Here is a 57671-nt window from a genome sequence, read left to right as displayed (position 1 = left end):
GGGCGCGCCTCCATCGAGCTCAAGGCCAAGGAGCTGGGTTTCGACCTCTCCGGCGACCGCGAACTGCTGGGCCGGCTGGTCGACAGGATCAAGGAGCTGGAGCTCAGCGGCTACAGCTTCGAGGCCGCCGACGCGTCGCTGGAGCTGCTGCTGCGCGAGGAGCTGGGCAGCCCGGTGCGCTACTTCGAGGCCGAGTCCTGGCGGGTCATCTCCGAGCGCCGCGGCGGCGACGAAGGAGACAAGGCGGTCAGCGAAGCCACCGTCAAGCTGCAGGTCAAGGGCGAGCGTGTGATCGCCACCGCCGAGGGGAACGGGCCGGTCAACGCGTTGGACCGGGCGCTGCGCAGCTCCATGGAGGGCGTCTACACCGCGCTGGCAGGGCTGGAGCTGACCGACTACAAGGTGCGCATCCTCGAGGGCAACTCCGGCACCGGCGCGGTCACCCGGATCCTGGTGACCTTCGGCGACGGCCGCGGCGAGTGGACCACGGTCGGGGTCGGCGAGAACGTCATCGACGCGTCCTGGATCGCGCTCAAGGACGCGATGGCCTACGGCCTGCTGCGCCAGGGTTATCAGCAGGACTGAGGCCGGTGCCGCCGGGCCCGGCGGGGTGCGGGGTCACGGCTGCTGCACCCACCCGTTGGGCTCGCAGCCCTGGAGGCCGAAGGTCTGCTGCTGCATGACCGGAGCGGGCTCCCCCCTGCCGGGGCAGGAGACGTGGCCGCGGCCCAGCGCATGGCCGACCTCGTGGTTGATCACGTAGATCCGGTACGTGCGCAGGTCGCCGTCGAAGTGCTCCACGCCCGAGACCCAGCGGTTCTGGTTGATGATCGCCCGGTCGCCCTTGGTGCAGGAGACACGGCCCATGGTCTGCAGTGGCGCGCACAGCCGGTCGACGGTCTCGGGGGCGGCCAGGGCCACGGTGAAGTCCGCGTCGCCCTTGTCCACGCGCTGCATGGACACCCCCTCCTCACCGCGCCAGCCGCGCTTGTCGGCGAGGATCTGCTCGACGGCGGCGGCGAAGTCGGCCGCATCGCCGGGCAGGCCCTTCTCGACCTCGACGGTGTAGCGCATCCGCGGCCCCTTGCCCGCGGGCTCGCTCTTGCCGGGGACGACCTCCAGCTCGCCCTCGGCTTCGTCGACCTCCTCCTCCACCGAGCTCATCACCGCGGGAAGGCCGTCGTCGGAGGGGCTGTCCCGGGGTGTGGGCGAGTCCCCGTCCTGAGACTGGCCGGTCTGCTCCTCGGTCGGCGTGGCGTCCGGGGAGTCGGCGGGGGAGGCCTCGCCGTCACCGCCGCCTCCACCGCTGCCGGAGCCCGGGCCGTCGGTGCCCTCGGAGGGCTGCGGAGCCGTGGCGGTGGCCGAGGCGGCGCCAGTGTCATCGGACTGCGGCCCGGTGGTGGCGCTGCCGGTCTCCTCCCCGGTCAGCAGCTCCGGCGCCCGCTGGTCCACGAGGAGCAGACCGGTGCCGGCGGCGAGCACGACCAGGCCGGCCAGCAGCGCGAGTCCGCGGCGCCGCCGGCCGCGCGAGCCGCGGGGCCCGCGGGCGGGGTTGGCAGAGGGATGGGACAAGCGGCGGCCTTTCTGCGGGCTCGGAGCGTCGGGCCGGGACGGGCCCGGCGATCGGCGCGGACAGTGCAGCGGAGGCGTGTGGGACCGTTCCCAGCATCGCAGAAACGACACGGAAACCGTGCCTTGTCCAAAGTGCCCGAAAAGCGCGTGCCGTCCCCTGTGTGCTGTACCGCCGTCGGCGGACACGCCGTCGCCCGCCGCGGACCTGGGTACTCTGGTCGCGGACGAAGGATTGTCGAAGTGGCGAGAACAGGCAGGCAGCAGACGTGCGCATCGCAAGATTCTCCGTGAGTGACGATGTCGGGTACGGCTTGATCGACGCCGACGAGGAAAGCGGCCAGGAGTACGTGTCGCGGATCAGCGGGCACCCGCTGATGGGTCAGATCCAGCTCACGGGTGAACGCGCCAAGGTCGAGGATGTGCGGCTGCTGTCGCCGGTGCTGCCCAGCAAGGTCGTGTGCATCGGCAAGAACTACGCCGACCACGTCGCCGAGATGAGCGAGATCACCGGCGAGAGCACCGAGGAGCCGGTGGTCTTCCTCAAGCCCTCCACGGCGGTCACCGGCCCGGGCGACCCGGTGTTCTACCCTCCGATCTCCCAGCGCGTGGACTTCGAGGGCGAGTTGGCCGTGGTGATCTCGCGCCCCTGCCGCGAGGTTCCGCGCGAGCGCGCCAAGGAGGTCGTCTTCGGCTACACCGTGGCCAACGACGTCACAGCGCGCGACTTGCAGAAGTCCGACAAGCAGTGGACGCGGGGCAAAGGCTTCGACTCCTTCTGCCCGATCGGACCGTGGATCGAGACCGGCCTCACCCTGGAGGAGGCGGGCGACCTGCGGGTGACCACCACCGTCGACGGCGAGGTCCGCCAGGACGGGCGCACCTCGCAGTTCATCCACGACATCCCCGCGATGATCGCCTACATCAGCTCGTTCATGACCCTGCTGCCGGGCGACGTCGTGCTCACCGGAACCCCGGCCGGTGTCGGGCCGGTGGACGTCGGCGCCGAGATGACGGTGGCGGTCGAGCGCGTCGGAGAGCTCACCAACCGTGTGATCACCCGCGACTGACGCCCGCCCTACCCGGCAGAGCACCGGCGCCGCCCCCGCCGCCCGGCTCTCGGCGGGTGCACCGCCGCGGCCCCTCCGGCCCGGCGGCGCCGTTGCGTCCGGCGCCCGCCCGGACCCGGCCACGCGGAGTCCGCCGAGGGCACGCCGCCACGGCCGCGGGGCGGCGCCGTGGTGTGCGTGCTTTCCGTCCGTCTGCCCTTTCTGTGGGTTTGTTCAGCTGTCCAGGCACGGGATACCTTCCAGCACCACCGACGAGAGTCCTTGCCGATCCGGCGGCCTTGTGGGTAGCCGTCCCGCAGTGGACGAGCAGCGGTCCGGCCCACCGGGGGCCGGAGGCTGGAACCGGGCGGGAGAACGGGTATGGACTACATCAAAGGGATCATCTCTCTTGTCGGCGCCGAGGGAGCGGAGATCCCCGCGTACAGCCGGGGTGTCCGCGGGGAGCCCGCCGGCGGCCTTCCGGAGGGGTACCGGCGGTTGGTCGAGGAACTCGGCGGATTCGTCGTCGACGGCGTCGTGGCGGTCATGCCGCCCGAGAGTGTGCTGCTCTACGAGCGGAGCCACGATCCGCGCCTCGCCGGATCGGAGCGGCGCGTGACCGTCGACGACGGCTACGCGATGAAGCTGGGCCCGCGCAGGGGCGACGAGGAAATCGACCACGACCGCATGCAGAAGTGGGCCGAGGCCCGCGTCGAAAACGGTTGGTCGATATTCTGGGAGTACAGTCAGCCGGAAACGCGAATCGTGGTCACGGACTATTTCGAGTACTTCGTCTACCCGATGCAGCCCGACGAATTCCTGTACAAACTGCTGACGCGGCGGCTCGACTGCCGCCCCCTCATCGACGCGGACTGGCCGGGCGAACGTTTCGAGGCCGCGTTCCTCTGACGGTTCCGCGGAGCGGCGGAATTCGGCGGTGGGAGATCCGCTCCCGATCGCGAACGGGTTCGGACGGACGGCCGGCGATCGGGTCGGAATGCGGGAAGTGCACGGGGTGTGCGGAGCCCGAATTCCGGCTGAAGCGTCCGACGGGTCGGCTTGGCCCCCAGGGCCGTCCATCGGCCGCTCGCCGCGCGTCGACGCCGAATTCGCGAGGGCTCCGTCGCGGCCCCGCTTCCGGGACCTGCGGCAGAGCCCATCGACTCACCTGCGGCGCCGATAGGCTTGGGACCGTGACTGAGAATCCGATTCGCGTGCGCTTCGCGCCGTCGCCGACCGGGATGTTCCATGTCGGCGGGGCGCGATCTGCGCTGTACAACTGGGCACTGGCCCGGCAGCAGGACGAGGGCAGGTTCGTGCTGCGCATCGAGGACACCGATGCCGCACGGAACAAGCCGGAGTGGACCGAGGGGATCGTCCAGGCGCTGGCCTGGCTGGGCATCAGCGATTCCGACCCGCACTTCGAGGGTCCCTACTTCCAGTCCTCCTACGCCGGCAAGCACCGCGAGACCGCCGAGCGGCTCTACAAGGAGGGGCGCGCCTACTACTGCGACTGCACCCGCGAGCAGGTGCAGGAGCGGAGGGACAACCCCAACCTGGGCTACGACGGCTTCTGCCGCGACCGCGGGCTGGAACCCGGCCCCGGCCGGGCGCTGCGCTTCCGGGTGCCCGAGGGCGGGCCGACCGTGGTCGAGGACGCGATCCGCGGGCGCGTGGAGTTCGAGCACACCTCGATCGAGGACTTCGTCGTCGCCCGCGCCGACGGCTCGCCGCTGTTCGTGCTGGCCAACGTCGTCGACGACGCCGAGATGGGCATCAACCAGGTCATCCGCGGCGAGGAGCACCTGTCCAACACCCCCAAGCAGCAACTGCTGTGGGAGGCGCTGGGCCACACCCCGCCGGCGTGGGCGCACCTGCCGGTGATCGTGAACGAGAAGCGGCAGAAGCTGTCCAAGCGCCGCGACAAGGTGGCGCTGGAGACCTACCAGGACGAGGGCTTCCTGCCCGAGGCCATGGTCAACTACCTGATGCTGCTGGGCTGGTCGCCGGGTGAGGACCGCGAGATCATGCCGTGGTCCCAGATGGAGCCGCTGTTCGCCGTCTCCGACGTCAACAGCGCCAGCGCGTTCTTCGACGAGAAGAAGCTGCGCGCCTTCAACGGCGAGTACATCCGCGCTCTGGCGATCGAGGACTTCGTCGAGCGCTGCCGGCCGTGGCTGGATCCCGAGGTCGCGCCGTGGCCGGAGGAGAACTACGACGAGGACGCCTTCCGCGCCATCGCCCCGTTGGCCCAGAGCCGTGTGGCCGTACTCGGCGAGATCGTGGCCAACGTCGACTTCCTGTTCCTGGATCAGCCGGTCGAGGACGCCAAGAGCTGGTCCAAGGCGATGAAGCCCGAGACCGCGGCGCCGATGCTGGCCGCCGCCCGGGATCGGCTGGCCGATCCCGGGCTCTCCTGGGAGCCCGAGGCGCTGCGCGCCGAACTGGAGGCTGCGGGCACGGAACTGGGCCTCAAACTCGGCAAGGCCCAGGCGCCGGTGCGCGTGGCGGTCACCGGGCGTACGGTCGGCCTGCCGCTGTTCGAGTCGCTGCAGGTGCTCGGCCGTGAGCGCACGCTGCTGCGTATCGACGCGGCGCTGGAGCGTGTACGGGCCGAAGAGGCGGGTGTTGCGCCGGCGGGCGCCGACGCCGTGCCCGACAGCGGTCCGGAGGGTTCCGCGGCGACGGAGTGAGCGCGGCCGAGCCGTGAGGCGCGGCGGGCGGCGCCGGGCGCCTGTCGGCGAGGGCGCGCAGGCGGGAAGCGTGCGCACGGTCACACGGGCCCGTGTGGACCGAGGCGGCGGTCGCACGGGCCCGCGCTCGTTGGCACGGGAGTCCGCATCGCACGCTGACCCGCGACGACGGCGGACGCGCTGCACCGCGGGCCCCGCTTCGGCAACCGATTCGCGAGCACTCTCCAAGTCCGCTAGAGTATTGCCTGCGCCGAGGGGGAAAGGGACCGGCGAACGGCCCCCGCCCCCAACAGCACTGGGGTATGGTGTAATCGGCAGCACGACTGATTCTGGTTCAGTTAGTCTAGGTTCGAGTCCTGGTACCCCAGCAATGGCATCCGCCGAGCGGAAGCCGTGACGGACCGTTCTCGGTCCGGTCGCAGCAGTGCGATCCAGGCCCCCGTCGTCTAGTGGCCTAGGACGCCGCCCTCTCAAGGCGGTAACGGCGGTTCGAATCCGCTCGGGGGTACGCAGTAGGGAGAAGCTCCTGCAGTGCGGGAGCTTTTTTACTGCAGACCGCGGGACCGCGCTGTCCCGCGCAATCGGCGCCCCTGTCGTCTAGTGGCCTAGGACGCCGCCCTCTCAAGGCGGTAACGGCGGTTCGAATCCGCTCAGGGGTACCAGCCGAGACGGCCTCCGCCTGCGGGCGGGGGCCGTTCGCCGTTTCCGGGGCGAGTGCGGTGACAGCCCGGCCGGCCGGCGTGCGGCCGCGCCCGCACGCTCACTCCCGCGCTCGGCCCTCGACCGCGCCGCCGTCCTCGGGGCGTTCGTGCTGCCACGGGCCGCGGCCGAACCTGCGCGCCGACTCGTCCTCCTGGGCGAGCAGGCGCAGCGCGGTCAGCGTCTGCTCCATCAGCGCCGAGGTCGTCACCACCTGCTGCACCGTCGCCTCGCGGGGCATTCCGGGGTCGACGCAGTCCAGATCCAGCTCGGCGGTCCGGTGCGCGGCGGCCGCGTATCCGTGCAGCATCTCCGGTGTCGGCGGTGTGCCCAGGCGCTCCAGGGCGGCTACCGCCTGGACGAGCTGTCCCCGCGCGGGTGAAGCCTCGTGCGCCTGCCACCCCAGCTGAGCCAGCAGTTCGGCGGTGCGGTGCTCGGCGCGCTGCCAGTCGGGGTCGTCGCCGGAGGGCGCCTCCGGCGACTGCGTGAAGGCGTACTGGGCGAAGCCGAGCAGCGTGTGCAGGTCCAGTTCGGGGTCGTCGACCGCCCGCAGTACGGACCGGATGCGGCCGAGCGGCACCTCGGCCACCTCCACCAGCGCCCGCACCAGGCGCAGCCGCTTGAGGTGCTCCTCGCTGTAGCGCGACTGCGTGGCCGAGACCGCCTCGCCCTTGGGCAGCAGGTTCTCGCGCAGGTAGTACTTGATCGTCGCCACCGGCACGCCGCTGCGCCTGCTCAGTTCGGAAATCCGCATCAGCCGTCGCTCTCCCTTGCCATCCCTATTGGATAGTACTACTCTCCAATATTAGAGAGTTGCACTATCCAATAACGAGGGTGTCCTGGTCCTACCTGGAGGCGGAATGCAGCACTACACGGTTCTCGGTGACGACGGTGACGGCGTACTGGAGGCCGCTCCGGAGCCGGTATCCGCCCGACCGGCCCCGACGGGCGAGCGGCGCCTGCTCGCTCCGCTTGACGCGCCGGTGCTCGGCTGGGAGCGCCGCCCCCACGGCTGGTGCCGCGGCGACGCCTGCATCCCGGCCGCCGCGGCCGCCGGAGTCGAGCACGCCGGCCGCGTCGACGTCGGCGCCTTCGCGAGGTTGCAGGGGCGCCTCGCGGTGGCCGACCACGACCACGGGCTGCTGGCCGTGGTGCCCCTGCCGAAAGCCCGTGCGCACGCCGCAGCGGCGCCCGACTTCGAGCTCCGCGACACCGGCGGCAGGACCCACCGCCTCAGCGACCACCGCGGCCGCAAGGTCGCCCTGGTGATGTGGGCCTCCTGGTGCGGCTGCCGCTACGACCTTCCGGCCTGGCAGGAGCGCCACAGCGAACTGTCCCCGCACGGACTCACCGTCGTCACCGTCGCCATGGACCGCGACGCCGGCGACGCCCGCCCGTGGATCGCCGAGGCCGCGCCCGACCACCCGGCCCTCGTCGACACCGAGGGCGAGGTGGCCGCTCTCTACGACGTCTTCAACGTGCCCACCGTGGTGTGGATCGACGAGGCCGGCATCGTCGCGCGACCGCAGGACAGCCAGGCAGCCACCGACCTGTTCCAGGAGATGAACGGCCTCAGCGCCGAGGCGTCCCTGCGCGCGCTGCGCCGCTGGGTGCACGAGGGCGACGCAGGGCTCGGCGGGCCCGGTGCCGATCCCGGCTTCCGCGCACCCGCGGCCGAGGGCCAGCGCGCCCGCGCCCACGCCCGCATCGCCGTCGAACTGCACCGGCGCGGCGCCACCGCCGCCGCCGACCGCCACTACACCCGTGCCGCCGAACTGGCCCCGCACGACGTCACCCTCCGCCGCGGCCTGATGGGCCTGCGCGGAGAGGACCCCTTCGGGGACGCCTACTTCGCGCTGCGCGACGAGCTCGGCGCCGCCGGAATCCCGATCTACCGGCCCCTTGAGGCCGCCCGGACGGAGGCATGACCGCCGTGACCGACACCCGGATTCCCCGCCTCACCACCGAACCCCGCGACAGCATGACCGTGTTCCTGCTGGGAGCCCGCGTCAACGCGCTCCTGCGGCCGCGACGCTGGATGTGGGTCGGCCTCGCCTTCAACCGGATGGCCGCGGAGCTGCGGGCCGACCCGGCGCTCGGCCTCCTGCACTCGCGCTCGCTACCCAGCGTCCGCGGGGTCACCGTCATCCAGTACTGGGAGTCGACCGCGGCGCTGCTGCGTTACGCCCACGCAGAGACCCACAGCGAGGCATGGCGCCGCTTCTACCGCCAGGGCGGCGACGAGGTCGGCCTGTGGCACGAGACCTACGAGATCGGGCTGCCGCAGGCCGAAGACGCGGACCGGGCCGAGGATGCCGGCGCGGACGCGGGGAAACGGCGCGGCTACGAGGCGATCTACGCCAACGTGCCGCCCCTGGGCCTGGGCCGCGCGCTGGGCACCCGCCCCATCGGCCGCGACACCCACCGCGCCCTCGACCGCCTCGCCCTGCGCCGAGCTCGCGCCCAGGGCCGGGCGAACGGGCGGGGCGGGGCGAAGGGCGCGCCCGGCACCGCACCGGCGCCCGACACCCCGGCCTGATGAGCGCGTCCGTGGCCGCCGGCGCGCTTAGGGCCGCGCAGGCGCTGGTGTGGGCGTCGGCGCCCGTCCTGCTCGTCCAGGGCAGGGGAGTGCGCCGGCGCACTCCGGTGCTGCCCGCGGCGCGGGGAGTGCGCGGCGAAGCGCCCGCCCCCGGCTCAGGTGCCGAGGACGGTGCGGCTCCGGCCGCAGCGCCCGGCCCGGGCGGCGCGGCGGCGGGGGAGGCCGGGGCCCGAGGGCCGCTGCGCCTGCTCGTGCTGGGCGACTCCACGGCGGCCGGGGTGGGGGCGGCGACCCAGCAGGAGGCGCTGGCAGGACACCTCGCCGCCGGACTCGCCGGGGAGATCGGACGCGGAGTCGTATGGCGCGTCACCGCCCGCTCCGGCGCCGACGTCCGCGCCGTTGCGGCCGAGCTGCTGCCCGCGGCAGCGGCCCGACGGGGTCGACGGCGGCGGGAACGCGGGCCGAGGCGGGGAGGGGAGCGGCGGCGCGCCGCCGCGTCCCGACCTGGTCGTGGTCGTGGTGGGGGTCAACGACGCGAAGGGCATGACGGGCCGGCGGGCCTTCCGCAGCGGCGTCGCCGCCGTCGCCGTCGGCGCGCGCGAGAGGTGGCGGGCGCCGGCGGTCTTCGGCGCGGTCCCGCGAATGGACCTCTTTCCGGCGCTGCCCTGGCCGCTGCGCCCGCTGCTCGGCCTGCGCTCGCGCTACCTGGACGCCGCGATGCGCGACGCACTGCGCGGGCGACCGGGGGCCGTCCACGCGCCCTTTCCCGGCGACGCGGTCGGCGGCCCCGGTTTCTTCGCCGTCGACGGCTTCCATCCGGGAGCGGAGGGCTACCGAGCCTGGGCGCGCCGCCTGGTGCCGGTGTGCCTGGGCGCCCTGTCGGCCCCGGTGCCGGATCCGACCGGCCCGGGGCTCCTCTGACGGGTTCGATCTCGGTGCCCGGTGGGCAGTATCGGCTGCATGGAGCACGCACAGCAGCTCCCGCGCCGGGTACGTCGGCGGCTGCGCGGCGGGGCCGGCGCCGCCGCGGTCCTGCTCGCCGCCACGGCCTGTGCCGGCGGCGGGAGCGGCGGCGACGGCGGGCAGCCGCCGACCGGGTCCGAGGAAACCGCCACGCGCATGGTCCCGCCCGGCGAGCCCGAAACCGTGGCCACCGGTCTGGAGATCCCGTGGGGCGTCGCGGCGCTTCCGGGCGGAGGGGCCCTGGTCTCCGAGCGCAACTCCGGCCGCATTCTGCAGATGAGCCCCGAGGGGCGGACGAGCGAGGTCGGCACGATCGACGAGGCCAGCGCTCAGGGCGAGGGCGGCCTGCTGGGTATCACCGTGCCGCCCGACCAGGAGCGCCCCGAGCAGCTCTTCGCCTACTTCACCGCCGACTCCGGCAACCGCATCGCCAGGTTCGAACTGGACCGCTCCGGCGACGGCCCGCCTTCGCTCGGCGACTCCCGGACCCTGGTCGAGGGCATCCCCAGCGCGTCGTTCCACAACGGCGGCAGGCTCGCCTTCGGCCCCGGCGGCATGCTCTACGCCGCCACCGGCGACGCCGGCGACGGCTCGCGCTCCCAGGACACCGACAGCCTGGGTGGCAAGATCCTGCGGATGACGCCCGAGGGCGACCCGGTCGACGGGAACCCCTTCGACAACCTCGTCTACAGCTACGGCCATCGCAACGTCCAGGGCCTGGCCTGGGACGCCGACGGCACCATGTTCGCGACGGAGTTCGGCCAGAACCGCCTCGACGAGGTCAACGTCATCGAGGCCGGCGGCAACTACGGCTGGCCCGCAGTCGAGGGCACCGGCGGGGCGGACGCGTCCGACGAGTTCATCGACCCGGTCGTCACCTGGAGCGTCGAGGAAGCCTCGCCCAGCGGCGCGGCGATCGCGGGAAACTCGCTGTGGGTGGCGGCTCTGCGCGGAGAGCGCATCTGGCGCGTTCCGCTCACCGGCTCCGAGGACGACCCCACGGGGGAGCCGGAGGCGCTGTTCACGGGCGACTACGGCCGCCTGCGCACGATCACCCCGGTCCCCGGCGGCGGCGACCTGCTGGTCAGTACCAGCAACCGCGACTCCCGCGGCGACCCGGAGGACGAGGACGATCGCATCCTGCGCATCCCGCTGGAGGGATGAGCGGCGCGCGGCCGCCCACTGCGGCCGCGCTCGCGCGGTCGTACGCCGGAGTGTCGGTGGGCGGCGCGCAGGCGGCGGTCGGAAGCTCGGGGCCGGGCCTGAGCGGGCAGGGGCGCCCGGCCCGGCCTCACCGCGCCGGTGCGTCCTGAGCGTGCAGGGCCTCGTTGATCTTCTCCGCCGCCGAGGCGACCGCCTGGGCGTGCAGCCGCCCGGGCGCGCGCGTGAGCCGCTCCAGGGGGCCCGAGACCGAGACCGCGGCGATCACCCGGCCGCCGGGCCCGGAGATCGGTGCCGACACCGAGACGACGCCCTGCTCGCGCTCGCCCACGCTCTGGGCCCAGCGGCGGCGGCGCACCTGTGCCAGGGTGTTGCCGGTGAACTTGGCGTTGACGAGTACGCGACGGATGCGTTCGCTGTCCTCCCAGGCCAGCAGCACCTGTGCTGCCGAGCCGGCGGTCATCGGCAGCTCGCTGCCCACCGGCACCGTGTCGCGTAGCCCGCTGGTGCGCTCCGCGGCGGCCACGCACACGCGCACGTCGCCCTGTCGGCGGTAGAGCTGGGCGCTCTCACCGGTGAGGTCGCGCAGCTGCACCAGCACGGGCGAGGCGACCGCCAGCAGCCGGTCCTCGCCGGTGGCGATGGACAACTCGCCCAGCCGGGGGCCCAGCACGAACCTGCCCTGGCTGTCGCGGGAGACCATGCGGTGGCGCTCCAGGGCGACGGCGAGCCGGTGTGCGGTGGGGCGGGCCAGCCCGGTGGTCCGTACGAGCTGGGCCAGTGAGGCCGGGCCCGCTTCCAGCGCGTCGAGCACCGACATCGTCTTATCGAGCACGCCGACGCCGCTGGATGGGTTAGAGTTGTCCATGGCTTGATATTGCCGTCTCGCTATTTGGAATGCAAATCGTTCGACGTGCTGCATTCCGCCGCGCGATCCGGTCCGCGATGCCGCCACCGGAGTCGCTGCGGCCCGCGGCGGCGAGAAGACTCTCCAGACATATGACGTAGTGACGAGACGCGAGGAGGCGTCGCACATGGCTCGCACGATGGCCGAGAAGGTCTGGGAGGAGCACGTCGTCCGGCGTGCCGACGGAGAGCCCGATCTGCTCTACATCGACCTGCACCTCGTCCACGAGGTCACCAGCCCGCAGGCGTTCGAGGGGCTCCGACTGGCCGGTCGGCCCGTGCGGCGGCCGGATCTGACCATCGCGACCGAGGACCACAACGTGCCCACCGAGAACATCCTCGGTCCGATCGCCGACAAGGTGTCGCGCACCCAGATCGACACGCTGCGCAAGAACGCCTCGGACTTCGGGGTGCGCCTGTTTCCGATGGGCGACCTCGACCAGGGCATCGTGCACGTCGTCGGCCCGCAACTGGGTCTGACGCAGCCGGGCATGACCGTGGTCTGCGGCGACAGCCACACCAGCACCCACGGCGCCTTCGGTGCACTGGCCTTCGGTATCGGCACCAGCCAGGTCGAACACGTCCTGGCCACCCAGACCCTGCCGATGCCCCCGTTCAAGACCATGGCCGTGACCGTCGACGGCTCGCTGCCCGAGGGGGTCACGGCCAAGGACATCATCCTCGCGGTCATCGCCGAGATCGGCACCGGCGGCGGCCAGGGCTACGTCATCGAGTACCGCGGCCAGGCCGTTCGGGAGCTGTCGATGGAGGCCCGGATGACCATCTGCAACATGTCCATCGAGGCGGGCGCCCGCGCCGGGATGATCGCCCCGGACGAGACCACCTTCGACTACGTCCAGGGCCGCCCGCACGCGCCCCGGGGCGCCGACTGGGACGCCGCCGTCGAGCACTGGAAGAGCCTGCGCACCGACGAGGGCGCGGCCTTCGACAAGGAGGTCGTCCTCGACGCCGCCGAGCTGAGCCCGTTCGTCACGTGGGGCACCAACCCCGGCCAAGGTGCGCAGCTGGACAGCGCCGTGCCGGCCCCGGAGGACTTCGCCGACCCCGCCGAGCACGCCGCCGCCGAGAAGGCGCTGGCCTACATGGACCTCGACGCGGGCACGCGGCTGCGCGACATCGAGGTGGACACCGTCTTCCTGGGCTCCTGCACCAACGGGCGCATCGAGGACCTGCGCGCCGCCGCCGAGGTCATCAAGGGCCGCAAGGTCGCCGACGGCGTCCGAATGCTGGTCGTGCCCGGCTCCATGCGGGTCAAGGAGCAGGCGAACGCCGAGGGCCTGGGCGAGGTGTTCACCGCCGCTGGCGCGGAGTGGCGCGAAGCCGGCTGCTCGATGTGCCTGGGTATGAACCCCGACCAGCTCCAGCCCGGCGAGCGCAGCGCCTCGACCTCCAACCGCAACTTCGAGGGCCGCCAGGGCAAGGGGGGCCGCACCCACCTCGTCTCGCCGCTGGTCGCCGCCGCGACCGCCGTGCGGGGCACCCTCTCCTCGCCCGCCGACCTGTAGCCCGCCCGCACAACCACAGGTACGAAAGAGCTGACAGCCGACATGGAGAAGTTCACCGTCCACACCGGCAGCGCCGTGCCGCTGCGCCACAGCAACGTGGACACCGACCAGATCATCCCCGCCGTCTACCTCAAGCGGGTCGCCCGCACCGGGTTCGAGGACGGCCTCTTCGCCGCCTGGCGGGCCAACGACCCCGCGTTCGTGCTGAACAAGCCGGAGTTCGCCGAGGGCAGCATCCTCATCGCCGACACCGACTTCGGTACCGGCTCCTCACGCGAGCACGCGGTCTGGGCGCTGCAGGACTACGGGTTCAAGGCGGTGCTCGCGCCGCGCTTCGGCGACATCTTCCGCGGCAACGCGCTCAAGGGCGGCCTGCTGGCGGTCGTGCTGCCCTACGAGGTCATCGAGCGGCTGTGGGAGGCCGTGGAGGCCGACCCCGCCACGCAGGTGACCGTCGACCTCCAGGCGCGCGAGGTCCGCGCCGGCGACATCGTCCAGCAGTTCGAACTCGACGACTACACCCGCTGGCGGCTGATGGAGGGCCTGGACGACATCGCGCTCACGCTGCGTCACACCGACGACGTCGACGCGTTCGAGAAGCAGCGCCACGCATGGCTTCCGGTCACCCAGTAGGACGACCAATCCCGGAATTTTACCTTCATTCGACGGGACGGCCGCGAGACGCCCACAGCCGCGCCCGCATCGTGCCGCCGGATGTCCGGATTCCCGCCATACGTAGGCTTCTGGGCATCGCCGAAGGGGGCAAAAGGGATCCCTTCCGCGTCTCCCAAACGTTCGACCGGACGCTCCACGGCCTCCCTCTGCAGGTCGAAGACCCTCCGACACGCTGAATTCAGGGGCGTTTGTGTTTGTGTCCAGGGCATGCTGTCCCCTAATTTCGTGCGAGCAAGGGGGAACCGGAGGAACCAATGAACAAGCGTGACCTGATCGACGCGATCTCTGACCGTATGGGCGACAAGAAGACCGCCACCGAAGCCGTCAACGCGGTACTGGACACGATCCAGTCGACTGTCGCCTCTGGCGAAAAAGTCGCCGTCACCGGCTTCGGGGTCTTCGAGAGGGGTGAACGGGCCGCTCGTGAGGCCCGCAACCCCGCTACCGGGGCGACTATCAACGTCCCGGCGAGCTATGTGCCGAAGTTCCGCCCGGGCTCCGACTTCAAGGCCCTGGTGAACGGCGAGCAGTGATCCCCGGCACAGCCGAGGGCTGAAGACACAGTCGCGCCCGGGTCCCCGAGGGGGCCCGGGCGTTCTCGTGTGCGCCGCCGGTCGCGCGCCGGGCCGGTCGCGTCACCACCCGGCGTCGGCGAGCAGTTTGGCCGTATGCGGCCCCACGCCCAACAGGACGGCCTCGCGCAGGTCCGCGGGAGTGTCCACGTCGCGCCGCAGGCTGGGCGCCGCCGAGCCGTCCAGTTCCGCGGCGCCGCCCGCCAGGTGCCGCCACCGCGAGCCGCCCTCGAAGGCGGGCGCGAAGCGCGCCCCGGGCCGGGCCGCGTACAGCGTGGTGCCCACGCCCGGCGTGTCGCTGAGGAACGACTGCTCGGCCCCCTGCGCCAGCGCGAGCACGTCGTCGAGCTCGCCCGGCCGCAGCGCGGGCAGATCCGCCGACAGGGCGCAGCGGCCCCACGAGGGGTGCGCACGCTCGGCCTCGGCGGCGCCGTACTCCAGCGCGGGATTGAGCCCCGTGCCCGGCTCGTCGCCGACCACGCGCGCGCCCAGGGCGCTGAGCGCGGCCGCGGCCCGCCCGTCCTCGGTGACGGCGAACACCGCGCCCACCCGCTCGGCGGCCACGGCCGCCATCACCGTGTCGCAGGCCACCGCCAGCGCCAGCTCGCCGCGCGGCAGCTCCGCGGCGCCCGCGAGCCGGGACTTGGCGCGCTCCAGCCGTTTCACCGGGACCACCAGCGACCAGGGCCGCTCCGGATCCAGTGGCGGCATCGTCCCTCCCTCGACTCGCAGCTTCGCGGCGCGCCCCTCGGGGACGGCTGCGCAAGCAGGTTGTGGCGACGCCGCTGCCGCGAACCGCGGGCCGCGTGGCTCCGAGACCGCCGGACGGCGCCGCAGCGTCGCGAAGGCGGCCGCGCGGCGAACCGCGCTTCCGGCGAACGCCGCGCCGCCCGCTCGCCGGTTGCAACGGCCGCGACATGGGCGATCTTCCCGGACATCTAGACTGGACCGGCCGCACCCGGCCGCCGGCCATCGCCGGGCCCGCTGACGCGGATAAAGGGCCGGCGCGGAAGTGGCGAGGCAGGTCGAATCGGAGGAGTCCGTGGCACAGCAACGCGAATCGCGGTGGGTCAAGGCGGTCGTGGCCTCCATCGTCCGCCCGATCCTGGGGTCCGTCACCAGGAGCGAGTGGCAGGGCGAGGACAACATCCCACGCGAGGGCGGTGTGATCATCGCCGCCAACCACTTGTCGATGGCCGACCCCCTGACCATCTCGCACTACCTCTACGTCGCCGGGCGGCGCTGGCCGACCTTCACAGCGAAGGAGGGCGTGTTCCGCATCCCCGTGGTCGGCGCCGTGGCTCGCAGCACCGGCCAGATCCCGGTCAAACGCGGCAGTACCGACGCCATCAAGGCGCTGCAGGAGGCCGAGGCCGCCCTCACCCGCGACGGCTCCTCGGTGATCTTCTACCCCGAGGGCACCTGTACCCGCGACCCCGAGCTGTGGCCGATGACGGCGCGTACCGGCGTGGCACGCCTCGCGCTGACCACCGGCGTACCCGTCGTCCCGTTGGCGCACTGGGGTGAGCAGCACCTGCTGCGCTACGGCACCGCCAGGCTGCGGCCCTTCCCCCGCAAGCGTGTGCAGATGATCGCCGGGCCTCCGGTGGACCTGGCGGCCTACCGCGACAAGCCGATGACGGCCACCGTGCTCAAGGAGGCCACCGCCGAGATCATGCGTGCCATCACCGACCTGCAGGCCGGGCTGCGCGGCGAGGTTCCGCCCGCAGAGCCCTACGACATGAAGAAGGCCCGTCACCTCTCCTCCGGCGAATCCGCCCCGCCCGAGGTCTCCTCGGCGGCCGATCCCGCCGCGGCCGGGACGGCAGGCGAGGGCGACGCGAAGCCGGCGGACGACGCCGACGGCGCGAGCGGGCGCGGCTCCGACGACGAGGGCACGCCCCGCCGGTGAGCGGCGGAGCGACGAGACGGGGGAGGAGCAGATGACGAAGGTCGCGGTGATGGGCAGCGGGTCCTGGGGGACCGCCTTCGCCAACGTGGTGGCCGACGCCGGCGCCGCCGACGTGGTGGTCTACGGACGGCGCTCCGCGGTCGTCGACGCCGTCAACCAGCGCCACGAGAACCCCGACTACTTCCCCGGAACAGCCCTCAACCCCGCCCTGACGGCCACCACCGACGCGGCCAAGGCGCTGCACGGAGCCGAGTACGTCGTGCTCGCCGTGCCTTCCCAGACGCTGCGCGCCAACCTCGCCGAGTGGTACGAGCACATCGACCGGCAGGCGGTCCTGGTCAGCCTGATGAAGGGCATCGAGCTGGGCACGTGCCGGCGGATGAGCGAGGTCGTGCACGAGGTGCTGGGCGTGCCCGCCGAACAGGTCGCGGCGGTCTCCGGCCCCAACCTCGCCCGCGAGATCGCCGAGCGCCAGCCCGCTACCGCCGTGATGGCCTGCCCGCACGAGCCCACCGCCGTGCGGCTGCAGCACCTGTGCAAGTCCGCCTACTTCCGGCCCTACACCGCCACCGACGTGATCGGGGTGGAGCTCGGCGGCGCCGTCAAGAACGTCATCGCCCTGGCCGTGGGCGTGGCCGTGGGGATGGGCTTCGGCGACAACGCCAAGGCCGCGCTGATCACCCGCGGCCTGGCCGAGACCGTGCGGTTGGCCGTCTCGCTGGGCGCCGACGAGCACACGCTGGCCGGACTCGCGGGGCTCGGCGACCTGGTGGCCACCTGCGGCTCGCCCCTCTCGCGCAACCGCACCTTCGGCGAGAAGCTGGGATCGGGCATGACACTGGAGGAGGTCGCCGCCGAGACCTCGCAGACAGCCGAGGGCGTGAAGTCCTCGGAGTCGGTGGCGGAGCTGGCCCGACGCGCGGACGTGGAGATGCCCATCACCGAGGCCGTCGTGGCGATGATGCACCACGACCTCTCGCCCGCCGAGGCGCTCGCGGCGTTCATGTCGCGCACGGCCAAACCGGAGCGCTACGGCATGTGAAGCGCCCTGCCGCAGCGGCACCGTGCGCTCGGCCCGTCCCGCCCTCGTCCAGGGGCGCTGCGCGCCGCTGTGCCGCAATGCGCCCGGCCGGGTGAGCGCCCGCCCGACCCGTCCGCAGCAGCCACCCGACAACGGAAGCCGCCACACCATGCGCCAGCAGGGGGAGAACACCCGCGCCCTAGGCTTGCCCGCCGAACCCGCCCCGCCGCAGCGTCCGCTGCGCGCACCCGTACACCGCAGCACCACCTACGAATTCGCCGCCTCGCAGGACTACGCCGACGTCCTGGCGGGCGAGGCGCCCGGCTACTCCTACGCGCGCATCGACAACCCCACGGCGACCGCCTTCGCCTCGGCGGTGGCCGCGATGGAGGGCGCCGGGTGCGACCGCGAGGTGCGCGGCGAGGCCTTCGCCTCGGGCATGGGCGCTGTCAGCACCACGCTGCTCGCACTCACCGGGGCCGGCGCGCACGTCGTCGCCTCCCGCTCGATCTACGGCAACACCTACTCGCTGCTGGACGGCCTGCTGCGCCGGTTCGGCGTGCAGACCGACTTCGTCGACATCACCGACACCGAGGCCGTGCGCGCCGCCGTGCGCCCGGAGACCGCGGTGGTGTTCACCGAGACGCTGGCCAACCCGACCATGGCGGTCGCCGACCTGCCCGGTCTGGCCGGCATCGCGGAGGAGGCCGGCGCCGTCCTGGTCGTCGACTCCACCTTCGCCACACCGGCGGTGTGCCGTCCGTTGGAGCACGGTGCGGGCGTGGTCGTGCATTCGGCGACCAAGTACATCGGCGGGCACAGCGACGCCACCGGCGGAGTGGCCGTCGGCGGCGCCGGGCCGATGGCCGAGGTGCGCTCGGCGCGCATCGACCTCGGGCCCTGCCTGGCCCCGGACGAGGCCTACATGCTGCACCGCGGCTTGGAGACCCTGCCGCTGCGCGTCGCCCGCCAGTGCGCGAGCGCCGCCGCCTTCGCCGCCGCGGTGGCCGAGCACCCCGCGGTCGAGCGGGTGGACTATCCCGGCTTGGCCGACCATCCCGGCCACGCGCTCGCCGGGCGCCTGTTCGACGAAGGCCGCTACGGCGCCGTGGTCACCGTGACCCCGCGCGGCGGCCGGGAAGCGGGCATGGAGTTCGCCGACGCGCTGGGCACCGCGACCATCGCGGCCTCGCTGGGCGGCACCCACACCCTGGCCGGCCACGTCGGCTCGACCACCCACCGCCAGATGAGCGACGCGGCGCTGCAGGCGGCCGGGATCGGTCCCGCGGCGGTACGGTTCTCCATCGGGCTGGAGGAGCCGGACGACCTCGTCGCCGACGCTCTGGCCGCCCTGGACGCCGGCGCCGGGCGGTGACGGCCGGCGGCGTGAAAACACCGGTCCGGCACCGGGAATCGGGTGCCGGGCAACGACAGGGGAACGAACAGGTGCAACCGGGACCGATCGGTTCCGCAGTCCGACGAGCGCGAGATAGGGTCTGTCAGCATGGCCGAGCAGCGTAAAATCCGGGTCGCCGTGATCTTCGGCGGACGCAGCCCCGAGCACGAGATCTCCTGCGTCACCGCGGGAGGTGTCATCTCGGCGATCGACACCGACCGCTACGAGGTCGTGCCCATCGGGATCGCCCGCGACGGCTCGTGGGTGCTGTACTCGGCCGACCCCGCGCAACTCGCGATCGTCGACGGCCGACTGCCCGAGGTCGACTCCTCCGGGCCCGAGCTGGCCGTGGCCTTCAGCGGGGGCAGCGACCTCCTCGTCTACGACGGCGACACGCCGCGGCGGCTGGGCGGCATCGACGTGGTGCTGCCGCTGCTGCACGGTCCGCTGGGCGAGGACGGCACCATCCAGGGCCTGTTCGAGATGATGGACGCCCGCTACGTGGGCGCGGGCGTTTTCGCCAGCGCCGCGTCGATGGACAAGGTCTTCATGAAGGCCCTGTTCACCGGGTACGGCATTCCCACCGGGCGCTACGTCGCGGTGCCCGACCGGGCCTGGCGCGGCGAGCGCAAGCGCGTCCTCGACGACATCGCCGAGCTGGGCGGGACGGTGTTCGTCAAGCCCGCGCGCGGCGGCAGCAGCGTCGGTATCAGCAAGGTGCCGGACGCGGCCGACGCCGAGGCCGTCACCGCCGCCGTGGACGAGGCCCGCCGGCACGACCCCAAGGTCATCGTCGAGGCGGCCGTCTCCGGGCGCGAGGTCGAGTGCGGGGTGCTGGAGTCCGCCGACGGCGGCGCGCCCGACGTCTCCCAGCCCGCCGAGATCCACGTCGCCGACGGCTACGACTTCTACGACTTCGAGGCCAAGTACCTCTCCACGAGCAGCCTGACGATCCCGGCCGGGCTTCCCGCCGAGGTCGTCGCCGAGATCCGCCGCGAGGCCGCCCGCACCTTCGAGGCGCTGGGCTGCGAAGGGCTCGCACGTGTGGACTTCTTCTACGGCGACGACGGGCGCGTCTACGTCAACGAGATCAACACGATGCCCGGGTTCACGCCCTCCTCGGCGTTCCCGCAGATGTGGGCCGAGGCGGGGCTGGAGTACTCGGCCCTGGTCGACCGGATGATCCGCACGGCGCTGGACCGCGAGCCGGGGCTGCGCTAGCCGGGAGGTCCCGGGAGGCTACCGCCCGCATCAGCGTTGATCTTGTACCTACGGGCACATGTGATCGCTCACAGTGACCATAGGTACAAGATCAACCGGGGTCGAGGGTGGGCGGGAAGGCGGTGCCCCGACGCACTCCGCCTTCCCGCCCGGGAAATCCCGCGACCGGGCCCTGCCGTCCCCGGCCGCGGGATCATTGGGGGTTGGTCTATCGGGTCAGGAGGTCGAGCACGGTGCTCCGTTCAGCTCGAACTCCGCGGGTTCCTCGGCGGATCCGCCCGTCTCGGCGTTGAAGCCGAAGGACACCGACCCGCCGGCCGGCACATCGCCGTTCCAATCGGTGTTGGACGCGGTCACGTGCCCCTCCTGCTGCTCGATCTGCGCCGACCAGCCGTTGGTGACCGTGCCGCCGTCGTCGAGGTGCCAGTGCAGGGACCAGCCGCTCAGTGCGGCGTCGCCGTCGTTGCTCAGTTCGACGTCGGCCGTGTAGCCGCCCGACCACTCGTTGGCGATGCTGTAGTCGACGGTGCACTGGCCGCTGGTGTTGTCGGCGCTGCCGGTGGTCACCGCCACCTCGGGTGAGGAGTCCGAGGAGTTGCCCGCGGCGTCCAGGGCGATCACGTAGAAGCTGTAGTCGGTCTCGGCCGCCAGGTCGCCGACCGTCGCGGAGGTGCCTCCGGAGGTGGTGGCCACGACCTCGCCGGTCGAGGCGTCGTAGACCTCGTAGCGGCTCACGCCCACGTCGTCGGAGGCCGCGCTCCAGCTCAGCTCGACGGCGTCGCCGCTGACGGAGCCGGCGGTGGGTGCGCCGGGCGCGGTGGGCGCCTGGGTGTCGTCCTCGCCGCCGCCGTTGCCGGTGCCGTCGAAGACGACGTCGGAGCAGTTGTAGAAGGCCTCAGGGCTGTCCGAGCGCTCCCAGATCGAGTAGATGACGTGGCGGCCGCTCTTGTTCGGCAGCGTGGCGTCCCAGTAGTACTCGGCGCCTTCGACGCCGCCGTCGCGCAGGGGCGGGTTGGTTACCTCGTCGAAGGGCGCAGGCTCCAGGTCGTCCCAGCCCAGCGGCTGGCTCGGGTCCCAGCCGTCCTTGGTGATGTACTGGCTGAAGGTGCCGGGATGGCGTGCCCACGCATTGTGCTCGAAGGTCACCGTGGACCCGGACTGGACGTCGCTGGCGGGCCAGTCGCCGGGCGCGTTGAAGGCGTCGAAGTCCGAGCTGGGGCCGCAGAGCTTGCCGTCGGGGATGATCTCGCGGTGCCGGTCGCCGGCGTCGCTGATCAGGTTTCCGAACCAGTTCCAGAAGGGGTAGGAGTTCTGGTCGAGTGCCTGCTGGCACATCGGGTTCTGGGGGTTCAGGCCGCCGCCGCTGCCGCCGTCGATTCCGTCCTTGTAACAGGCGTAGGTGCGGGTGGCGGGGAATGTGAAGCCGCCGTGGGCGTCGGCCGGTTCGGTGGGCAGCGCCACGGCGAAGCCGGCGGCGAGAACCGCGGCTGCACCGATCAGGGTGGATTTGCGTGCAAGGTTCACCGTTGCACTCCTCTTGCTCGCATTCCGACGACCGCGCGGGGCGGTCGGCGGAAGTCGGGTGGGGGATTCAGAGGACGGGTGGATGGGGGGTGGGGACGGGGTGCGGGGTCTGTGCGGTTGTGCGGCTCCTCCGGGGTGAAGTGAAGGGAGCGCTCCCAGGTTTTGGGAGCGCTCCCATTTCGCGCCAGACTACCCCAGAGGCGATTCCTAGAGTGGCTTGCGCCACAGGAATTGGCAACACCAGGTAATAGGAACGTCACCCCGAAGCCATACACGAGGCGGCAGAGGCGCAGGTGGCGGAGGTGCCCATGGGGGCGGGAATGCGCGGGTGACCGGACGGAGGGGCGCCCCGGACATCGGCGGCGCGCGGCCGGGCACCCGCGGCGGTGCGGGGCCCGGCGTGCCGCCGGCGGGTCAGCCGGTCAGCGCGAAGGCGAAGGCCCGGGCGGGGGACCCTGGCCCGTGCCGGGCTGCGACGCCTGCGGCGGGAGGCGACCGGGCTCGGCCTGCCGGTCCCCGGCGGTCAGCAGCCGCCGGGTGAGGATGGTGCCGCCCGCGGCGGCCGCCGGGAACACCACGACCGCCAGGAACGGGATGGCGAGTAGCAGGTAGCTGGGGATTCCGAAGCCGTAGACGAGCATCCGCCGCCGGCCCATCACCCGGCGGCGGTCCTTGATCCGGCGCATCCCGCGCCGGTCGAAGCCCGAGCCGAGCAGTTCGATGGTGAGCATCCACCCGCCGAACATCGCGGAGACGATCGGAATCACCGTCTGGCCCACGATCGGGACGAAGCCGACCGCGAACAACGGGACGGTGACGAGTGCCGACACCGCGATCAGCACCAGCGACTGCCGAACCGACCGGACCACCGACGCCGTGACCGAATCGTCGGCCTCCGGCGGGGCGTCGCCGAGCTCGTCCTCGACCATCTCGGCGATCTTGTCGTAGAGTGGCGCACCCAGCGCCAGCGTCAGCCCGGTGAAGGCCACGACCATGACCAGCACCGCCGCGGCCACCAGCAGCACGCCCGCGAGGACGCGCACCGTCGTCTGCATGCCCGGCGCCCATTCCTCGGCGAACGGGGTCAGCCACACGGTCAGGTCCTCGACGTTGAACAGCAGCAGCACCAGAGCGGCCACGAACAGCAGGGACGTGATCAGCGGCGGGACGATCCCGAGCAGGAACAGTCGCGGTCTGCGGATGACCATGCCCGCGCCCTGGAACAGAACGCCGACACCGGAGAAGAAGTCACGGACGGGAGAGTTCACGGGCCAGACCCTAGTCCGTCGCCGACCGCCCCGCACCTCGCACAGGGAGGGCCGGTCGGGTCCGGATCTAGCGGCGCGGGCGGGCGCGCGCCCTGTGGCGGGCGAGGGCGGACCGGGCGGCGGCGCGGATACGCAGGTCGGGGTGGTGGCGGGAGAACCAGCGCAGAACGAAGGGGGCCTCGGGGTGGCCCGACGCCGCCGCCGTGTCGAAGACCGCCGGGAGCCGCTGTTCGGAGACACCGCAGAGCGCGTCGCCACCGCCCTCGGTCTCGGCCTCGGTACGGCCGTAGGTGCCGGTCCGCAGGCTCGCCGCCAGGCCGTCGAGCAGCGGGTCGAGGTGGTCTTGGGGGTGCAGCGCGGTGTGCTTGGCGAAGCCGGCGTCGAAAAGCCAGCTGCGCGCCCTCCCGCCGAAGGCCGGGTCGGTGCGCAGGGACTCGTAGCCGGCGCGGGCCTGCAGCGCATAGGACGAGGTCACCGTTTTGACCAGCGTCCGGTGGACGCAATCGTCGCTGCGCCGGTAGACCTCCACCAGATCGGGCAGCGCTGCGGCGGGTCCCCGCGCCTCGATCCACTGCCGCAGCTCCCGCTCACCGAACGGATCGCCGCCCGCGGCCCTGTCGATCAGCACTTCGGCGTCCTCGGCCATCAGCTCGGCACGGGTGATCGGCCGCACGCCGCCGCATGTGAGCAGAGCGAACCACAACCACCAGCCCAGCGGGGTCAGCACCGCATGGCGTTGGGCGCCGGACACAGGGTCGGGCACACGCACGAGCGCTCCCAGCTCGGCCAGCTCGTCCAGCAGGGGGTGGGCGGCCGCGATGATGCCGGCGGCGCTAGCGGAAGGCTCGACCGCCGCCGCGCCGGTCGCTGGAGGGGCGGCCACCGGGGATCCGAACAGGTGGGCGGCCATGCGGGGAGCGAGCGAGGCCGCAGCGCCGCGCTCCCGGCCCAGGCTCAGCGCGGTGAGCACCGCGGCGATCAGCGCGTCCGCCGCCGGCTCCTGCTCGGGGCCGCAGGCGGTCGGTTCCGCGCCGAGCAGGCGCCCGGCGGCGGAGCGGCGCACGCCGGTGAAGCGGGACCACCACCGCTCCAGCGCATCGTCGGGCGCCGGGCGGGGCCGGTCGCCCGGTCTTCCGGCGCACACCGGCGCGGCGGCGACGGCGTCGGCGAGTTCTCGGGCGGTGGGAAGCGCGGCGGGTGGGAGGGAGCGGCCGTGGCGGCCCCGGACCGTCGGCGGGGAAGCGGGCAGAGGGGCGTCCCGGCCGCGCCGCACCGCGGCGGCCACGGCCGCGAAGCCGAGCCCGCGCCGCGGCGCCGCGGCCGGAGGCGCCGGCTCCGCGCCACCGCCGACGGACGCCGCTACGCCCGCTGTGCCGCCCCGAGCGGCGGGGTCGGTCTCGCAGCACGCCACACCGGCCGGGGGCGACGCGTGGTGCGGTGCGGCGTCGAGCAGGGCCTGCTCGAAGTCGGTCACGGGCGCCGAGCGCGGGTCGAGCCAGCCGCGTTCGACGAGGAACGCCCACCAGGTGCGCAGCGCGCCGGGCACCGCCCGGGAGTCGGTTGCGGGCAGCGCCTCGCGCGTCGGTACCCAGTGCCCGAGCAGCTCCCGGACGTCGGCCGGCGTCCACCGCGCGACCAGCCCGTCGCCGCCGCAGACCGCCTCGCCCAGCTTGTAGCCCGCCACGGCCCCGAGCGCGCGCCGCGACACCGGAGCGCCGGGCCGCCGCGCCGCCCACGAGGCCGCCGCGCGGGGCAGCAGGTCGCGGTACCGGTCGATGGTCTCCTCGTCGGCGTTGCTGAAAACCAGGCGCATGTCGGCTCCGTGTTCCTCGCCCAGCTCGTCCGGGCCATCGGACGGATCGAGCGCGGGCGCCGGCACCCGCCCCCATCCGCCGCCTCACGGACAGTTTGGCAGCAGCGACCCCGCGCATCGGCGAAGTCGTGTACTCCCGCCGGGCGATCGGGGACGGGGAATCGGGACCGACCGGATTCTCCGCCCTAACGGCGCACAAGGCCTGCGCCCGACCCGCGGAATGTCGTCGGGTTGCGGCAGACTGATGCACACCGCAGCGCGGCTGCACCGCGCTCGTGGAACCGCCTCGAAGGAAGGCCGAGCCCTATGAGCGATGAGCCGCAGGTGTTCGCCGGCGCCGAGGAATTCGCGCAATGGCTGGAAGAGCACCACCGGACCGCGAACCTGCTCTGGCTCGCCATGCCCCGAAAGGGCGTCGACGCCGCATCGGTCACCCGGTCCGAAGCCGTGGACGTCGCCCTGTGCTATGGATGGATCGACGGGCAGGCGAGTTCGGCCCGCACCCCCGAAGGCTGGTGGGCCCTGCGCTTCTCACCGCGCCGGCCGCGTAGCGCGTGGTCCAAGATCAACTGCGACAAGGCGGAGGAGCTGATCCGCGCCGGACGCATGCGGCCGGCAGGACTCGAACAGGTGGAGCGGGCCAAGGCCGACGGCCGGTGGGAGGCGGCCTACGACCCGCCGAGCACGGCCCGCGTCCCCGAGGACCTGCAGGCCGCCCTCGACGCCGACCCTGCGGCCGCGAACGCCTATGCCGCGCTCGACAAGGGCGGCAGATACCACATCCTGTACTCCCTGCAGAACGTCAAGCGCCCCGAGACCCGGGCACGCAAGATCGCTGAATACGCGGCGCGCCTGGCCGCCGGGGACCCGCCCCGGCCGCCCCAGCGCAGGAAACCCGGCACCGACTGAGCGGCGCGGCGAAGCGGCGGCCCGGGCGTCCCGGGGCGCCGCCCCGGGGCCGTGCGCAGCCGCCGGTGGTGGTCGCCGGCCGACGGTCGGGCGCAGAGCAGCCTGGAGTCCCGCATCCGGATAGTCTGCCGCGACGGGGGAGTTCCGCCCGAGACCCGCAGTACCCCGTCTTCCGGGCCGACGGCACGCTCGCGGGCCGCGCCGACCTCGCCTGGCCCAGCCGCGGCGTGATCGCCGATGCCGACGGTCGGGGCCGCACAGCCTGCCCGCGGCGCTCTACGCCGACCGCCGTCGTCACAACAGCATGGTCAGCACGCCCCGGAAGCTCATCCTGCCCCGATTCACCTGGCGGGACCTGCGCAAACCCGAGGAGATCGCGGCCCAGGCGCGCGACGCCTGCCGGATGCGCGAGGGCGGGCGCCGTCAGCCTCGCGACGAGGCCGCCGCCACCACGCAGATCCGCACCGATTCAGCGGTCACCCGCAGCACGTAGCGAAAGGTGCTGGAGTCCTGCTCCGCGTCCTCGCGGTCGGTGTAGGACCAGCGCACGTCGGCCCACACGAGCGAGTCGGTCAGCGTCTCGGCCGCGCGCACCTGCGGCACGGCACGGACGAGCCCTTGGCGGTGGTACTCCTCGGCCGCGCCGGAGAACGCCTCCTTGACCTCGTTGGGCGCGCCGATCGCCATGCTCTGCGCGTCGCCGGCCACGAAGGCCGGATAGGAGTAGCAGGCGGCGATCCCGTCCAGGTCGCCCTCGGACAGGGCCCGGCCGTAGATGTCGAAGAAGTCCTGGATCGCGGTCCGGTCGACCATCGCCCATCCCCGTTTCATGGCCTGCGGCGGACCGCCCGCGGTCCGCGCGCGGTCCCGTGCCCCTCCGCCACTGCCCGCGCCCCGCCCCGGCCCCGCACCGGAGATCGCGCGCACCCGCCGGCCGCCGTCCCGTTCACAAGGGCAGGAACGGGCTCGGCGTGCCGTGCCAGCTCACGTAGAGGCGCTCTCGGGCACGGGTGCAGGCCACGTACAGCAGGGAGCGCTGGGCGTCCAGGTCGGCCTGGTGCTGGTTCTCGTCGAGCGCGGCGCTGGTGACCCGATCGAGCTGGGGCAGCGCGTCCGCCGTCGCCGCGAACACCGCGATCGCGCGGAACTCCAGTCCCTTGACGCCGTGCATGGTGGTCACCCGCACGCTCTGCGCGGCGTCGGTGATGGAGTGCTCGCGCGGATGGAAGATCGCCGCGGGCAGGGAGCGCGCCCGCAGGTGGGAGGCCACCGAGTCGCGCAGCTTGTTGGTGCGCGCGGTCACGCAGATGTCGGCGGGCGCGATGCCGTCGGCCAGCCACGCCCGCACCCGCTCGGCCAGCGCGTCCAGCTCCGCGGGTTCGTCGGGCGCGCCGTACAGCTCGGGTTCGGGCCCACTGAGCACACAGCGCATGGCCCCGCCGGGTTCGGTGGCCGAGGAGTCGCCGAGCTCGGTCACCGGACCGCCCCGCAGAATGCCGTCGGTCCAGTCGAGGATCTGCTCGGTGGTGCGGTAGTTGACCCGCAGCGGGAACGACCGCCCCACGATCTCGATGCCCAGCTGCTTGAACGACACCGTGTTGTCGTAGATCCGCTGCCGGTTGTCGCCTGCGATGAACATGTCGTCGGGCCCGCGGGCGACCGCGGCGCGCAGGGTGCGCCACTGCGCGGGGTGCAGGTCCTGGGCCTCGTCGACGACCACGTTGGAGTAGGGCAGCTCGGAGCGCTCGCCGAGGATGCGGACGGCCTCGGCGTGCAGGTCCTCGGCGGGCAGCCTGCGGCTGGTGCGCATCGCGGCGCGCACGCTGCTGATCGCGTGCCAGACCTCGCGCCGCTGGTCGGCGTTGAGCGGCGTGGTGCGTCCGGCCCGCGCGTCGGGGGCGAGGTAGCCCTCCAGCGTGGTGATCCCGCGCGCGGTCACCACGTGCCGGTACTCCGAGAACAGGAAGTCCACCGGCCACGGCAGCCGGTGCTGCTTGGCGTAGTTGGCGAACACCCCGCGGGTGTCGGTGCGCAACCGGACCTCCGGGTGGACCTCCTTGACGACGTCCAGGGCGAGCTTGTCGGTGGTGACGACGTCGACGTCTTCGACCACCTCGGGCGGCAGCAGCATCTCCAGGTTGCGCCTTAGCGACTCCACCAGCGCGTTGGTGAAGCTGGTCAGCAGCACCCGCCCGCCCAGCGGCAGGTGCTCGGCGAGGTGCTTCACCCGGTGCAGCGCCACGACGGTCTTACCGGTGCCGGGACCGCCCGACACCTTCGCGGGGCCGTTGAACCGCGGCCGGTAGGCGAGATCGCGCTGCATGGGGTGCAGGTAGATCCGCCAGGCGTTGAACTCGCCGGCGAGTACGTCCTCGATCTCCCGGTTGTCGTTGACGACGATGACGCGCTCGCGAGTGTGGCGGATGGCGGTGTCGTAGTCGTCGGCGGCGACCGCCCCGACGACGGGGCGGCGCGGTACGACGACCTCGTCGCGCACACGCTGCACGGAATGGCCCTCGGCCAGCGCTCGCAGCACCTCGTACTGGTCCTGGGGCAGCGCGGGCGCCCAGCCGTGCAGCTCGTCGGCGGTGGTGATGCTGCGGCAGAACTCGCGGACCTCGGGATCGACACCCAGCCGCTCGAGGTCGCGGTCGCTGACCCTGTCGAAAAGAAGCCCCGAGGAGGGAGCGGAGACGGCGGAGGAGGGCGGGGGAGGGAAGGGGGCCGAAGCGCGGGAGGACACCGCGGGTTCTCCGGGGGCGGCGCGGGGGGCGGCCGTCCCCTCCCCGCCCGGCGGTGCCGCCGATGCGGCGGGGACCGCAGTCGCGCCGACTCGTGCCGGCGCCTCGCCTGCGGGGGCGCTGCCGTCGCCACCCGGCCCGCCGGACGCCTGCTCCAGCGCCGTCGCGTCGCGGCGCTCCAGGGTGCCCATGACGGGGTTGACGTCGTGGCGCTGGTCGACGGCCCAGTCCTCGGCGGAATCGCGCGGCAGCAGATGGATGAGGAGGAAAGTCTCGCCCGACTCCGGCGCCAGCATTACGCCCGTCCAGGAGTCGCTGATGCGGAAAGTGCGAATGCGCGGGTCCTGGCCCGCGGGAAGCGGGCGGATCCGCAGGTCGGGGTGGGCGAGCAGGGCGTCGAGCGAGAGTTCGCGGAATTTGCGCGTGGCCGCGAGCAGGCGCTCGCGCGTGGGCTTGTCGAGCTTGTCGTACTGCGGAAGACACGTCGCGTCGATCGCCAACTGCGGCATGGGCCTCCCTTTCGCGGACGCATCAGGGCGGTGAATCCCGCACGTTCACTGCCTTTCCCTCGTTGTTGTATCCGACGCTTGTGACATTACCGCCGCATTCGAGCAATTCCCGGGGCTTCCGCGGCGTCCGCTGAAACGGCCGGAACCCCCTGGTCGCCGCCCCCCGCGTCCGGTCCTCCTCCCCGCTGCCCTTGCCTCGCCGCCGCACCGCCCTCGCTGTCCTGGTACCGGATCGTCACTGCCCGGGAATCCGGGCACGACCCCGTTTGTGCAAGGGTCGGCGCGGTACGGTGTTGGGCTCGGACTCTTTCCGGCCGCTCCGACACGGACCGAAAGGGCGTAACCGGTAAACCGCAGAGGTGGGCTGTCCACATGCAGCAGGAGAGGGCGAGCCAGGGGCAGGCATCGACTCGCCGACCGCTTCTGCGCGGGCTCACGGGAGCCATCGGGCCCGTCGTCTTCATCGCGGGCGCGCTGCTGCTGCAGATGGCACCCGACCTGCTGGACGACTTCCCCCGCAGGATCGTGTGGGGGCTTTCGATCGCCGGAGCGCTGGCCACCGGGGCCGTGACCGTCTTCCTGGAGCCGCTGCTCAGCAAGGGGCGCAGGCCCGTCCGGCTGCCCAAGCAGCCGCCGATCGAACTGCCGCCCAAAAGCCAGCGCTTCACCGGCCACACCGCCCTGATGAACCGGCTGCACCGCCGCTTCCGCGCCTTCCCGCGCACAGGCGTGCGCGGGATCCTCGACCTGCCTGCCCGCATGGTCGGCGAGGCCAAGCGCGACTCCCCGCTGGTGATCGTCATCAACGGCATCCCCGGGTCGGGCAAGACGCAGGTCGCCACCCAGATCGCGCACGAAGTGGTCGACCGTTTCCCGGACGGCGTGCGCTGGGTCGAACTCTCCGGTGACCCGGACCCCGACGAGGACGGCGCGGCCGACGAGACCGACCCCGGCCTCGCAAGGGAGATCGGCAAGCGGATGCGGCGCCTCTTCGGCCGCAGTGCGCGGCGCGACGCCGACAGCGAGAACATCGACCTGCCCGCGCCCACCCTTCCCAAGCGCGCACCCCGCTCGGCCGAGAAGGTGCTGGAGTCCCTGGTCCAGTCCATGCAGGGCCGCATCCCCTCCGGCGCCACCCTCAACGAGCTCTCCACCACCTGGCGGGGACTGATCTACGGCAAGCGGATCCTCCTCGTCCTGGACAACGCCAAGGACGCCGCCCAGGTCGAGCCGCTCATCCCCAGCGGTTCGGGCTGCGCCGTGATCATCACCTCGCGGCGCACGCTCACCTCCGCGGACTTCGAGTTCGAGAGCTACGAACTGGACGAACTCAGTCAGAGCGAGGGCGAGGAACTCCTGGACCGCATCGCAAAGCCCGACCTGCGCGTGAGTCCGGAGGAGGCCGCGCGGATCCGCAGCGACCGAGCCGACATCGTCCGCCGCTGCGGCGGGCTGCCGCTGGCCATCCGGCTGTGCGGCGGCAGGCTGCTCGATCCCGCCGACCCCAGCCCGCGCGAGGTCCTGGCCGAGCTCGACAGCATCGCCCGCAGCCCGCTGCTGGGCGGGCGCCGCGGCTTCGCCGCCTCCTTCGCGTTCAGCCTGCAGCTGTGCGCCCCACAGCAGCGGCTGCTGCTCAAGCGCATCGCCGACTCCGACCTGTACAAGTTCAGCGACTGGTCGGCCGCGGTGCTGCTGGACGTCCCCCGCGACACCGCCGCCGGGCTGATCGAAGGGCTCGTCCGCCGCTATCTGGTCATTCCCACCGAGCGCAACGAGACCGGCGAGAACACCTACCGCATCCACGACCTGGTGCGCGAGACGCTGCGGATGATCGACTCCCGCGAGTTCGACCTCACGCGGTGGGAGCGCGACAACTGGGAGGACGGCGGCGACCGCGAGGTGGCGCGGCGCTTGGTCGCGGCCTACACCTGGCTGGTGGAGCAGGCCGCCGCCGAGATCACCCGCACCTACGACCCCGAGGTGCTCAGCGCGAGCACCGACCTCACCCCGCCGCGCGAGCTGCGGCTGGTGCCTGCCGGGCACCCGCGCCAGTGGCTCACCCAGGAGCGCGAGTCGCTGCTGATGTGCATGCGGCTGGCCGAGGAACACGACCTCCTCGAACCGGGGTGGCGGCTGGCGCACGCCTTCGCCGCGCTGTGCCAGGTATGGCAGGTGTACTGGGCCGACTGGGAAGAGGCGACGCTCACCGAGCTGCGTATGGCCTACCGGCTGGGCGACCGCCTGGCCGGAGGGCTCGCGCACCTGGACCGCGCCGAGATCGCCGGCAAGATGGGCAACTACGAGACCGGGATCGAGGACGCCAAGACCGCCCAGAGCGTCTTCCAGCAGATCGGTGAGCAAGGCGGCGGCGCGACCGCCGGCAGCTCCCCGCACTGGACGGCGCGCGCCTGGCGCTCCCTCGGCGTGAACCTGCAGCGCCGGGGCCACCTCGACGGGGGCGCCCAAGCGCTCAACACGGCCGAGCGGATGTTCGCCGAGGTGGGCGACGACTGGTGGCGGGCGCGCGCGCTGCGCGACCTCGCCGAGGTGCACGCCCAGTGGGGCCGCCGCCGCAGCGATCAGCGCCGGCCCGAGCCCTCGGAGGAGGGCGAGCAGGAGTCTGCCGAGCACGGGCACGACGGCCGCCAGCACCGGCGTGCCCAGGCACTGCTGCGACTGGCCTGCATGATCTTCCGGTACGAGGGCGACTGGGAGGAGTACAGCAACGCCCGGATCGCACTCGCCGAGATCCTGGCGGCCCGGGGTCGCGAGCTCAACGCCTGGTTCATGCTCGACGAGGTCCGCGAGTACTACCTGCAGACCGAGGAGCACTGGTACACCGCGCGCTGCCAGCGCTCCATGGCCGAGCTGGACACGGAGCGGCTGGACGAGCAGTACGGGGTGGTCGACCTCGTACTCAACCCGGCCCACTTCGACGTCCGCCAGAAGTACGTCGAGGGCTACGTCGCCAAGTGGGCCCCCATTCGCAAGCCCGAGACCATGGAGGGGCACAAGGAGCTCGCCGACGAAGCCTGGCGCGAGGTGGCGTCATGGGCGCCGCCCCACCTGGGTGAGTACTACGCCGCTCAGCGGGAGTGGTTCGCCGGGCTGCCGCACTACGGGCGCGATCCCCTGCGCGCCGTGGCCGGGCAGCGGCGCAAGTGGTCGGTCCAGCGGCGGATCGAGATGCTCACGGAGGCGTCCCGGACGCTGAGCGGCATGGGCGACACCTGGGGCAAGCACCGCACCGACCTCGCGCTGGGGCGCGTGCGGCTGAGCGCGGGCCGCGACGTCGACGCGTGCGCGCAGACCATGCGTACCGCGGCGGAGGGCTTCGGTGAACTCGGCGATCAGCTCTGGCACGCCCGCGCTCACCGCACGGCGGCCGAGGCGCTGTCCGCGAGCGGCTACCCGCGCCAGGCGCTGGCCGACGCCGAGCACGCCTACATGGCCTTCCAACGCCTCGGCGACAGGGTCGGGCGCACCGGCGCCCAAGTGCTCTTCGGCCGCGTCCTCGACGAGACCGGCCACACGGCCGACGCCGTCCACCACCTCACCGCCGCTCGCGACGCGGCCCGCGACGAGGGCCTCACCTGGCACGCCCACGAGGCCGACCGCCGCCTCAACCGCATCCACGGGGCGCAGCAGAAGTCGATCTTCTCCTGGGGCGGCCGCCCCGCCGCGGGCATCCCGGGTGCCCCTCCGACCGACGGCCCGGAGCCTGCGGAGGGCCGGGAAGAACAGCGGGGACAGGGAGAACCGGGAGAACACGTAGACGGCGCCGAGCGCGGAGGCGGCGCGGCGGACGGTACGGTCGACGGCCCCGATGCCTCGGTACCGGCGTCGGGCGGGGTCGGCGCGGGACCGGCCGGAGCCGAGACCGAACCCGCCGGTCACGCTTACCACCCCCCGCGTCAGCGCTCTTCGGAAGACAACGGCGCCATCGCGGCGCCGGAAGCCGAACCCGCGTCAGAGGACCCGCCCTTCCCGCACTGACCTGTGGGTTCCGTCCGGGCCGTCGGTGCTGTGGACGTGGTGTTGCACGCCCGACGGGGCCGTGAACCGGGAGCCCGGCGACGGCGGCGGATGGTTCGGGTCGGCGTCGGTCGGTAGCGAGGGCGCAGGGCCGGGCACCCGACGGGGCGGCTTCGCCGCCCCTCTTCGGGTGCCCGCGAACCGGGCGGGTCTCGTCGCTTGTCGGGCGGGGTGGGCGACTACTTCATGGCGGCGAGCTGGATCAGGTTGCCGCAGGTGTCGTCGAAGACGGCGGTGACCACCGGTCCCATGTCGGTCGCGTCCTGGGTGAACTCGACGCCCAGGCCCTTGAGCCGCTCGACCTCGGTGTACACGTCGTCGACCGCGAACTGGGTAAGCGGGATACCGTCGTCGACCAGGGCTTCCTTGAACCGGCGTGCCGCCGGGTGGCCGTCCGGCTCCAGCAGCAGCTCGACGCCGTCCGGGTCGGCGGGTGAGACGACGGTGAGCCAGCGGGCCTCGCCGGCGGGCACGTCGGTCTTCTTGGTGAACCCCAGCTTCTCGGTGTAGAAGGCGAGCGCCTTGGCCTGGTCGTCTACGTACACGCTGGCGATGTTGATGCGGATCACGGGTTCGGTTCCTCTCGGTCGATGGGCCACCGCTCGACGATCGAGCGCAGTGGGCCCGTGTCGAGGTGGTGGAACTTGTACCGGCCCTGTCGCCGGGTGTGTACCAGGCCGGCCTGTTCGAGCACGGTGAGGTGCTGCGAGATGGCCTGGCGCGAAGAGGCCAGTCCGTGCTTCATGGTCAGTCGGCCGCAGATCTCGAACAGTGTCTGGCCGTCTTTGCTGGTCAGTTCGTCCAGGATGGTACGCCGCGTCGCGTCGCCGATGGCTTTGAACAGGTCGGTGTCTTCGTTCACGTGTCCCGTTATATGCAAGTCGCCACTTGCATGTCAATGTGCATGCGACCGTAGCGGCCTTCCTCGACGTGCCGCTACCGACTTCCGAAAGCAGGTCGCAGCGCCCCGCTGCGTCGGCTTCGATGCCCCTGTACGGCCGGGTAGGCGTTAGGGTCGGGCGGGCCGGACGACAGGGGAGGGATGCGGATATGAGACCGGGTGCCTGGGCGGTCGCAGGCGTGGCGAGTGCGGCTGCGCTCGGGCCCACAGCGTGGGCGTGCCTGGCCAGCGCCGGACGTCGGTGGCGGCCCGGTACGGTACCCATCCGGCCTGTCGCGATCGTGCTCGGTGCGGCGGTGTGGCCCAGCGGGCCCTCGCCGCTGCTGGAGGGGCGACTGGAGCTGGCCGCTCGGCTGTTCCGCGAGGGCACGGTGCGGGCGGTGCTGGTCTCCGGCGACAACAGCCCCGAGGCCAACCACGAGACCGACACCATGGCGGCCGTGCTCGCCGAGCACGGCGTGTCCAAGGACAGGATCGTCGCCGATCCGCACGGCTACCGCACGTGGGACTCCGCTGTGCGGGCGCGCGAGACCTTCGGCGTGGACCGGGCGATCGTCGTCACGCAGAGCTTCCACCTGCCCCGCTCGATCGCCCTGTGCCGAGCGGCGGGGATCGACGTCTACGGGGTCGGCGACCCCAGCTTCCGGCGGCGGCCGCGCTCGACGGCGCTGGGTTACCTGCGCGAAGCCGGCGCCAACGCCAAGGCGATCGGCGACTCCGTGCTGCAGCCCGCGCCGGCCGCCGTCGAACCGCCCCGCAGCGATCTGCGCGAGGCGTTGTCCTGACCCGCTCCTGACCTGGACGTTCGGCGCGGACCGCACCCCGGTCCCGGTGTCCGCGCGGGCGCCGATCACCGTGCAGTCCTCCTCCCGTGGCGGCCACCGTCCACAGGCGGGCACGCCGGATTGGCGGTGAGGGCGTCGCGAGCGCGATAATGCGGGATATGGACGCGACGACGGGTTCCGGACCCCTGCACGGACTGGACGACATCGACTGGAGCGGGCTGGCTCCACGGGGCGACGAGATTCCCGCCCTGCTGCGCGACATCGCCGGAGGCGAGAACGCCCAGCGCGGGGTCGACGAAGCGGTGGCCTCCCTGTTCGACCGCATCCGCTTCCCCGGCCCCGGCTACATCGCCGCCCCCCGGGTCGCCGAGTTCCTCGTCTCCATCGCCTGCCACCCCGACACGCCCCCCGACTGGCGCTCGCGTCCGCTCAGCCTGCTGCTTGAGCTCCTGGCGCCCGTGGCCACCGCCCTTGTGCCCGAGCGCGTCGACGAAGCCCTCTGGCGCGACGAAGTGTCCTGGGCCGTCGCCACCGACATCGACAAGGTCCGCGAGCAGTACCGCAGCCGGGTCCACGAGGCACCCGACGAGCAGCAGTTCCGGCGGATGCGGGCGCGGCTCGACGCGGTCGCGCGCGACGAGGGCGCGGCGCTGCTGCAGGCCGAACTCGACGTCTACGACACCGTGCTCGCGCGCTCGGGCGACCTGCTGACGCTGCTTGAGGGCCGCGACAACCGGCGCGGCATCGACCCGCCGGCCGAGTGGGCGTGCTACGTCCTCGCGTTCCTGCCCGGAGCCGCCGCCGAGGTCTGCCCCGTCCTGCTGCAGCGCGTCGGCAGGCCTGCCGACCTGGCCCGGGGATCCGCTCCCGCCCCTCCGCCCAGCCCCCTGGCCGCGGCCGGTGCCGCGGCTTCCAGCCCGTCCAGCGACCTGCTCTCCGCCGAGATCTTCGCTCTGGGCATGCTCGGCGCGACCGACGACCCCGCCGCGACCGTCGCCCTCGCCCACGAGATGGCTTCGGGGCACCTGTACAACTCCTTCACCGCGGCCGTGGCCACGGTGCAGATCCACGGCGAGAAGGCGCCCGAGGAGTGCCTCACGCGCATCGCCAACGGCGAGCGCACCCGGCCCGGGTACCGCGGTCTGTTCGGCGACGGCTGGCCCCATTGCGGTGAGACCCCGCCCGAGGCGCTCGGTTTCCTGGCGCTGGGCCGCGCAGGAGCCCGCGGCACCGACGAGCGCATCGCGGCGCTGCCGGCGGCGCTCGCCGACTCCGAGGGCGCCACGCTCGCCGCAGTCACCGGTGCCGCGTTGGAGACGGTGCTGGGTCCGCGCACGTCCGCCGAGGAGGCCGTCGACCTCTCCGCCGAACTGGACGAGGACACCCTGAAGGTGCTGTGGGAGCTGGCCGAGGTGTCGGAGCAGGCCTGGGAGGGCGCCGAGCTGGGTGAGACCGTCGGGGCCTGGGGCCTGCCGGAAAGCCGCGAAGAGTTCCGCGCCTTCACGGGGGCCGACGACTCCGAGGCGGAGTCCGACGACGACTCGGCCGCGCAGGCGGGCGGCGGCGACGCGGCGCAGGCCGCGGGCCCGCCGCAGGGCGGGCTCCTCGCCCGCCTCTTCGGCGGCCGCTGAGCCCTTCAGTAGACCGGAGCGGTCGGGTGGACTACCCTGCCCGGCCGCTCCGAACGGGTGTGTCCTGCGGCGGGGGCGCGAGTGCGGTGGCGTTCCCTTGGGAGGGGGCGTCCTCGGCGGCTGAACGGCGGACGGGCGGCTCCCCGTCCTGCACGATGCCGTGCGGTGAAGCGTTCCCGGACGTCGCCGCCCTCGCTGTCCGCCAGCGGCGGGCGACCCTTGTTCACCGCGGCGTCGACAGAGCCTCGCGGATGCCCGGTTCCTCGGGGCCGAGGAACTGCGGCTCCGGTCGTGCCAGCGCCTCGTACACGGCCGTGAACGCCGCCGGGACCTCCCGCACGTAGCCGTAGACCGTCGCGAAGGTCCGCACGCGGTAGCTGGTGTCGCCGACGCCCTGGGTGTCGATCCCGGCCCGGGAGCACAACTCGACCGCGCGCGGCAGGTGGAAGTTCTGCGTGATGACCGACGCGGACCGCACCCCGAAGATCCGCCGCGCCCGCGTGCACGTCTCCCAGGTGCTGAACCCCGCGTAGTCGGCGACGACCTGGCCTCGCGGAATCCCGGCTGCGGCGAGGTAGTCCCGCATGGCGTCGGGCTCGTTGTAGGCGGACACGCTGTTGTCCCCGCTGACCAGCACCGCGTCGATCCGATCGGTCGAATACAGCCGCGCGGCGATGTCCAGCCGCCGTGCCAGCAGCGTCGTCGGCGTGCCGTCCTCGCGCAGGCCCGCCCCCAGCACGATCGCCACCGGCGCGGCCTCCGCCGCGGCCGGGTCCGTGCGCTGGTCCCACGTCGCCGTGTTCAGCCACGCGTAAGGCGCGATCCCGACCAGTGCCGCCGCCGCGAGCAGGACCGCCCAGGTGCGCACCCCGGGCATCCGCGACCCGCGGACGCGGCGCCGCGGCGCCCCTGCACCCTCTCCCGCCCCTTCCGACACTCCCGACCGCCCCGACGTCGTCGGCGGATCGGCTGCTTCAGACTCCCCCGGCTGGTTGCTCACAGTCTGATCGACGCTCGGGCGGCGGCCGGGGTTCCGCCCGTCGGCGCCTGTCCGGTCTAAGCCGCCGCCAGTAGGGTCCTGAGGCATGGACGAATATCCGGCGCGCCTGCGCGCCATCGCCGATCTCGACGTCGCCGGGGCCCGCGAAGAGGGCGGGCTCCACGAGTACGACGGCGTCGTCGCCGACCTCTCACGCGACGGTGTCGCCGCCCGGCTGGAGCGGTTGGGCAAGGGCGAGGGTTTCCCCGACGAGCACGACGAGGCCCACGCCCGCGCCGCCGAGGAGGCGCTGCGCGTCGAGCTGGGTGAGCTGGAGCTGCACCGCTCCAACCCGTTGCGGCATATCCGCGAGCTCGACCTCTCCTGCTACGACCGTGAATACGCGCCCGAGCCCGAGCGCCTGTCCGCGCGTGATCGCCATGTGGCGCAGTGGCCTGACGCGATCGACCGCGCCATCGCCGCCCTGGACCGGGTGAGCGCACCGGCGGCCACCGCGATGCTCGGCGCCGCGCGCGGCCTGGCCGAAGGCGTCCCCGAGGACGACGTGCCCGAGGACATCCGCGCCGCCGCCCTATCCGCGCACCGGCGCCTGGTCACCCACCTGGAGACCGCGGAGAAGTCGGGTCCGCGCGACGCCGCGCTGGGCACCGACGCACTGGCGCGTCTGATGGGTGCCGGCGAGGCGCTCGCCGTCGACGTGGAGCGGCTGAGCGAACGCGCCGAGGCCGAGCGCGACCGCCTGCTGAGCCGCCTGGCCGAGTCCGCCGCGCGCATCGACCCGCATCGCGAACCCATGGACGTGGCCCGCGATGCCGTGGCCGACCATCCCGACGGAGAAGCAGTGGTCGGCCACGCCCGGACGTGGACCGCTCTGGCCCAGGACTTCACCCGCGAACGCGACCTCGTCCCTTATCACGACGGCAGATGCGTGGTGCGGCTGTCTCCGCCCTCCCAGCGCTGGGTGGTGGCGGCGCTGAGCCTGTCGGGTCCGGCCGAGCACGACAGTCCGGCGAGCTTCTTCGTGACCCCGCCCGACCCGGGGTGGTCGGCCGAGGACGCCGCAGAGTGGCTGCAGCTGTTCAGCCCGGCCAACCTGGCCGCGATCAGCGTCCACGAGGTCGCCCCCGGCCACTTCTCGCACAACCGCGCGCTGCGCCGCGCCTCCAGCGAGGTTCGGCGGTCGCTGTTCTCACCGGCGTTCATCGAGGGCTGGGCTCACTACGCCGAGGAGATGTGCCTGGAGGAGGGCTTCGGCGCCTACGCCGAGCAGGCGCTGGGCTCCGACTCCGTCACCGCGGCGCACGTCGAGATCGGAGTGTGGTCGGAAGCGCTCGTGCGCGTCACCCGGCTCGCGGCGGCGATCGGCGTGCACACCGGTGCGATGACCGTCGATCAGGCGGCGCGCCGCTTCGCCGCCGACACCCCGCACGGGGGGCAGGCGGCGCTCAGCGAGGCGCGGCGGGCCGTGGTCGATCCCACCTACGGCAGGTACACCTGGGGCAAGCTGGCCGTTCTGGACCTGCGTGAACGGGCGCGCGAGGTTTGGGGCGAGGCGTTCACGCTCCGCCGCTTCCACACGGCCCTCCTCGATCTGGGAGCGCCGCCGCTGGGCCTGCTCGAAACCGCCCTTGCACGGGGGTGACCCCGGCGGGGGCGATGGTGCGCTCGGGTGCGGCGGTCGTGTACCCGGGGCCGCTCTCGGCGCCGAAGGCGGCGTCGTGTACACGATCACCGGCACGGCAGGACACGAGACGAGGCGTCACCCCTGCTCGCCGCTCCCGCCCGCGGGTCCGTCGCCGATACGCTGCAGAGCGGCGCGGACCCGGCCGTCGCAGGCGGCGAGTTCGGCGGTGGCGCGGGTGGTGTCGACGTCGGCGAGCAGCGAGACCAGAGCGGCGCGGGTGTCGCCCCGGGCACTGCTGAGGGCGGCGGCGCACGCGTCCTCGTCCATGCCGCTGGCCTCGGCCAGGATGGTGATCGCCCGGCCGCGCAGCTTGGCGTTGGTGGCGTTGACTCCCACCATCAGGTTGGAGTAGGTGCGTCCCAGGCGCACCATCACCGCGGTGGAGAACGAGTTGAGCACGAGTTTCTGCGCCGTGCCCGCCTTCATCCGGGTGGATCCCGCGATCACCTCGGCACCGGTGTCGACGCACACGTGTACGTCGGCGTCGCGGGCCAGCGGCGCATCCGGGTTGGCGCTGACCAGCACGGCCGCCGCCCCCGCCCGCCGCGCCCCGCGCAGCGCCCCGGCCACGTAGGGCGTGCGCCCGCTGGCGGTCAGGCCGACCGCCAGGTCGCCCGCACCCAGGCCGACCGTGTCGGAGCGCCCCAGCTCCTCGTCGTCTTCGATCCCCTCGGCCGCCCGCTCCAGCGCCGTGGCGCCGCCGGCGTGGTGGGCCAGGACCGCGTCGGGTTCGGTGCCGAAGGTCGGCGGCAGCTCGGCGGCGTCCATGGTGGCGATCCGGCCGGGCGTGCCCGCACCGAAGTAGTGGATGCGGCCGCCGCCGCGCAGCGCCTCGACGCCGAGGTCGACCGCCTTCGCCAGCTCGGGCAGCGCAGCCGAGACCGCGCGCGGCACCGTGGCGTCCTCGGCGTTGATCTCGCGCAGGATCTCCAGCGTGGGCAGTCGGTCGATGTCGTAGGTGGCCTGGTTGCGGCGCTCGGTCGGCACCCGCACGATCTCCTGGGGAGCCGGTGACGCGGCCGTGCCGCCGCCCTCGGTTTCGGCGGCGTTCTGCTGTGGGGTCATAGCGCGTCTCCGTTCCGGTCCTCGTGGGGGACACCGTCCTGGTCGGCGCCCGCGTCCTCGGCCGGGTCGCCTGCCGCGCGCGGTCCCGGACGCCGGCGGGCCTCGCCCACGCGCAGGCCGCGCACGGCGTCGTAGGTGGTGGCCAGGGCGGTGCGGCTGTCGGTGTAGCGGGACTGGGCCAGCCCGACGAACAGGCAGTCGATCACCGTGAGCTGGGCGAGTCGGCTGGCCGTGGCGCCGGAGCGGAACGTGGTCTCGCGCGCTGCGGTGGTCAGGATGTGGTCGGCGGCCTCGCTGATGGGGGAGCGGGGGAAGTTGGTGATGGCCACGGTCGTGGCACCGCGGCGGCGCGCCTCGGCGAGGGCGTTGATGGTGTCGATGGTCGTGCCGGTGTGCGAGACCGCCAGGGCGACGTCGTCCTCGCCGAGCAGGGCGGCGCTGGTCAGCATCACGTGTGTGTCGGACCAGGCGAAGGAGGTGACGCCGATGCGGTGCAGCTTCTGCTGCAGATCGGCGGCGACGAAGGCGCTGGCGCCCACTCCGTAGATGTCGACGCGGCGCGCCGCCGCCATGCGCTCCACGACCGTCTGCAGGACCTCGGTGTCCAGCTGGGCGGCGGTGTCCTCGACCGCGCGGGCGTCGGTGGAGGCGATCTTCTCGACGACGGTGACGAGGGTGTCGTCGGGGTTGATGTCGCTGGCGACCTCGCGGGCGCTGATTCCGGCGCCGCGCGCCTGCCCGGCCTCGGTGGCCAGCGCGATGCGGAGTTCGCGGTAGCCGGTGAAGTCGATGGTGCGGCAGAACCGGATGACCGTGGCCTCGGAGGTCTCGCAGTCCTTGGCGAGTTGGGTGATGGAGGACGCGGCGACGCGCTCGGGGTCGTCGACGATGCGCTGGGCGACACGCTGCTCGGCGGGCGCGAGGGAGGGCATGAGCGAGCGGATGCGTAGCAGCGTGGTGGGCGCCGGGGAATCTCCGCGTCCGGACTGGCCGGTGGGACCGTCGTCCCGGGTCGCTTCGCCGTCCGAATCAGTCGGCTTCGCCGTATTCGCCATGTTGGAACGTTTCTTTCGGTTCGACTTGTGCCGTCAAATGCGTGGTCCGGAGAACTTCCGCGTCCTCCCCGGTCGCGGGTGCCCGCCGTGAACGGCCGAGCACCTGCGGCGGGGTGCCGTGCGATTCTCCATACCATGATCGCCTACGCGAGCGCCCGTGGGCAGGGGCGCAGCGCGGCTGTGGACGCACGGGCGGCGAGCGGCGGGCCCACCGGTCCTGCCATCGGGCCGGGGAGCCGGTGCGGAAACGGGCGGAGCCGCGGCGTTCGACTCCTGGCCGGGGGTGATCGGCGGGGCAGGGGAGGGCGCTGTCGAGGGGGCGGCGCCGGTTCGCGGGGCGTGATCGCTCACCCGCGGTCACCGGCGGCCGCGGCGAGAGCGCCGGGGCCGCGGCGCCCCGCCCCGTCCCCGGCCCGGGGACGGGGCGGGGCGGGGCGCCGCAGGAAGGAGCCGAGCCGGGCCGCGGGGACGGCGGGCGTCCGCGTCGACCGGTCGCGGGATCGGCCCCCGCACCCGGCCGGCATCCGGAGAGGCCGTGCCGATCCGGCAGCGGGTGCGGGGCGTGCCTGGCGAGAGTCAACCCTCCCCGGTTCGTCCCGCCAGGCACGTGCGGCTCCCAGGAGGGAGCCGCGTTCACCCACGAGCCGGCCGTCCTCCGGCCCCTGGGAGCCGAGACGCCCCCCAGCGGTCCCGGCTCGAACCCAAGGCGCGTACCGGCCGCGGGGAAGTACCAGCCGGGACCGCCTGTAACCACCACCGTGGAGCCCTGGGCTTACATCGCGCTGGCGATTCGCTTTCACCTGCACGCTGCACGCTTTCAGTGACGGCCGACCAGTCTGTCGGTTTCCCCGCGTCCTGCCATATACCGGTCATCTCCCGCGGGCGGTGGCGGGCGAGCCCGCCCGTCTCCCACCGGAGCCGCTCCGCGGAACACGACTCGGCCCATGCCGGCCGGTGCGCCGCTAGGATCGGCGCCATGGCGCAGCGAGTCGTCCTCGGCCTCGACGCCGGCGGCACCTCCACCCGGTGTACGGCGGTGTCTCACGACGGCGAGGTGCTCGGCTACGGCAGGGCGTCCGGTGCCAACGCCTTCTCCGGCGGCGATCCCGCCGCAGCGCTCGAACAGGCGCTGCGCGGCGCGCTGGAGGGCCTGGACGCGGCCGATGTCTCCCACGCGGTGTTCGGCCTGGCGGGCGCGGCCACGGGGGGACGGGCACGGGCCGCCGAGGTCGCGCAGGCGGCCTGGGACCGCCTCGGGCTGGACGGCGGCCCGCGCGTCACCGACGACATCGCCGTCGCCTTCGCGTCCGGCACCTCCGCCGACGCCGGCGCGGTGCTCATCGCGGGTACCGGAGCGGTCGCGGCCCGCGTCAGCGGCGGTGCTGTGCGGTCCCGGTGCGACGGCAACGGCTGGCTGCTGGGAGACGAGGGATCGGCGGTGTGGCTGGCCCTGGCCGGGATGCGCGCAGCGCTGGCGGCCGTCGACGGGCGCGGCGGCCCTACGGCGCTGTGCGAGCGGCTCGCCGCCTCCCTGGAGGTCCCCGCAGGCGACGCCGCGGCGCTGGTGCGCGCCGCCCACGCCCGCGCCCCCGCCGAACTCGGGGAACTCGGGCCGGTGGTGACGGCCGCCGCTGCCGACGGCGACGCCGTCGCCGAGCGGATCGTCGCCGAAGCCGCCGAGCGCCTGCTGCGCTCGCTCGCCGCGGCCGCACCCGATGCCGCCGGCGAACCCGTGGTGCTGGCCGGCGCGGTGCTGGAGGGCGGGCCGGTCGCCGACGCGGTCCGCGCCGGGCTGCGCGAGCGCGGCGGCCCCGGCCCCCTTCGCGCGGTCGACGGTGCGCTGGGCGCCGCGGGACTGGCCCTGCGCGCTTCGGGAGCGCCGGGACAGGCCCACGCCGCACTGCTGCGGCGCGCCGCAGCAGTCGACCACCGCCCCGAGTGAGACGGCGCGCAGTCGACCGTCGTCCGCCGATGACCCACGGTGAAAATACGGACTGGGACAAAACGGGAAATATCGTCCAGCGGGGGAGCCAATAGGGTCTGCGAGTCGCTAAGGTCGTTCCCATGTCTGACAACAACAACGAAGAGCAAGGCGATCCCGCCGGCTCGACCATGATGTTCCGCCGCTTCGTGACGGACAACAAGGAGCCCGAGGCGGCTCCCAAGCGGCCTGTCACCCCCTACATCCTCGCGGGAGTCGGCGCGCTGCTGGCCATCGGCATCATCGTCGCTGTGGTCATCACGTGGTCCTGAGTGCCGGCGCTGGACACCGGTCCGCGGCCCTCACCCGCCGGGCTCGGGGGAGTGGGGGCCGCGCGACCGTGCGCGGCGTATTCGGTTCGCGAGCGGTCGCGGAGGCTGCTAAGGTTTAACCCGTCGCAAGCCCGGACAGGCGGGATTCCGCACTTCGGTCCCTGCGGCAGGCGCCATTAGCTCAAGTGGCAGAGCAACTGACTCTTAATCAGTGGGTTCAAGGTTCGAGTCCTTGATGGCGCACGCGCTGGCCCGTGCTGGTCGGCGACCTCCGGTCGCCTTCCCCACGGGCCGTTGTGTTTTTCGGGGGGACGACCCCCCGGGACCCCCCGAGTGGGCTGGCCCGTGCTGGTCGGCGACCTCCGGTCGCCTTCCTCGCGGGCCGTTGTGTTTTTCGGGGGGACGACCCCTCGGGACCCCCCGAGTGGGCTGGCCCGTGTCGGCCGGTGGCCTCCGGTCGGAACGCTCGCCTTTCCCGCGGGCCGCCCCTTCTTCCGAGCCGCCCGAAACCTCCGCCCGAGGGTGGATCACGCTTCGTAGCGGCCGATCGCGGTCCGGCGCCGCCGCAAGCGCGCGCCGGGAGAGCGGTCGGCCGCTCTCCTGCGGCCCGACGCCGACACCGGGGTCCTCGACCGTCGGCTCCGCACCGCTCCGTCGCCGCCGCACCGGCAGGCGTCGCTTTCCCCACCAGGCCGTGCGCCCGAAGGTCGGCGCGGCGCCGCCCGTCACGAGCGCGGCCGCTCCGCCGCACTCCGGCTTCGGCGGCCACCGGCTCCCGGTCGTGACCGCTGATGCGTGCCCCTCTCCCGAGGAGTCGTCGAATACGCCACGTATACCGATACTTTCGGGGTTCTTGGATTCCTTTCCGTGTCGCGGGACTCGATGGGCAGATCAGCGCGCGACCGAACGCTCTCGATACGACCGGCGCGTTCCCGCGCCCGATTCACCCCGGCGTGAGCCACCTCTCATTCGGGTATTGACCCCGGGGGAACGTGTCCGTAAATTCGATCGCCAGAGATTGCGACATTCGTTCCGATAATTTCGGTCCTCCCCTCGGTCCCCCGGCCCCTGACCCCCTGTCCCACCAGCCCCACGAGCCGCCGAAGCCTCGGCCGGTGCCCCGGTCGAGGTGTCCCGCAGCGGCGGACCGGCCCCCTCGGTCCACACCCTGGAGGAGAGCAATGCACACACCCGACCAGACGGCTTACGAGGCGCCCGACCGCCTGCGCGTGGCCGTCGTCGGTACGGGCAACATCGCCAGGTTCCATGTCGAGGCGCTGCAGTCGATGCCCGAGGATGCCGCCCTGGTGGCGGCCGTCGACGTCGATCCCGACAACCTCGCGCTGTTCACCGACCGCTACGGCATTCCGCAGCGCTACTCGGACATGGACCGGATGCTGCGCGAGGTCCAGCCCGATCTGGTGCACCTGTGCACGCCCCCCGGAATGCACCACGGCCAGGTGCTGGCCTGCCTTCGGGCCGGCGCCAGCGCCGTGGTGGAGAAGCCCCCGGCGCTCAGCCTGGCCGAGATGGAGGAGATGGCCGCCGCCGAAGGCCCTCCCGGCCAGGGGCCGTGGTTCGCGACCCTCTTCCAGCACCGCTTCGGCTCGGGCGCGCGGCGCGTGCAGGCGATGGCCGAGGCCGGCGCGCTGGGACGCCCGCTCGTGGCGGTCTGCCACACCCTCTGGTACCGCGATCAGGCCTACTTCGACGTGCCCTGGCGCGGTCGGTGGGACACCGAGGGCGGTGGCCCGACCATGGGCCACGGTATCCACCAGATGGACCTGCTGCTGGCGCTGCTGGGCGACTGGAGCGAGGTATCGGCCACCGCGCGGCGCCAAGCCCGGGAGATGGAGACCGAGGACCTCTCGGTCGGTCACGTCAGCTTCGCCAACGGCGCAGTCGCGGGAATCATCAACAGCGTGCTCTCCCCGCGGGAGGAGAGCTATGTGCGCGTCGACTTCGAGCGTGCCACCGTCGAGCTGAGCCACCTGTACGGATACGGCGACGACGACTGGACCATCACCCCGGCCCCGGGCTGCGCGGAGGAGATCGCGGCCGCCTGGGAGGCCGGGGAGGCCGGCGTCAACAGCGGCCACTCCGCGCAGTTGGCCCACGTGGTCTCGGCACTGAAGGCCAAGGAGGCCCCGCCGGTCTCCTCCACCGAATCGCTGCGCACCATGCGGCTGGTGGCCGGCATCTACGCCTCGGCCGCCCAGCACCGCGCGATCACCGCCGGCGAACTCCGTCAGGGGAGCCGGTTCTTCGAGCGCATGCACGGAGGCGGCACGCCATGGTAAGCGCTATCCGCGCTGCCGGTCGCACGCCGGGGCGCCCCGCGCCGCGCCTGCGGGTGCACCCGGGCGCGCCCGCCGGAAGAGGTGCGAGCTTTCGGTCGGTAAGCGCTATCCATTCGCTGTGCAGCCGCTTCGGCGAAAGCGCGCTCCGAACCGCGAAGGAGGCGGCATGCGCGCACTGGTGATCCGCAGGCTCTTCTACATGGTCCCGACCATGTTCGCCATCTCCCTGGTGGCGTTCCTGGTCATCCAACTGCCCCCGGGCAACTACCTGACCACCTACATCGCCGAACTCTCCGCACGCGGCCAGTCGGTCGACCAGACCCAGATCCGCGCGCTGGAGGAGCGCTACGGCCTCGACGAACCGATCTTCGTGCAGTACCTCCGCTGGATCGGCGGCATCGTGCTCCACGGAGACTTCGGCCAGTCCTTCCAGTACCAGCGCGACGTCTCCGACCTCATCTGGGACCGGGTGGGCATCAGTGTCGCCCTGGCTCTGGCCACCATCGTCGTCAGCTGGGGCCTGGCCATTCCGATCGGCATCTACTCGGCGGTGCGCCAGCACTCCGTCGGCGACTACGTCTTCACCTTCATCGGGTTCATCGGCCTGGCCACACCCAACTTCATGCTCGCGCTGCTGTTCGTGTGGATCGCCTTCGCCTATTTCGGCGAGAGCGTGGGAGGCATCGTCTCGCCCGAGTTCGCCGATTCCGCGTGGAACCTCGGCAAGATCCTCGACGTGGTCTCCAACCTCTGGGCGCCGGTGCTGATCATCGGCACCGCGGGAACGGCGGTGCTGATCCGCGTGCTGCGCGCCAACCTGCTCGACGAACTGCGCAAGCCCTACGTCGTGACCGCCCGCGCCAAGGGCCTGCCCGAGTGGCGGGTGATCGTGAAGTACCCCGTGCGCATGGCGATGAGCCCGTTCATCTCCACGATCGGGTGGGTGCTGCCCACCATCGTCGGCGGCGAGGTCATGGTCTCCATCGTGCTCAGCCTCGAGACCACGGGCCCGTTGCTACTCCAGGCGCTACGCAACCAGGACATGTACCTGGCCGGGGCGTTCATCCTCGTCCTGGGTGTGCTGACGCTGGTCGGGACGCTCATCTCGGACCTGCTTCTCGCCTGGTGGGACCCGCGCATCCGGCACGCCCAAGCCGAGGAGGTCTGAGCCATGGGTTTCAACCTGCCCCTGAAGCGCCGAGGTACCTCCGGCGAGCCGGGAGAGACCGCCGACGGCGCCCCCGCCGAATCCCTCGGCGCCGCCTCTCAGTGGCGGCTGATCTGGTTGCGGCTACGCAGGCACCGCCTGGCCATGGCCAGCGCCGCGGTCGTGTGCATGCTCGCCCTGATCGGCGTCTTCTGCGAGTTCGTCGCCCCCACCACCCCCGGCGACTACAGCGCCGCCCACACCCACGCCCCGCCCCAGCGGCTGCACTTCGTCGACACCTCCGGCGGCGACCTCGACCTGGGGCTGCACGTCTACGGCTACGATTCCGTGCGCGACGAGGAGACCCTCGCCCGCGAGTACACCGTCGACACCTCCGACAAGGTCGAGCTGGGCTTCTTCGTCGAGGGCACGCCGTACCGGATGTGGGGCGTGATCCCCGCCGACACCCACCTGTTCGGGACCCAGGACCCCGAGGAGCGGGTGTATCTGCTGGGCGCCGACCGCAACGGCCGCGACATGCTTTCGCGCATCGTCTACGGCACGCGGGTCTCGCTGTCGATCGGCCTGGTCGGCGTCGCGCTGTCGTTCGTGCTGGGCGTCGTCCTCGGCGGCGTCTCCGGCTACTTCGGCGGACGCACCGACAACTTCATCCAGCGCCTGATCGAGTTCACCATGTCCATCCCCACCATCCCGTTGTGGATGGGGCTGTCGGCGGCGGTTCCACGTGAATGGGGGCCGCTGACCACCTACTTCGCGATCACGGTGATCCTGTCCCTGATCGGCTGGACCGACCTCGCCCGGGTGGTGCGCGGACGCTTCCTGTCACTGCGCGAGGAGGACTTCGTGCTGGCCGCCCGGTTGGACGGCTGCGGCCGCTCCCGTGTCATCCGCCGGCACATGCTGCCGTCCTTCACCAGCCACATCGTCGCTTCGCTGACGCTGTCGATCCCGCTGATGATCCTGGCCGAGAGTGCGCTGTCCTTCCTCGGCCTGGGCCTGCAGCCACCGGTCGTCAGCTGGGGCGTGCTGATGCAGGAGGCGCAGAACATCCACTCGATCGCCGGCGCCCCCTGGACGCTGCTGCCCGGAGTCGCGGTGACGGTGGCCGTTCTGGCGCTGAACTTCGTCGGCGACGGAATCCGCGACTCCGCCGACCCCTACCAGTAAGCAGGTGCGAGATATGGCCACTGGTACCGACCAGGACGTGCTTTTGGAGGTGCGGGACCTGCGCACGCGGTTCCGCACCGACCACGGCGAGGTCCCGGCCGTCAACGGGGTGGACCTGACCCTGCGCCGCGGGCGCACCCTGTGCGTGGTGGGCGAAAGCGGCTGCGGCAAGAGCGTCACCGCGCGCTCCATACTCCAACTCGTCGAGCCGCCGGGGCGCATCACCGGCGGGCGGGTGCTGCTGCACCCCGACCCAGACGCCGGCGGCGCGGACGCAGGGGATGGCCACGCCTCGGCAACCGCGTCGCCGGCTTTCACCGAGTCGGTGGACCTGGCTGCACTCAGCCCCAAGGGCAAGGAGATCCGGCGGGTGCGCGGCCGCGACATCTCCATGATCTTCCAGGAGCCGATGGCCTCGCTCTCGCTGGTGCACCGCGTCGGCAACCAGATCGGCGAGGCGATCCGCGTGCACAACCCCGTCAGCAAAAAGGAGGCCCGCAGACTCAGTGTCGCCCTGCTCGGCCAGGTCGGCATCCCCAGCCCCGAGCGGCTCGTCGACTCCTACCCCTTCCAGCTGTCGGGCGGCATGCGCCAGCGCGTCATGATCGCGATGGCCCTGTCGTGCGAGCCGCGGCTTCTCATCGCCGACGAGCCGACCACGGCGCTGGACGTCACCACCCAGGCCCAGATCCTCGACCTCCTCGCCGACCTGCAGAAACGCCGTGGCATGGGGATGATGTTCATCACGCACGACATGGGAGTCGTCGCCGAGATCGCCGACGACGTCGCGGTGATGTACCTGGGCAACGTCGTCGAGCGCGGCACCGTCGACGACGTCTTCCACGCGCCCAAGCACCCCTACACCCGCGCGCTGCTGGAGTCGATCCCGCGCATGGGCGGCGCGCGCCGCGATCGCCTGCCCGCCATCCGCGGCACCGTCCCCGACCCCGCGAAGCGCCCCACCGGGTGCGTGTTCCGCGACCGCTGCGACTCGGCCATGCCCGGGCTGTGCGACACCGTCGACCCGCCGCCGATCGACGTCGGCGGCGGCCGCCAGGTGAGGTGCCTGCTCTACGGCGGCGCCGAAGGCCGCGGGCCCGACGACCAGGTCGGCGGCACCGGGGACGACGCCGACCCCACCCCCCGCACCGGAAAGGAGGCCGCCGATGTCGACGCCAACTGACGCCGACCCGGCAGCCGCCGGCCAAAGCGCAGGCGGCACCGATACCGCGCCGCTGCTGGAGACCCGCGACCTGCGGGTGCACTTCCCGCTGCGTAAGCGCGGCCGACGGCGCGAGGGCGGGACGGTCAAGGCCGTCGACGGAGTCGACCTGCGCGTCGACGAGGGCGAGACCCTCGGTCTCGTCGGCGAGTCCGGCTGCGGCAAGAGCACCCTGGGCTCGGCCGTGATGGGCGTGCGCCCCGAGGCCCGCGGCGAGGTGCTCTACCACTCCACCCAAGGGCGGGTCCTGGAGGCCTCGCAGGCCACCGGGGCCGATCTGGCGGCGTACCGGCGCGAGGTGCGCATGGTCTTCCAAGACCCCCATTCCTCGCTCAACCCCCGCCTGACCCTGCTGGACATCGTCGGCGAGCCGCTGCGCGTGCTGATGGGCGTGGGCGGCAGCGAGCTGGAGGACCGCGTCACCGACATCCTGCGCCGGGTGGGCCTGCGCCCCGACCACCTGCGCCGCTACCCGCACGCGTTCTCCGGCGGCGAACGCCAGCGCGTCAGCATCGCCCGAGCCCTGGTCTGCGAGCCGCGCCTGGTGGTGGCGGACGAGGCCGTCAGCGCCCTCGACGTGTCGGTGCGTTCGCAGATCCTCAACCTCTTGCAGGACCTGCAGGACGAGATGGGGCTGACCTATCTGTTCGTGTCCCACGACCTGTCGGTGGTCGAGCACGTGTGCGACCGGGTGGCGGTGATGTACCTCGGTCGCATCGTCGAGTTCGGCTTCACCGCCGAGATCTACGCCCGCCCGCGCCATCCCTACACCGAGGCGCTGATCTCGGCGGTTCCCGTCCCCGACCCGCGGGTGCGCGGCAGCCGCGACCGCATCCGCCTGCGCGGAGAGCTGCCCGACCCCGCCGACCCGCCCGCGGGCTGCCCCTTCCACACCCGCTGCGCCTACGCCACCGACCGGTGCACCACCGAGGTCCCCCCGCTGCGCGAGGTGGCGCCCGGCCGCATGTCCGCCTGCCACTACGCCGAGGACCTCACCCTTTCGGGCGTCGGCTGACCCCGGCCCGCCCCACCACCCCCTCCGGATACCCCCCGCACAGAAACGGAGAACCGCAATGAGCGCACGAGAGAACCGGCGACTACCGCGGAGGCGAGCACTCGCCGTCCCCAGCGCCGCGGCCGCCCTCGCCCTCGTCCTGAGCGGCTGCAACTTCTTCGACCTCAACCCCGAAGAGGAGGAGGGCGCGCAAGGCAAGGCGGACGGCCAGGCGCCGGCGCTCGCCAAGCAGGTCGAGGCCGGAGACCTGCCCCCGCTGGAGGAGCGCCTGCCCGAGAACCCGGTGACCGTCGAGCCCGTCGAGGAGGTCGGAAGCTACGGCGGCACGTGGAACAGCGCCGTCCTGGGCATCGGCGACTGGCCCTGGCTGGGCCGCACCGTCGGCTACGAGAACCTCACCCGGTGGAACACCGAGTGGACCGAGACCATCCCCAACATCGCCGAGGACTACGAGTACAGCGACGACGCCAAGACGATCACCTACGACCTGCGCGAAGGCATGAAGTGGTCCGACGGCGACGACTTCAACGCCGACGACATCGTCTTCGCCGTCAACGACGTCTTCAACAACACCGACCTCACGCCGATGGCCAACCAGAACCCGCCCTCGGCCGAGAAGATCGACGACTACACGGTCGAGATCACCCTGCACGACCCCGACTCGCTGTGGGCGGCGCACGACCTGCTGCAGTACCAGATCGTCAACAAGCCGGTGCACTACCTCAGCGAGTTCCACATCGACCACAACGAGGACGCGGACCAGCTCGCCGAGGAAGAGGGGTTCGACAGCTGGACGGAGATGTTCGAGCGCAAGGCCGGCGTCATGGACTCCGCGCTGACCTGGCAGAACCCTGACCTGCCCACGCTGTACCCGTGGAAGGTCGTCAAGCCGCTGGCCGACTCGGGCCGCATGGTCCTGGAGCGCAACCCCTACTACTGGAAGGTCGACAGCGAGGGCAATCAGCTGCCCTACCTCGACAGCGTGGAATTCGAGATCATGCAGGACGAGGAGGTCATGCTCACCCGTGCCCTCAACGGCGACTTCGACTTCCACACCCGCCACTTCAACACCGCCGAGAACCGGCCGGTGCTGGCGGAGAACCGCGAGTCCGGCGGGTACGAGTTCATCGACCTGCAGGTCTCGGAGATGAACACCAACATGATCTCCTTCAACCAGACCATCGAGGACGAGGGCCTGCGCGAGGTCTTCCGCGACAAGCGGTTCCGGATCGCGATGTCGCACGGCATCAACCGCAAGGACATCATCGACGTCGTCTACCAGGGCCAGGGCGAGCCCTGGCAGGGCGCACCGCGCCGCGACACCCCCTTCTTCAACGAGAAGCTCGCCAAGCAGTACACCCAGTTCGACCTGGACAAGGCCGGCAATCTCCTCGACGACGCCGGCTACGACGAGCGCAACGGCGACGGCGTCCGCGTCAGCGAGGACGGCACGCCGCTGAGCTTCACCCTCTCGGTGCCCGGCGACTTCCGGCCCGACATCATCGACTCCATGGAGATGGTCGTCGACACCTGGAAGCAGCTGGACGTCGACGTCGAGATGAACGTCGAGGAGCGCTCGTCCTGGCAGGACAGCCGGGAGAACAACGAGCACGAGGTCAACGTGTGGTCCGGCGACGCCGGCCTGCTGGACGCCATGTACGACCCGCGCTGGTACGCGCCCCTCCACGCCGGCGAATCCAACTACGGGATCCCGTGGGCGCAGTGGTACGTCTCCGACGGCAACGACCCCCGCGCCCAGGAGCCGCCGCAGGACATCAAGGACCACCTCAAGATGTACGACGAACTGCAGGCCGAGCCCGACCCGAAGAAGCGGGAGGAGCTCATGGTCGACTTCCTGGCCGAGTCCCAGGAGCAGTTCTACGCCATGGGCATCGGCCTGACCCAGCCCGGCTACGGGATCGTCTCCAGCGACTTCCGCAACGTCCCCGAGCAGCTGCCGGAGGCGTCGGTGTACAACACGCCGGCTCCGGCCAACCCCGAGCAGTTCTTCATCGAGCAGTAGCCGCATCCGCACCGCGCGCACGGGCGGGCCGCCCGGACCGCCCGTGCGCGCGGTGCCGCGGGCGGGTCCGTACCGGGGGCGGGGCCGCCCCCGGCACCGACCGACACACATCCGCAGCACTCGCACGATTCATCCGGAGGGGCGATGACCACCGAGCAGCCAGACGCCGAGACCGCGGCGCAGCAGGCGCAGTCCGCGGGCGGGGCCGAACCCGCCGCCCGCGGCCTGGGCCTGGTCCACGAGCACGACCGCTCGCTGCGCGTGACCTACGGCGGAGCCCAGCTCCTGCGCTACGTCTACCGGCCCTGGGACGCCCAGCTGGAGTCGCCGCGCCCCTACTTCCACCCCCTCAACACGCTCGGCGGCGACACCGTCAGCCTGTACCGGCCCCACGACCACGTCTGGCACAAGGGCATCGCCTGGTCGCTGCCCAACGTGGGCCCGGCCAACTTCTGGGGCGGGCCCACCTACGTGCGCGACCGCGGCTACCAGCAGCTGCCCAACGACGGCTCCATGAGCCATACCGGCTTCGACCTGCTCAGCACGGCGGGCGGCGAGGTCGCCGTGGGCGAGCGGCTGGCGTGGATCACCGAGCAGGGCGAGACCTGGTTCACCGAACGCCGCGGGTTCCGCGTCTGCGTCGACCCCGCCCGCTCGGCCTGGACCCTGGTCTTCGAAACCGAGTTCACCAACCTCACGGGCGAGGCGCTGCAGATCGGGAGCCCCACGACCGAGGGGCGCGAGAACGCGGGCTACGGCGGCCTGTTCTGGCGGGGCCCGCGCTCCTTCAGCGGCGGACGCGTCTACACCCCGCAGCAGGAGGGCGGCGACGACATGATGGGCGTGCGCGCGCCCTGGATGGGCTTCGCCGGCCGCCACGACGAGCACGACGGCTCCTCCACCCTGGTCTTCGTGGACGCGCCCGACAACTCCGGCCACCCGGTCAAGTGGTTCGTGCGCACCGGCATCTTCGCCACGGTGTGCCCGGCGCCGTTCTTCGACGAGGAGGTCGAGGCCGCGCCCGGCGTCCCCCTGTCCTACCGCTACGCCGTGGTCATCGCCGACGGCGACCGCGAGCGGGAAGGGAGCGCGGAACTGGCCGACCTGGCCCTGACCGAGCTGGGCCGGCCCGGCCTCGACGCCCGCGACGCCGAAGCCCAAGCCGCCGAAGCCGGGGTGAGCGCGCGATGACGGCATCCGAAGCGGCCGACGCCGGCCACGCCGGCGCGATCCCCGGCTTCCCCGGCGGCACGGCGGTCTCGCACCTGCACGTCTACGACTGGCCGACCCCCGACGGGCTGGCCGGGGGCTCCCCCCATCTGCACACCGCCTCGACCGAGGGCTATGTGGTGGTGCACGGCGAGGGGGCGCTGGAGACGCTCAGCGGCGCCGGCTACACCCGTACCCCGCTCGCGCCGGGCACCCTGCTGTGGTTCACGCCCGGTACCGTGCACCGGCTGGTCAACGGCAGCGGCGACCTGGAGCTGCTGGTCGTCATGCAGAACGCCGGCCTGCCCGAGGCCGGCGACGCGGTGCTGACCTACCCGCCCGACGTTCTGGCCGACCCCGACACCTACGCGCGCGTGACGGCCATCCCGCCCTGGACCGAGTTCCCCGACGCCGCCTCGGCCCACGCCGCGATGTCCGCGGCCGCCCGGCAGCGCCGCGATCTGGCAATCGAGGGCTACCTGCGGCTGCGCGACCGGGTGCAGCGGGACGGGCCCGAGGCGCTGGACGAGCTGTACGCCGCGGCGGTGGGACTGGTCCGCGACAAGGCCGCCGGATGGCACCACCACTGGGAGCGGGGCCCCCACCGCCAGGCCGAGGCCACCCGCGAGCACATCGCCGACATCGCCGAGGGCGACGGCGCCCACCTGCGGCGGTCGGCCGTCTACACCGCCGACTCCCCGGCCGGGCCGCGCCGCACCGGCATGTGCGGCATGCTCAAGGTCTGGGACCTGGACGGTGCCCACCCGGTGAGCTGAATCCCCTCGCCTCCCGGCCCGGGCGCTCGCCTCCCCTGAGCGTCCGGGCCGGGCGCTTGTCCGGCGTCGTGGACCGTCCCGCGGAGAAGCCTCGGGACAGCACCGCTCCTCGCCGGGGCGTGCGGGCTCGGCGGGCGGCCGGCGACCATGCCCGGAGCGCTCGCGCGGCGGCTAGAGAGCGCATCCGCGCCCGATCCGTGATCAGGGCGGCGGCTCCCGCGCCGGATCCTCGCAGAGGGAGACCGCGGGATCGGCGACGGTGAGGACGCCGGGCCGGTCGAGGCGCTAGGGTTGCCATCGACCGAGGCCCCTTGCAGGGCGCCGCCGCCTCCGGCGCGGCCGCGTCTGCGCGGCGCGAGCCGCCACCCCTCGGATCGAGGAGGCAACCGAATGTGAACCCGGACGATCCCGCCGAACCGCACCGCGCGGCCCTCCGCAGCCGACGCCCGGACCCGTCCCGTGCCCCCGGCGACCCGGTCCGCGGCGAGCGCGCCCCCGGCCGAGTACGGCGGCGGAACTCCTCCTGGACACAGCGGCGAGCCGTCCCATGATCGTTCACGCCCCGGTGATCATGGGACGGCCGCCGGTCCGACACCATCGCCTTCCCGACCGGGCCGTGCCCGGCCGCCGTCCTCGGAAGGCGTGCGGCGACTGCCTCCCGGCCAGCCGCCGCAGTGCCTGATTCTGTGCCCGCGCCCGCCGGTCGCGACGGCCGCGGGCCCGAGCGCAGCCGGGCGGCGTCTGCGACTTCGCACCGGCTGCCGCCCAGCCTGGCGGTGCGCGGCTGGGATCCGGTTGGGATCCGGTTGAGGTGCCGGTCAGCGCGCATTCCAGCGCCGCTGCCGGCGGCGGTGCGATCCAGCGGGGCGTGTGTGACGACCCGGTTCACGGGCGGCGCCGGCCGCGCGGCGGCCGTTGAGGAGTTGGACATGGACTTCGAGGTTCTCGGCCCTGTGCAGGTCAGCGCCGACGGCGGCTACCTGCGCCTGCCGCCCAAGCAGACCGTTCTGCTCGCCGCGCTGCTGAGCAGGCCCGGCGTGGTGGTCGCCGCCGAGCAGCTGATCGACGCGCTCTGGCCCGACGATCCGCCGCCCTCGGCCGCCAAGAGCCTCCAGGTCTACATCCATCACCTGCGCCGGAACCTGGGCGGGGAGTTCGCCATCGAGCGCGCGGCCCGGGGATACCGGCTGGCTGTGGACGGGGCGCGCGTCGACGCGCTGTGCTTCGAGCAGCTGGCCGGGCAGGGCGAGCGCGCGCTGGAACGCGGCCGCCCCCAGGAGGCCTCCCGGCTGCTGGGCGAGGCCCTGGGCCTGTGGGGCGGAGCCGCGTTCGCCGGGTACGAGGCGCTGCCGCTGGTCCGCGAGGAGGCGGCCCGACTCAACGAGCTGCGCCAGCGCGTCGCCGAGATGCGGTTCGACACCGAGCTGGAGCTGGGGCGCCACGGCGCCGTGATCGCCGAGCTTACGGCGCTGGTGGCCCAGTACCCCTTCCGCGAGCGGCTGCGTGCCCAGCTCATGCTCGCCTACCACCGCACGGGGCGCTCCAGCGAGGCGCTGGGAGTCTTTCGAGAAGGGCGCAACCTGCTCGTCGAGGAGCTGGGCCTGGAGCCCGGACGCGAACTGGCGGCGCTGGAGAAGGCGATCCTGCGCAACGATCCGGAGCTGGACGCGCCGACCGCGCCGAAGGGGGCGGGCGCCGCCCCGCCGTTGAGGGCGCGGGCGCCCCGAACGGGCGAAGCGGAGACCGAGTCCGAGCGCGGCGCGCCGGAGTCGGCCTCGGCAGGCGAGAGCGGGCGATCCGCCTCGGAAGGCGCGCCGTCGTCCGGGCAGCCGGCGCCCGCGCAGCTCCCGCCCGACATCGCCGACTTCACGGGCCGCCACGAGCAGGTGGCGCAGCTGCGCGCCCGTATCGGCGCGCAGGCCGAACCCGGCGTCGCGCCCCGCCCGGTCGCGATCTCGGCGGTCTCCGGCATGGGCGGGATCGGCAAGACCGCGCTCGCGCTGCGGGCGGCCCACGCCTGCGCCGCCGACTTCAGCGACGGGCAGCTGTACGCCGACCTGCGCGGCGCCCAGGCGGCGCCCGCCGACCCCGCCCAAGTGCTGGCCGGCTTCCTGCACGCTGTGGGCGTGGAGGGCGCAGCTCTGCCCGAACCGCTGGAAGAGCGCTCGGCCCTGTTCCGCAGCATGCTGGCCGGGCGCCGCATGCTGGTCGTGCTCGACGACGCCGGCGCCGAACGGCAGGTCCGCCCGCTGCTGCCGGGCGCACCGGGCTGCGCGGTGCTGATCACCGGACGCGTCCGGCTGACCGGGCTGGAAGGCGCCGACATCGTGGACCTGGACGTCTTCGACCCCGGCCAGGCCGTGGAGCTGCTCGCGCGCATCGCAGGCCGGGATCGTGTCGCCGCCGAGCCCGAAGCCGCCGCGGAGATCGCGCGGCTGTGCGGGCACGCGCCGCTGGCGGTGCGCGTCGCCGGGGCGCGGCTGAAGGCCCGCCCGCGGTGGCCGCTGTCCCACCTGGTGCGGATGCTCGGCGACGAGCGGCGGCGGTTGGACGAGTTGGCCGTGGGCGACCTGGGTGTGCGCGCGAGCTTCGCGCTCAGTTACGCGGGACTGGCCGAGCCCGCCCGCCGCATCTTCCGGCTGCTGGGCACGCTGGAGACCGGCGATGCGGCCGCGTGGACGGCCGGTGCCCTGGCCGGAGTCGGGTCGGCGCAGGCCGAGGCCGCGGTCGAGGACCTGGTCGACGCGCAACTGCTGGCGGTGGCCGGAGCCGACGGCACCGGGCGGTTGCGTTACCGCATGCACGACCTGGTGCGGCTCTACGCCCGCGAGCGCTGCGAGGAGGAGGACGGGCCGCAGGAGCGCGCCGCGGCCCTGCAGCGGGCACTGGGCGCGTGGCTGTGGCTGGCCGAGCAGGCCACCGAGTACATCCCCGGGCCCTGCTACGCGACGATGCACGGTCCCGCGCCGCGGTGGCCCTTGTCGGCAACCGAGGCGACGCAGCTGCTCAGCGAGCCCATGGCCTGGTTCGAGGCCGAGGCGGCGGCGATGGTCGCGGCGGTGGAGCAGGCCTGCCGCCTGGGTCGGCACGAAGCCGCCTGGGACCTCGCCGGGTGTCTGGAGAAGTACTTCGACGTGCGCGGCCGCTTCGCCGACTGGCGCCGCACCCACGAGACGGCCATCGCGGCCTGCCAGGCGGCGGGCGATGTCCGCGGCGAAGCCGTCCTGCGCCGCGGTTTCGCCGATGTGGCCACCTGGGCCCGCCAGAGCGGGGACGAGTCGGGCACGGCGATGGGCACGATGATGGAGCAGGCCGAGCGGGTCTGGGAGCTGTTCCAGCGCCTCGGGGACCGGCGCGGGATGTCCGACGCGCTGGTGATGCGCACCTGGGCCGAGGTCTCCCAGGGCGCGGCGCGCCGGGCGGTGCGCTCGGCCGAGGCCGCGCTGGAGCTGGCCGAGCAGGAGGACTACACGGGCGGCCGGGCGCGCGCCTACCAGGTCATGGCGGTGGCCGCGCACGGCATGGGCGAGGCGCCGTCGGCGGTGGCCCACCTGCACCGGGCGCTGGAGCTGGCGCGCCTGCTGGGCAACTCGCGGTTCGAAGCCACCGCGATGCAGTTCCTCGGCGCCGCGCAGTGCGAGGCCGGCGATGTGGAGCAGGGCAGGGCCAACCTGGAGAGGTCGCTGGCGATGACGCGGGCGCTGGGCGACCGCTAC

Annotated in this window: 45 protein-coding genes and 4 tRNA genes (2 of these 49 only partly in view); 35 read left to right on the top strand and 14 right to left on the bottom strand. The window is 72.8% G+C overall.

The window, feature by feature from the left end:
• Positions 1-585, top strand: the 3' end of a protein-coding gene (gene cimA, locus LP52_RS04100; protein WP_040270815.1) for a citramalate synthase. The gene continues 1008 nt to the left of window position 1, outside the view; only the last 585 of its 1593 coding nucleotides appear in the window; the start codon falls outside the window, past its left edge; the stop codon is at positions 583-585.
• A 33-nt stretch (positions 586-618) separates the two neighbouring features.
• Here cimA and LP52_RS28200 read toward each other — a convergent pair whose 3' ends face one another.
• Positions 619-1572 (bottom strand): DUF3152 domain-containing protein, encoded by a 954-nt coding sequence (locus tag LP52_RS28200; RefSeq protein WP_040270813.1) that lies wholly within the window; start codon positions 1570-1572, stop codon positions 619-621.
• Positions 1573-1838: 266 nt separating this feature from the next.
• Here LP52_RS28200 and LP52_RS04090 point away from each other — a divergent pair, with 266 nt between their 5' ends.
• The 6 genes from LP52_RS04090 (at position 1839) to LP52_RS04065 (ending at position 5973) form a co-directional block, all read left to right on the top strand.
• Positions 1839-2639 carry a fumarylacetoacetate hydrolase family protein gene (locus LP52_RS04090; protein ID WP_040270811.1) on the top strand — a complete coding sequence of 267 codons (801 nt, stop codon included), beginning with the start codon at positions 1839-1841 and terminating at the stop codon, positions 2637-2639.
• A gap of 360 nt (positions 2640-2999) precedes the next feature.
• Positions 3000-3527 (top strand): hypothetical protein, encoded by a 528-nt coding sequence (locus tag LP52_RS04085; RefSeq protein WP_040270810.1) that lies wholly within the window; start codon positions 3000-3002, stop codon positions 3525-3527.
• A gap of 284 nt (positions 3528-3811) precedes the next feature.
• Positions 3812-5311, top strand: a complete 1500-nt coding sequence (gene gltX, locus LP52_RS04080) for a glutamate--tRNA ligase (protein ID WP_084722855.1) — start codon at positions 3812-3814, stop codon at positions 5309-5311.
• 296 nt (positions 5312-5607) lie between these two features.
• A tRNA-Gln gene (locus LP52_RS04075) sits at positions 5608-5679 on the top strand.
• A gap of 67 nt (positions 5680-5746) precedes the next feature.
• Positions 5747-5819: transfer RNA gene (locus LP52_RS04070), tRNA-Glu, on the top strand.
• A gap of 78 nt (positions 5820-5897) precedes the next feature.
• Positions 5898-5973 (top strand) — tRNA-Glu (locus LP52_RS04065).
• Between the two features lie 98 nt (positions 5974-6071).
• Here the strand turns inward: LP52_RS04065 and LP52_RS04060 are convergent.
• A complete protein-coding gene (locus LP52_RS04060; protein ID WP_084722854.1) occupies positions 6072-6764 on the bottom strand; it encodes a MerR family transcriptional regulator in 693 nt (230 codons plus the stop codon).
• A gap of 106 nt (positions 6765-6870) precedes the next feature.
• On the opposite strand from LP52_RS04060, the gene LP52_RS04055 reads away from it, so the two are divergent.
• The 4 genes from LP52_RS04055 to LP52_RS04040 all read left to right on the top strand — a co-directional run bounded on the left by LP52_RS04055 (position 6871) and on the right by LP52_RS04040 (position 10676).
• Positions 6871-7938: a TlpA disulfide reductase family protein gene (locus tag LP52_RS04055; RefSeq protein WP_084722853.1), complete on the top strand. Its 1068-nt coding sequence runs from the start codon at positions 6871-6873 to the stop codon at positions 7936-7938.
• Positions 7935-8549 (top strand): DUF4188 domain-containing protein, encoded by a 615-nt coding sequence (locus LP52_RS04050; protein ID WP_052809401.1) that lies wholly within the window; start codon positions 7935-7937, stop codon positions 8547-8549. The genes LP52_RS04055 and LP52_RS04050 overlap by 4 nt, the downstream gene beginning before the upstream one ends.
• Before the next feature lie 159 nt (positions 8550-8708).
• Complete coding sequence (locus LP52_RS28835; RefSeq protein ID WP_338011611.1) at positions 8709-9470, top strand: GDSL-type esterase/lipase family protein; 762 nt, start codon at positions 8709-8711, stop codon at positions 9468-9470.
• Between the two features lie 39 nt (positions 9471-9509).
• The gene (locus LP52_RS04040) at positions 9510-10676 is read left to right on the top strand and encodes a PQQ-dependent sugar dehydrogenase (RefSeq protein ID WP_040270809.1); all 1167 of its coding nucleotides are present in this window, start codon (positions 9510-9512) and stop codon (positions 10674-10676) included.
• Between the two features lie 127 nt (positions 10677-10803).
• Here LP52_RS04040 and LP52_RS04035 read toward each other — a convergent pair whose 3' ends face one another.
• The gene (locus LP52_RS04035; RefSeq protein ID WP_040270808.1) at positions 10804-11493 is read right to left on the bottom strand and encodes an IclR family transcriptional regulator; all 690 of its coding nucleotides are present in this window, start codon (positions 11491-11493) and stop codon (positions 10804-10806) included.
• A 214-nt stretch (positions 11494-11707) separates the two neighbouring features.
• Here LP52_RS04035 and leuC point away from each other — a divergent pair, with 214 nt between their 5' ends.
• The 3 genes from leuC to LP52_RS04020 all read left to right on the top strand — a co-directional run bounded on the left by leuC (position 11708) and on the right by LP52_RS04020 (position 14313).
• Positions 11708-13105 (top strand): 3-isopropylmalate dehydratase large subunit, encoded by a 1398-nt coding sequence (gene leuC / locus LP52_RS04030; RefSeq protein WP_040270807.1) that lies wholly within the window; start codon positions 11708-11710, stop codon positions 13103-13105.
• Positions 13106-13147: 42 nt separating this feature from the next.
• Positions 13148-13738: a 3-isopropylmalate dehydratase small subunit gene (gene leuD, locus LP52_RS04025; protein ID WP_040270805.1), complete on the top strand. Its 591-nt coding sequence runs from the start codon at positions 13148-13150 to the stop codon at positions 13736-13738.
• Positions 13739-14034: 296 nt separating this feature from the next.
• Positions 14035-14313, top strand: a complete 279-nt coding sequence (locus tag LP52_RS04020) for an HU family DNA-binding protein (RefSeq protein WP_040270803.1) — start codon at positions 14035-14037, stop codon at positions 14311-14313.
• 102 nt (positions 14314-14415) lie between these two features.
• Here LP52_RS04020 and cofC read toward each other — a convergent pair whose 3' ends face one another.
• Positions 14416-15063 carry a 2-phospho-L-lactate guanylyltransferase gene (gene cofC / locus LP52_RS04015; protein WP_040270799.1) on the bottom strand — a complete coding sequence of 216 codons (648 nt, stop codon included), beginning with the start codon at positions 15061-15063 and terminating at the stop codon, positions 14416-14418.
• A 331-nt stretch (positions 15064-15394) separates the two neighbouring features.
• On the opposite strand from cofC, the gene LP52_RS04010 reads away from it, so the two are divergent.
• The 4 genes from LP52_RS04010 (at position 15395) to LP52_RS03995 (ending at position 19902) form a co-directional block, all read left to right on the top strand.
• A complete protein-coding gene (locus LP52_RS04010; protein WP_084722877.1) occupies positions 15395-16264 on the top strand; it encodes a lysophospholipid acyltransferase family protein in 870 nt (289 codons plus the stop codon).
• A gap of 31 nt (positions 16265-16295) precedes the next feature.
• On the top strand, positions 16296-17306 hold the full coding sequence (locus tag LP52_RS04005; RefSeq protein WP_040270798.1) for an NAD(P)H-dependent glycerol-3-phosphate dehydrogenase: 1011 nt from the start codon (positions 16296-16298) through the stop codon (positions 17304-17306).
• A 148-nt stretch (positions 17307-17454) separates the two neighbouring features.
• Entirely contained in the window at positions 17455-18660 is a 1206-nt protein-coding gene (locus LP52_RS04000; protein WP_040270796.1) for a trans-sulfuration enzyme family protein, read from the top strand.
• A 129-nt stretch (positions 18661-18789) separates the two neighbouring features.
• Entirely contained in the window at positions 18790-19902 is a 1113-nt protein-coding gene (locus LP52_RS03995) for a D-alanine--D-alanine ligase family protein (protein WP_040270795.1), read from the top strand.
• A 216-nt stretch (positions 19903-20118) separates the two neighbouring features.
• Here LP52_RS03995 and LP52_RS03990 read toward each other — a convergent pair whose 3' ends face one another.
• From LP52_RS03990 to LP52_RS03980, 3 genes are all read right to left on the bottom strand, one after another.
• A complete protein-coding gene (locus tag LP52_RS03990) occupies positions 20119-21426 on the bottom strand; it encodes a lytic polysaccharide monooxygenase (RefSeq protein ID WP_052809399.1) in 1308 nt (435 codons plus the stop codon).
• A gap of 422 nt (positions 21427-21848) precedes the next feature.
• On the bottom strand, positions 21849-22694 hold the full coding sequence (locus LP52_RS03985; RefSeq protein WP_040270794.1) for an EI24 domain-containing protein: 846 nt from the start codon (positions 22692-22694) through the stop codon (positions 21849-21851).
• 67 nt (positions 22695-22761) lie between these two features.
• Entirely contained in the window at positions 22762-24507 is a 1746-nt protein-coding gene (locus LP52_RS03980) for a hypothetical protein (protein ID WP_157036192.1), read from the bottom strand.
• Between the two features lie 306 nt (positions 24508-24813).
• Here LP52_RS03980 and LP52_RS03975 point away from each other — a divergent pair, with 306 nt between their 5' ends.
• Positions 24814-25416 carry a YdeI/OmpD-associated family protein gene (locus LP52_RS03975; protein WP_040270790.1) on the top strand — a complete coding sequence of 201 codons (603 nt, stop codon included), beginning with the start codon at positions 24814-24816 and terminating at the stop codon, positions 25414-25416.
• Between the two features lie 423 nt (positions 25417-25839).
• Here LP52_RS03975 and LP52_RS03970 read toward each other — a convergent pair whose 3' ends face one another.
• Both LP52_RS03970 and LP52_RS03965 read right to left on the bottom strand, forming a co-directional pair.
• Entirely contained in the window at positions 25840-26229 is a 390-nt protein-coding gene (locus LP52_RS03970) for a hypothetical protein (protein WP_040270788.1), read from the bottom strand.
• 133 nt (positions 26230-26362) lie between these two features.
• The gene (locus tag LP52_RS03965) at positions 26363-28666 is read right to left on the bottom strand and encodes a UvrD-helicase domain-containing protein (protein ID WP_040270786.1); all 2304 of its coding nucleotides are present in this window, start codon (positions 28664-28666) and stop codon (positions 26363-26365) included.
• A 372-nt stretch (positions 28667-29038) separates the two neighbouring features.
• On the opposite strand from LP52_RS03965, the gene LP52_RS03960 reads away from it, so the two are divergent.
• Entirely contained in the window at positions 29039-32662 is a 3624-nt protein-coding gene (locus tag LP52_RS03960; RefSeq protein ID WP_040270785.1) for an NB-ARC domain-containing protein, read from the top strand.
• A 218-nt stretch (positions 32663-32880) separates the two neighbouring features.
• Here LP52_RS03960 and LP52_RS03955 read toward each other — a convergent pair whose 3' ends face one another.
• The gene (locus tag LP52_RS03955) at positions 32881-33267 is read right to left on the bottom strand and encodes a VOC family protein (RefSeq protein ID WP_193789944.1); all 387 of its coding nucleotides are present in this window, start codon (positions 33265-33267) and stop codon (positions 32881-32883) included.
• Entirely contained in the window at positions 33267-33563 is a 297-nt protein-coding gene (locus LP52_RS03950) for an ArsR/SmtB family transcription factor (RefSeq protein ID WP_040270782.1), read from the bottom strand. The genes LP52_RS03955 and LP52_RS03950 overlap by 1 nt, the downstream gene beginning before the upstream one ends.
• Positions 33564-33751: 188 nt before the next feature.
• On the opposite strand from LP52_RS03950, the gene LP52_RS03945 reads away from it, so the two are divergent.
• Together LP52_RS03945 and LP52_RS03940 are read left to right on the top strand one after the other, a co-directional pair.
• Positions 33752-34387, top strand: a complete 636-nt coding sequence (locus tag LP52_RS03945) for a SanA/YdcF family protein (protein WP_040270780.1) — start codon at positions 33752-33754, stop codon at positions 34385-34387.
• Between the two features lie 158 nt (positions 34388-34545).
• Positions 34546-36018 (top strand): hypothetical protein, encoded by a 1473-nt coding sequence (locus LP52_RS03940; protein WP_040270779.1) that lies wholly within the window; start codon positions 34546-34548, stop codon positions 36016-36018.
• Between the two features lie 223 nt (positions 36019-36241).
• Here LP52_RS03940 and LP52_RS03935 read toward each other — a convergent pair whose 3' ends face one another.
• Positions 36242-36895: a SanA/YdcF family protein gene (locus LP52_RS03935; protein WP_052809398.1), complete on the bottom strand. Its 654-nt coding sequence runs from the start codon at positions 36893-36895 to the stop codon at positions 36242-36244.
• 208 nt (positions 36896-37103) lie between these two features.
• Here LP52_RS03935 and LP52_RS03930 point away from each other — a divergent pair, with 208 nt between their 5' ends.
• Entirely contained in the window at positions 37104-38660 is a 1557-nt protein-coding gene (locus LP52_RS03930) for a DUF885 family protein (RefSeq protein ID WP_040270778.1), read from the top strand.
• Positions 38661-38777: 117 nt separating this feature from the next.
• On the opposite strand, the gene LP52_RS03925 is transcribed toward LP52_RS03930, so the two are convergent.
• A complete protein-coding gene (locus LP52_RS03925; RefSeq protein WP_052809397.1) occupies positions 38778-39767 on the bottom strand; it encodes an N-acetylmuramic acid 6-phosphate etherase in 990 nt (329 codons plus the stop codon).
• Positions 39764-40822, bottom strand: a complete 1059-nt coding sequence (locus tag LP52_RS03920) for a MurR/RpiR family transcriptional regulator (protein ID WP_084722851.1) — start codon at positions 40820-40822, stop codon at positions 39764-39766. The genes LP52_RS03925 and LP52_RS03920 overlap by 4 nt, the downstream gene beginning before the upstream one ends.
• Before the next feature lie 976 nt (positions 40823-41798).
• On the opposite strand from LP52_RS03920, the gene LP52_RS03915 reads away from it, so the two are divergent.
• The 12 genes from LP52_RS03915 to LP52_RS28665 all read left to right on the top strand — a co-directional run.
• Positions 41799-42764, top strand: a complete 966-nt coding sequence (locus tag LP52_RS03915; protein WP_040270777.1) for an N-acetylglucosamine kinase — start codon at positions 41799-41801, stop codon at positions 42762-42764.
• 122 nt (positions 42765-42886) lie between these two features.
• On the top strand, positions 42887-43075 hold the full coding sequence (locus LP52_RS03910) for a hypothetical protein (RefSeq protein WP_040270776.1): 189 nt from the start codon (positions 42887-42889) through the stop codon (positions 43073-43075).
• A gap of 170 nt (positions 43076-43245) precedes the next feature.
• Positions 43246-43318 (top strand) — tRNA-Lys (locus LP52_RS03905).
• A 938-nt stretch (positions 43319-44256) separates the two neighbouring features.
• A complete protein-coding gene (locus LP52_RS03900; protein ID WP_040270775.1) occupies positions 44257-45375 on the top strand; it encodes a Gfo/Idh/MocA family protein in 1119 nt (372 codons plus the stop codon).
• 166 nt (positions 45376-45541) lie between these two features.
• Positions 45542-46543 (top strand): ABC transporter permease, encoded by a 1002-nt coding sequence (locus LP52_RS03895; protein ID WP_040270774.1) that lies wholly within the window; start codon positions 45542-45544, stop codon positions 46541-46543.
• A gap of 3 nt (positions 46544-46546) precedes the next feature.
• Complete coding sequence (locus tag LP52_RS03890) at positions 46547-47710, top strand: ABC transporter permease (RefSeq protein WP_157036191.1); 1164 nt, start codon at positions 46547-46549, stop codon at positions 47708-47710.
• A 13-nt stretch (positions 47711-47723) separates the two neighbouring features.
• Complete coding sequence (locus LP52_RS03885) at positions 47724-48893, top strand: ABC transporter ATP-binding protein (RefSeq protein WP_040270773.1); 1170 nt, start codon at positions 47724-47726, stop codon at positions 48891-48893.
• Positions 48877-49947, top strand: a complete 1071-nt coding sequence (locus tag LP52_RS03880; RefSeq protein ID WP_084722849.1) for an ABC transporter ATP-binding protein — start codon at positions 48877-48879, stop codon at positions 49945-49947. The genes LP52_RS03885 and LP52_RS03880 overlap by 17 nt, the downstream gene beginning before the upstream one ends.
• 58 nt (positions 49948-50005) lie before the next feature.
• On the top strand, positions 50006-51970 hold the full coding sequence (locus LP52_RS03875; protein ID WP_084722848.1) for an ABC transporter substrate-binding protein: 1965 nt from the start codon (positions 50006-50008) through the stop codon (positions 51968-51970).
• A 144-nt stretch (positions 51971-52114) separates the two neighbouring features.
• Complete coding sequence (locus LP52_RS03870) at positions 52115-53161, top strand: DUF6807 domain-containing protein (RefSeq protein ID WP_084722847.1); 1047 nt, start codon at positions 52115-52117, stop codon at positions 53159-53161.
• Positions 53158-53955, top strand: a complete 798-nt coding sequence (locus LP52_RS03865; RefSeq protein ID WP_040270772.1) for a cupin domain-containing protein — start codon at positions 53158-53160, stop codon at positions 53953-53955. Before LP52_RS03870 ends, LP52_RS03865 begins: the two co-directional genes overlap by 4 nt.
• Positions 53956-54884: 929 nt before the next feature.
• Positions 54885-57671, top strand: the 5' portion of a protein-coding gene (locus LP52_RS28665) for an AfsR/SARP family transcriptional regulator (RefSeq protein ID WP_040270771.1). 369 nt of this gene lie beyond the right edge of the window; the window shows 2787 of its 3156 coding nt (coding positions 1-2787); it begins with the start codon at positions 54885-54887; the stop codon falls past the right edge of the window.

The sequence above is a fragment of the Streptomonospora alba genome (genome assembly GCF_000826685.1).
In the GTDB taxonomy this organism is placed as follows: Bacteria; Actinomycetota; Actinomycetes; order Streptosporangiales; family Streptosporangiaceae; genus Streptomonospora; species Streptomonospora alba.
Note: the sequence above shows the minus strand (reverse complement) of the source record. Positions and strands in the feature narration are given on the sequence as shown.

Excerpts from the sequence above, each read along its gene's own strand:
- LP52_RS03880 (WP_084722849.1), top strand. The coding sequence starts at position 48,877 with ATGTCGACGCCAACTGACGCCGACCCGGCAGCCGCCGGCCAAAGCGCA.
- LP52_RS03870 (WP_084722847.1), top strand. The coding sequence starts at position 52,115 with ATGACCACCGAGCAGCCAGACGCCGAGACCGCGGCGCAGCAGGCGCAG.
- LP52_RS04005 (WP_040270798.1), top strand. The coding sequence starts at position 16,296 with ATGACGAAGGTCGCGGTGATGGGCAGCGGGTCCTGGGGGACCGCCTTC.
- leuD (WP_040270805.1), top strand. The coding sequence starts at position 13,148 with ATGGAGAAGTTCACCGTCCACACCGGCAGCGCCGTGCCGCTGCGCCAC.
- cofC (WP_040270799.1), bottom strand. The coding sequence starts at position 15,063 with ATGCCGCCACTGGATCCGGAGCGGCCCTGGTCGCTGGTGGTCCCGGTG.
- LP52_RS04035 (WP_040270808.1), bottom strand. The coding sequence starts at position 11,493 with ATGTCGGTGCTCGACGCGCTGGAAGCGGGCCCGGCCTCACTGGCCCAG.
- LP52_RS04060 (WP_084722854.1), bottom strand. The coding sequence starts at position 6,764 with ATGCGGATTTCCGAACTGAGCAGGCGCAGCGGCGTGCCGGTGGCGACG.
- LP52_RS03945 (WP_040270780.1), top strand. The coding sequence starts at position 33,752 with ATGAGACCGGGTGCCTGGGCGGTCGCAGGCGTGGCGAGTGCGGCTGCG.
- LP52_RS03885 (WP_040270773.1), top strand. The coding sequence starts at position 47,724 with ATGGCCACTGGTACCGACCAGGACGTGCTTTTGGAGGTGCGGGACCTG.
- LP52_RS03895 (WP_040270774.1), top strand. The coding sequence starts at position 45,542 with ATGCGCGCACTGGTGATCCGCAGGCTCTTCTACATGGTCCCGACCATG.
- LP52_RS03930 (WP_040270778.1), top strand. The coding sequence starts at position 37,104 with ATGGACGAATATCCGGCGCGCCTGCGCGCCATCGCCGATCTCGACGTC.
- LP52_RS03935 (WP_052809398.1), bottom strand. The coding sequence starts at position 36,895 with ATGCCCGGGGTGCGCACCTGGGCGGTCCTGCTCGCGGCGGCGGCACTG.
- LP52_RS03890 (WP_157036191.1), top strand. The coding sequence starts at position 46,547 with ATGGGTTTCAACCTGCCCCTGAAGCGCCGAGGTACCTCCGGCGAGCCG.
- LP52_RS04040 (WP_040270809.1), top strand. The coding sequence starts at position 9,510 with ATGGAGCACGCACAGCAGCTCCCGCGCCGGGTACGTCGGCGGCTGCGC.
- LP52_RS03965 (WP_040270786.1), bottom strand. The coding sequence starts at position 28,666 with ATGCCGCAGTTGGCGATCGACGCGACGTGTCTTCCGCAGTACGACAAG.
- LP52_RS03975 (WP_040270790.1), top strand. The coding sequence starts at position 24,814 with ATGAGCGATGAGCCGCAGGTGTTCGCCGGCGCCGAGGAATTCGCGCAA.
- leuC (WP_040270807.1), top strand. The coding sequence starts at position 11,708 with ATGGCTCGCACGATGGCCGAGAAGGTCTGGGAGGAGCACGTCGTCCGG.
- LP52_RS04020 (WP_040270803.1), top strand. The coding sequence starts at position 14,035 with ATGAACAAGCGTGACCTGATCGACGCGATCTCTGACCGTATGGGCGAC.
- LP52_RS04055 (WP_084722853.1), top strand. The coding sequence starts at position 6,871 with ATGCAGCACTACACGGTTCTCGGTGACGACGGTGACGGCGTACTGGAG.
- LP52_RS03865 (WP_040270772.1), top strand. The coding sequence starts at position 53,158 with ATGACGGCATCCGAAGCGGCCGACGCCGGCCACGCCGGCGCGATCCCC.
- LP52_RS03900 (WP_040270775.1), top strand. The coding sequence starts at position 44,257 with ATGCACACACCCGACCAGACGGCTTACGAGGCGCCCGACCGCCTGCGC.
- LP52_RS04000 (WP_040270796.1), top strand. The coding sequence starts at position 17,455 with ATGCGCCAGCAGGGGGAGAACACCCGCGCCCTAGGCTTGCCCGCCGAA.
- LP52_RS04085 (WP_040270810.1), top strand. The coding sequence starts at position 3,000 with ATGGACTACATCAAAGGGATCATCTCTCTTGTCGGCGCCGAGGGAGCG.
- LP52_RS03995 (WP_040270795.1), top strand. The coding sequence starts at position 18,790 with ATGGCCGAGCAGCGTAAAATCCGGGTCGCCGTGATCTTCGGCGGACGC.
- LP52_RS04050 (WP_052809401.1), top strand. The coding sequence starts at position 7,935 with ATGACCGCCGTGACCGACACCCGGATTCCCCGCCTCACCACCGAACCC.
- LP52_RS03875 (WP_084722848.1), top strand. The coding sequence starts at position 50,006 with ATGAGCGCACGAGAGAACCGGCGACTACCGCGGAGGCGAGCACTCGCC.
- LP52_RS03970 (WP_040270788.1), bottom strand. The coding sequence starts at position 26,229 with ATGGTCGACCGGACCGCGATCCAGGACTTCTTCGACATCTACGGCCGG.
- LP52_RS03925 (WP_052809397.1), bottom strand. The coding sequence starts at position 39,767 with ATGACCCCACAGCAGAACGCCGCCGAAACCGAGGGCGGCGGCACGGCC.
- LP52_RS03910 (WP_040270776.1), top strand. The coding sequence starts at position 42,887 with ATGTCTGACAACAACAACGAAGAGCAAGGCGATCCCGCCGGCTCGACC.
- LP52_RS03920 (WP_084722851.1), bottom strand. The coding sequence starts at position 40,822 with ATGGCGAATACGGCGAAGCCGACTGATTCGGACGGCGAAGCGACCCGG.
- LP52_RS03915 (WP_040270777.1), top strand. The coding sequence starts at position 41,799 with ATGGCGCAGCGAGTCGTCCTCGGCCTCGACGCCGGCGGCACCTCCACC.
- LP52_RS03980 (WP_157036192.1), bottom strand. The coding sequence starts at position 24,507 with ATGCGCCTGGTTTTCAGCAACGCCGACGAGGAGACCATCGACCGGTAC.
- LP52_RS03960 (WP_040270785.1), top strand. The coding sequence starts at position 29,039 with ATGCAGCAGGAGAGGGCGAGCCAGGGGCAGGCATCGACTCGCCGACCG.
- LP52_RS03940 (WP_040270779.1), top strand. The coding sequence starts at position 34,546 with ATGGACGCGACGACGGGTTCCGGACCCCTGCACGGACTGGACGACATC.